At 58.4% G+C, this 52969-nt stretch carries 66 protein-coding genes and 7 pseudogenes (1 of these 73 cut by a window edge); 38 read left to right on the top strand and 35 right to left on the bottom strand.

The annotated features are described in order from the left end of the window. On the bottom strand, positions 1-566 hold the 5' portion of the coding sequence (locus tag KGA85_RS29840) for an MFS transporter (protein ID WP_411741750.1). It extends 853 nt beyond the left edge of the window; the window shows 566 of its 1419 coding nt (coding positions 1-566); the start codon lies at positions 564-566; its stop codon lies off the left edge, out of view. 279 nt (positions 567-845) lie between these two features. Here KGA85_RS29840 and KGA85_RS29835 point away from each other — a divergent pair, with 279 nt between their 5' ends. After that, complete coding sequence (locus tag KGA85_RS29835; protein ID WP_223533456.1) at positions 846-1733, top strand: LysR family transcriptional regulator; 888 nt, start codon at positions 846-848, stop codon at positions 1731-1733. 7 nt (positions 1734-1740) lie between these two features. Here the strand turns inward: KGA85_RS29835 and KGA85_RS29830 are convergent, their stop codons facing one another. After that, positions 1741-2193 carry a cupin domain-containing protein gene (locus KGA85_RS29830; RefSeq protein WP_223458179.1) on the bottom strand — a complete coding sequence of 151 codons (453 nt, stop codon included), beginning with the start codon at positions 2191-2193 and terminating at the stop codon, positions 1741-1743. A 183-nt stretch (positions 2194-2376) separates the two neighbouring features. Next, entirely contained in the window at positions 2377-2892 is a 516-nt protein-coding gene (locus KGA85_RS29825; RefSeq protein WP_223458181.1) for a winged helix-turn-helix transcriptional regulator, read from the bottom strand. A 99-nt stretch (positions 2893-2991) separates the two neighbouring features. On the opposite strand from KGA85_RS29825, the gene KGA85_RS29820 reads away from it, so the two are divergent. Both KGA85_RS29820 and KGA85_RS29815 read left to right on the top strand, forming a co-directional pair. Continuing rightward, positions 2992-3624 carry an isochorismatase family cysteine hydrolase gene (locus KGA85_RS29820; RefSeq protein WP_223458183.1) on the top strand — a complete coding sequence of 211 codons (633 nt, stop codon included), beginning with the start codon at positions 2992-2994 and terminating at the stop codon, positions 3622-3624. Then, positions 3624-5189 (top strand): aldehyde dehydrogenase (NADP(+)), encoded by a 1566-nt coding sequence (locus tag KGA85_RS29815; protein ID WP_223543608.1) that lies wholly within the window; start codon positions 3624-3626, stop codon positions 5187-5189. Before KGA85_RS29820 ends, KGA85_RS29815 begins: the two co-directional genes overlap by 1 nt. 166 nt (positions 5190-5355) lie before the next feature. Here KGA85_RS29815 and KGA85_RS29810 read toward each other — a convergent pair whose 3' ends face one another. The 4 genes from KGA85_RS29810 to KGA85_RS29795 form a co-directional block, all read right to left on the bottom strand. Further along, complete coding sequence (locus KGA85_RS29810; protein WP_223458187.1) at positions 5356-6774, bottom strand: efflux transporter outer membrane subunit; 1419 nt, start codon at positions 6772-6774, stop codon at positions 5356-5358. After that, complete coding sequence (locus tag KGA85_RS29805; protein ID WP_223543607.1) at positions 6774-9965, bottom strand: efflux RND transporter permease subunit; 3192 nt, start codon at positions 9963-9965, stop codon at positions 6774-6776. The genes KGA85_RS29810 and KGA85_RS29805 overlap by 1 nt, the downstream gene beginning before the upstream one ends. Positions 9966-9977: 12 nt before the next feature. Continuing rightward, positions 9978-11219: a multidrug efflux RND transporter periplasmic adaptor subunit MexE gene (gene mexE / locus KGA85_RS29800; RefSeq protein ID WP_223533458.1), complete on the bottom strand. Its 1242-nt coding sequence runs from the start codon at positions 11217-11219 to the stop codon at positions 9978-9980. A gap of 146 nt (positions 11220-11365) precedes the next feature. Then, positions 11366-11665 carry a LysR family transcriptional regulator gene (locus tag KGA85_RS29795; RefSeq protein ID WP_223458192.1) on the bottom strand — a complete coding sequence of 100 codons (300 nt, stop codon included), beginning with the start codon at positions 11663-11665 and terminating at the stop codon, positions 11366-11368. Between the two features lie 148 nt (positions 11666-11813). On the opposite strand from KGA85_RS29795, the gene KGA85_RS29790 reads away from it, so the two are divergent. Both KGA85_RS29790 and KGA85_RS29785 read left to right on the top strand, forming a co-directional pair. Further along, on the top strand, positions 11814-12377 hold the full coding sequence (locus KGA85_RS29790; protein WP_223458194.1) for a TetR/AcrR family transcriptional regulator: 564 nt from the start codon (positions 11814-11816) through the stop codon (positions 12375-12377). A gap of 205 nt (positions 12378-12582) precedes the next feature. Further along, positions 12583-13665 (top strand): 2OG-Fe(II) oxygenase, encoded by a 1083-nt coding sequence (locus KGA85_RS29785; protein ID WP_223533459.1) that lies wholly within the window; start codon positions 12583-12585, stop codon positions 13663-13665. Between the two features lie 24 nt (positions 13666-13689). Here KGA85_RS29785 and KGA85_RS29780 read toward each other — a convergent pair. After that, positions 13690-13803: pseudogene (locus tag KGA85_RS29780) on the bottom strand (cell wall hydrolase); the annotation flags it as partial. A 131-nt stretch (positions 13804-13934) separates the two neighbouring features. Between KGA85_RS29780 and KGA85_RS29775 the strand changes: the two are divergent. From KGA85_RS29775 to KGA85_RS29770, 3 genes and pseudogenes are all read left to right on the top strand, one after another. Beyond that, on the top strand, positions 13935-14117 hold the full coding sequence (locus KGA85_RS29775; protein ID WP_223458196.1) for a hypothetical protein: 183 nt from the start codon (positions 13935-13937) through the stop codon (positions 14115-14117). A 129-nt stretch (positions 14118-14246) separates the two neighbouring features. Then, positions 14247-14315 (top strand): annotated as a pseudogene (locus tag KGA85_RS31540) (site-specific integrase); the annotation flags it as partial. 149 nt (positions 14316-14464) lie between these two features. Further along, on the top strand, positions 14465-14971 hold the full coding sequence (locus tag KGA85_RS29770) for a GrpB family protein (RefSeq protein WP_223458198.1): 507 nt from the start codon (positions 14465-14467) through the stop codon (positions 14969-14971). A 27-nt stretch (positions 14972-14998) separates the two neighbouring features. On the opposite strand, the pseudogene tnpC (KGA85_RS29765) reads toward KGA85_RS29770, so the two are convergent. From tnpC (KGA85_RS29765) to KGA85_RS29720, 11 genes and pseudogenes are all read right to left on the bottom strand, one after another. After that, positions 14999-15590: pseudogene (gene tnpC / locus KGA85_RS29765) on the bottom strand (IS66 family transposase); the annotation flags it as partial. Positions 15591-15706: 116 nt separating this feature from the next. Beyond that, entirely contained in the window at positions 15707-16705 is a 999-nt protein-coding gene (locus tag KGA85_RS29760; RefSeq protein ID WP_223543606.1) for a tyrosine-type recombinase/integrase, read from the bottom strand. After that, positions 16698-17642 (bottom strand): tyrosine-type recombinase/integrase, encoded by a 945-nt coding sequence (locus KGA85_RS29755; RefSeq protein WP_095128462.1) that lies wholly within the window; start codon positions 17640-17642, stop codon positions 16698-16700. Before KGA85_RS29755 ends, KGA85_RS29760 begins: the two co-directional genes overlap by 8 nt. After that, complete coding sequence (locus tag KGA85_RS29750; protein ID WP_223458199.1) at positions 17639-18865, bottom strand: tyrosine-type recombinase/integrase; 1227 nt, start codon at positions 18863-18865, stop codon at positions 17639-17641. The genes KGA85_RS29755 and KGA85_RS29750 overlap by 4 nt, the downstream gene beginning before the upstream one ends. A 113-nt stretch (positions 18866-18978) precedes the next feature. Then, positions 18979-19698: pseudogene (gene tnpC / locus KGA85_RS29745) on the bottom strand (IS66 family transposase); the annotation flags it as partial. Positions 19699-19942: 244 nt separating this feature from the next. Beyond that, positions 19943-20065, bottom strand: coding sequence for a hypothetical protein (locus tag KGA85_RS31220; protein WP_257605438.1), 123 nt, complete (start codon positions 20063-20065; stop codon positions 19943-19945). A 265-nt stretch (positions 20066-20330) separates the two neighbouring features. Then, positions 20331-20564, bottom strand: coding sequence for a hypothetical protein (locus KGA85_RS29740; RefSeq protein WP_046038049.1), 234 nt, complete (start codon positions 20562-20564; stop codon positions 20331-20333). Between the two features lie 68 nt (positions 20565-20632). Beyond that, positions 20633-20821, bottom strand: coding sequence for a hypothetical protein (locus KGA85_RS29735; RefSeq protein ID WP_223458201.1), 189 nt, complete (start codon positions 20819-20821; stop codon positions 20633-20635). Between the two features lie 41 nt (positions 20822-20862). Continuing rightward, a pseudogene (locus KGA85_RS29730) lies at positions 20863-20982 on the bottom strand (DNA-binding protein); the annotation flags it as partial. Positions 20983-20984: 2 nt separating this feature from the next. Continuing rightward, positions 20985-21162 (bottom strand): annotated as a pseudogene (locus KGA85_RS29725) (phage regulatory CII family protein); the annotation flags it as partial. A 66-nt stretch (positions 21163-21228) separates the two neighbouring features. After that, complete coding sequence (locus KGA85_RS29720) at positions 21229-21456, bottom strand: helix-turn-helix transcriptional regulator (protein WP_223458203.1); 228 nt, start codon at positions 21454-21456, stop codon at positions 21229-21231. Between the two features lie 105 nt (positions 21457-21561). Between KGA85_RS29720 and KGA85_RS29715 the strand changes: the two genes are divergently transcribed. From KGA85_RS29715 to KGA85_RS29695, 5 genes are all read left to right on the top strand, one after another. Further along, complete coding sequence (locus KGA85_RS29715) at positions 21562-22380, top strand: XRE family transcriptional regulator (RefSeq protein WP_223533460.1); 819 nt, start codon at positions 21562-21564, stop codon at positions 22378-22380. A gap of 42 nt (positions 22381-22422) precedes the next feature. Continuing rightward, positions 22423-22680, top strand: coding sequence for a hypothetical protein (locus tag KGA85_RS29710; RefSeq protein ID WP_223458207.1), 258 nt, complete (start codon positions 22423-22425; stop codon positions 22678-22680). A gap of 377 nt (positions 22681-23057) precedes the next feature. Beyond that, positions 23058-23348: a hypothetical protein gene (locus KGA85_RS29705; protein WP_223458209.1), complete on the top strand. Its 291-nt coding sequence runs from the start codon at positions 23058-23060 to the stop codon at positions 23346-23348. After that, positions 23338-23562 carry a hypothetical protein gene (locus tag KGA85_RS29700; protein WP_008019294.1) on the top strand — a complete coding sequence of 75 codons (225 nt, stop codon included), beginning with the start codon at positions 23338-23340 and terminating at the stop codon, positions 23560-23562. Before KGA85_RS29705 ends, KGA85_RS29700 begins: the two co-directional genes overlap by 11 nt. A 70-nt stretch (positions 23563-23632) precedes the next feature. Continuing rightward, complete coding sequence (locus tag KGA85_RS29695; protein ID WP_043302433.1) at positions 23633-23836, top strand: hypothetical protein; 204 nt, start codon at positions 23633-23635, stop codon at positions 23834-23836. Between the two features lie 320 nt (positions 23837-24156). Here KGA85_RS29695 and KGA85_RS29690 read toward each other — a convergent pair whose 3' ends face one another. Continuing rightward, positions 24157-24411, bottom strand: coding sequence for a DUF1652 domain-containing protein (locus tag KGA85_RS29690; protein ID WP_223458211.1), 255 nt, complete (start codon positions 24409-24411; stop codon positions 24157-24159). Positions 24412-24901: 490 nt separating this feature from the next. Between KGA85_RS29690 and KGA85_RS29685 the strand changes: the two genes are divergently transcribed. After that, positions 24902-25111 carry a hypothetical protein gene (locus KGA85_RS29685; protein WP_223458213.1) on the top strand — a complete coding sequence of 70 codons (210 nt, stop codon included), beginning with the start codon at positions 24902-24904 and terminating at the stop codon, positions 25109-25111. A gap of 123 nt (positions 25112-25234) precedes the next feature. On the opposite strand, the gene KGA85_RS29680 is transcribed toward KGA85_RS29685, so the two are convergent. From KGA85_RS29680 to KGA85_RS29670, 3 genes and pseudogenes are all read right to left on the bottom strand, one after another. Beyond that, positions 25235-25489, bottom strand: a complete 255-nt coding sequence (locus KGA85_RS29680) for a DUF1652 domain-containing protein (RefSeq protein ID WP_223458215.1) — start codon at positions 25487-25489, stop codon at positions 25235-25237. Positions 25490-25659: 170 nt separating this feature from the next. Beyond that, a complete protein-coding gene (locus KGA85_RS29675) occupies positions 25660-25914 on the bottom strand; it encodes a hypothetical protein (protein ID WP_223458217.1) in 255 nt (84 codons plus the stop codon). A gap of 149 nt (positions 25915-26063) precedes the next feature. Next, a pseudogene (locus KGA85_RS29670) lies at positions 26064-26234 on the bottom strand (DUF1654 domain-containing protein); the annotation flags it as partial. Positions 26235-26483: 249 nt separating this feature from the next. On the opposite strand from KGA85_RS29670, the gene KGA85_RS29665 reads away from it, so the two are divergent. The 3 genes from KGA85_RS29665 (at position 26484) to KGA85_RS29655 (ending at position 27639) form a co-directional block, all read left to right on the top strand. Further along, complete coding sequence (locus KGA85_RS29665) at positions 26484-26675, top strand: hypothetical protein (RefSeq protein ID WP_223543605.1); 192 nt, start codon at positions 26484-26486, stop codon at positions 26673-26675. A 134-nt stretch (positions 26676-26809) separates the two neighbouring features. Further along, positions 26810-27286 (top strand): hypothetical protein, encoded by a 477-nt coding sequence (locus KGA85_RS29660; protein ID WP_223534757.1) that lies wholly within the window; start codon positions 26810-26812, stop codon positions 27284-27286. A gap of 65 nt (positions 27287-27351) precedes the next feature. After that, a complete protein-coding gene (locus tag KGA85_RS29655; RefSeq protein WP_223534755.1) occupies positions 27352-27639 on the top strand; it encodes a hypothetical protein in 288 nt (95 codons plus the stop codon). A 30-nt stretch (positions 27640-27669) separates the two neighbouring features. On the opposite strand, the gene KGA85_RS29650 is transcribed toward KGA85_RS29655, so the two are convergent. The 4 genes from KGA85_RS29650 to KGA85_RS29635 all read right to left on the bottom strand — a co-directional run bounded on the left by KGA85_RS29650 (position 27670) and on the right by KGA85_RS29635 (position 29600). Next, the gene (locus KGA85_RS29650; protein WP_223458221.1) at positions 27670-27978 is read right to left on the bottom strand and encodes a hypothetical protein; all 309 of its coding nucleotides are present in this window, start codon (positions 27976-27978) and stop codon (positions 27670-27672) included. 81 nt (positions 27979-28059) lie between these two features. After that, positions 28060-28368 carry a hypothetical protein gene (locus KGA85_RS29645; protein ID WP_223458223.1) on the bottom strand — a complete coding sequence of 103 codons (309 nt, stop codon included), beginning with the start codon at positions 28366-28368 and terminating at the stop codon, positions 28060-28062. Next, the gene (locus KGA85_RS29640) at positions 28365-28649 is read right to left on the bottom strand and encodes a hypothetical protein (protein WP_223458225.1); all 285 of its coding nucleotides are present in this window, start codon (positions 28647-28649) and stop codon (positions 28365-28367) included. The genes KGA85_RS29645 and KGA85_RS29640 overlap by 4 nt, the downstream gene beginning before the upstream one ends. Before the next feature lie 297 nt (positions 28650-28946). Next, positions 28947-29600, bottom strand: coding sequence for a polysaccharide lyase family 7 protein (locus KGA85_RS29635; RefSeq protein ID WP_223458227.1), 654 nt, complete (start codon positions 29598-29600; stop codon positions 28947-28949). On the opposite strand from KGA85_RS29635, the gene KGA85_RS29630 reads away from it, so the two are divergent. Together KGA85_RS29630 and KGA85_RS29625 are read left to right on the top strand one after the other, a co-directional pair. Then, positions 29528-29794: a hypothetical protein gene (locus KGA85_RS29630; RefSeq protein ID WP_223458229.1), complete on the top strand. Its 267-nt coding sequence runs from the start codon at positions 29528-29530 to the stop codon at positions 29792-29794. The genes KGA85_RS29635 and KGA85_RS29630 overlap by 73 nt on opposite strands. A 4-nt stretch (positions 29795-29798) precedes the next feature. Next, positions 29799-30014 carry a hypothetical protein gene (locus tag KGA85_RS29625; RefSeq protein ID WP_223458231.1) on the top strand — a complete coding sequence of 72 codons (216 nt, stop codon included), beginning with the start codon at positions 29799-29801 and terminating at the stop codon, positions 30012-30014. A gap of 201 nt (positions 30015-30215) precedes the next feature. Here KGA85_RS29625 and KGA85_RS29620 read toward each other — a convergent pair whose 3' ends face one another. The 4 genes from KGA85_RS29620 to KGA85_RS29605 form a co-directional block, all read right to left on the bottom strand. After that, entirely contained in the window at positions 30216-30521 is a 306-nt protein-coding gene (locus KGA85_RS29620; RefSeq protein WP_223458233.1) for a hypothetical protein, read from the bottom strand. 75 nt (positions 30522-30596) lie between these two features. After that, positions 30597-30827, bottom strand: a complete 231-nt coding sequence (locus KGA85_RS29615; RefSeq protein WP_223458235.1) for a hypothetical protein — start codon at positions 30825-30827, stop codon at positions 30597-30599. Between the two features lie 150 nt (positions 30828-30977). Continuing rightward, positions 30978-31370: a hypothetical protein gene (locus tag KGA85_RS29610; RefSeq protein ID WP_223458237.1), complete on the bottom strand. Its 393-nt coding sequence runs from the start codon at positions 31368-31370 to the stop codon at positions 30978-30980. 338 nt (positions 31371-31708) lie between these two features. Beyond that, positions 31709-31951: a hypothetical protein gene (locus tag KGA85_RS29605; protein ID WP_223458239.1), complete on the bottom strand. Its 243-nt coding sequence runs from the start codon at positions 31949-31951 to the stop codon at positions 31709-31711. An 87-nt stretch (positions 31952-32038) separates the two neighbouring features. On the opposite strand from KGA85_RS29605, the gene KGA85_RS29600 reads away from it, so the two are divergent. The 3 genes from KGA85_RS29600 to KGA85_RS29590 all read left to right on the top strand — a co-directional run bounded on the left by KGA85_RS29600 (position 32039) and on the right by KGA85_RS29590 (position 33305). Next, a complete protein-coding gene (locus KGA85_RS29600) occupies positions 32039-32353 on the top strand; it encodes a hypothetical protein (protein ID WP_223458241.1) in 315 nt (104 codons plus the stop codon). Between the two features lie 95 nt (positions 32354-32448). Continuing rightward, on the top strand, positions 32449-32805 hold the full coding sequence (locus tag KGA85_RS29595) for a hypothetical protein (RefSeq protein WP_223458243.1): 357 nt from the start codon (positions 32449-32451) through the stop codon (positions 32803-32805). 53 nt (positions 32806-32858) lie between these two features. Next, the gene (locus KGA85_RS29590; protein ID WP_223458245.1) at positions 32859-33305 is read left to right on the top strand and encodes a hypothetical protein; all 447 of its coding nucleotides are present in this window, start codon (positions 32859-32861) and stop codon (positions 33303-33305) included. A 67-nt stretch (positions 33306-33372) separates the two neighbouring features. On the opposite strand, the gene KGA85_RS29585 is transcribed toward KGA85_RS29590, so the two are convergent. Then, the gene (locus tag KGA85_RS29585) at positions 33373-33549 is read right to left on the bottom strand and encodes a hypothetical protein (protein WP_223458247.1); all 177 of its coding nucleotides are present in this window, start codon (positions 33547-33549) and stop codon (positions 33373-33375) included. A gap of 110 nt (positions 33550-33659) precedes the next feature. On the opposite strand from KGA85_RS29585, the gene KGA85_RS29580 reads away from it, so the two are divergent. From KGA85_RS29580 to KGA85_RS29565, 4 genes are all read left to right on the top strand, one after another. Beyond that, positions 33660-34049 carry a hypothetical protein gene (locus tag KGA85_RS29580; RefSeq protein WP_223458249.1) on the top strand — a complete coding sequence of 130 codons (390 nt, stop codon included), beginning with the start codon at positions 33660-33662 and terminating at the stop codon, positions 34047-34049. Positions 34050-34276: 227 nt separating this feature from the next. Beyond that, on the top strand, positions 34277-35023 hold the full coding sequence (locus tag KGA85_RS29575) for a metallophosphoesterase (RefSeq protein ID WP_223458250.1): 747 nt from the start codon (positions 34277-34279) through the stop codon (positions 35021-35023). Continuing rightward, the gene (locus KGA85_RS31320; protein ID WP_317848688.1) at positions 34941-35594 is read left to right on the top strand and encodes an Arm DNA-binding domain-containing protein; all 654 of its coding nucleotides are present in this window, start codon (positions 34941-34943) and stop codon (positions 35592-35594) included. The genes KGA85_RS29575 and KGA85_RS31320 overlap by 83 nt, the downstream gene beginning before the upstream one ends. Further along, positions 35479-36429, top strand: a complete 951-nt coding sequence (locus KGA85_RS29565; RefSeq protein WP_223458280.1) for a tyrosine-type recombinase/integrase — start codon at positions 35479-35481, stop codon at positions 36427-36429. The genes KGA85_RS31320 and KGA85_RS29565 overlap by 116 nt, the downstream gene beginning before the upstream one ends. On the opposite strand, the gene katG is transcribed toward KGA85_RS29565, so the two are convergent. Beyond that, positions 36368-38563 carry a catalase/peroxidase HPI gene (katG, locus tag KGA85_RS29560; protein WP_223458254.1) on the bottom strand — a complete coding sequence of 732 codons (2196 nt, stop codon included), beginning with the start codon at positions 38561-38563 and terminating at the stop codon, positions 36368-36370. The two genes, KGA85_RS29565 and katG, sit on opposite strands and share 62 nt — an antisense overlap. Positions 38564-38873: 310 nt before the next feature. Between katG and KGA85_RS29555 the strand changes: the two genes are divergently transcribed. After that, complete coding sequence (locus tag KGA85_RS29555) at positions 38874-39080, top strand: hypothetical protein (RefSeq protein ID WP_223458256.1); 207 nt, start codon at positions 38874-38876, stop codon at positions 39078-39080. A gap of 61 nt (positions 39081-39141) precedes the next feature. Here the strand turns inward: KGA85_RS29555 and KGA85_RS29550 are convergent, their stop codons facing one another. Then, positions 39142-39339, bottom strand: a complete 198-nt coding sequence (locus tag KGA85_RS29550) for a YbdD/YjiX family protein (RefSeq protein ID WP_007976534.1) — start codon at positions 39337-39339, stop codon at positions 39142-39144. 2 nt (positions 39340-39341) lie between these two features. Continuing rightward, positions 39342-41399, bottom strand: coding sequence for a carbon starvation CstA family protein (locus KGA85_RS29545; RefSeq protein ID WP_223458258.1), 2058 nt, complete (start codon positions 41397-41399; stop codon positions 39342-39344). 311 nt (positions 41400-41710) lie between these two features. Between KGA85_RS29545 and KGA85_RS29540 the strand changes: the two genes are divergently transcribed. The 11 genes from KGA85_RS29540 to KGA85_RS29490 all read left to right on the top strand — a co-directional run bounded on the left by KGA85_RS29540 (position 41711) and on the right by KGA85_RS29490 (position 52888). After that, the gene (locus KGA85_RS29540; protein WP_223543604.1) at positions 41711-43075 is read left to right on the top strand and encodes a cache domain-containing protein; all 1365 of its coding nucleotides are present in this window, start codon (positions 41711-41713) and stop codon (positions 43073-43075) included. Positions 43076-43107: 32 nt separating this feature from the next. Beyond that, positions 43108-43740 carry a response regulator gene (locus tag KGA85_RS29535; RefSeq protein WP_223458262.1) on the top strand — a complete coding sequence of 211 codons (633 nt, stop codon included), beginning with the start codon at positions 43108-43110 and terminating at the stop codon, positions 43738-43740. Positions 43741-43942: 202 nt separating this feature from the next. Continuing rightward, entirely contained in the window at positions 43943-44206 is a 264-nt protein-coding gene (locus KGA85_RS29530; RefSeq protein ID WP_223458264.1) for a YtcA family lipoprotein, read from the top strand. Positions 44207-44221: 15 nt separating this feature from the next. Further along, on the top strand, positions 44222-45274 hold the full coding sequence (gene mdtN, locus KGA85_RS29525; protein WP_223543603.1) for a multidrug transporter subunit MdtN: 1053 nt from the start codon (positions 44222-44224) through the stop codon (positions 45272-45274). Further along, positions 45271-47328, top strand: coding sequence for an FUSC family protein (locus KGA85_RS29520; protein WP_223543602.1), 2058 nt, complete (start codon positions 45271-45273; stop codon positions 47326-47328). The genes mdtN and KGA85_RS29520 overlap by 4 nt, the downstream gene beginning before the upstream one ends. Continuing rightward, entirely contained in the window at positions 47325-48815 is a 1491-nt protein-coding gene (locus KGA85_RS29515) for an efflux transporter outer membrane subunit (protein ID WP_223543601.1), read from the top strand. The genes KGA85_RS29520 and KGA85_RS29515 overlap by 4 nt, the downstream gene beginning before the upstream one ends. Before the next feature lie 78 nt (positions 48816-48893). Then, positions 48894-49256, top strand: coding sequence for a hypothetical protein (locus KGA85_RS29510; protein ID WP_223534745.1), 363 nt, complete (start codon positions 48894-48896; stop codon positions 49254-49256). A 187-nt stretch (positions 49257-49443) separates the two neighbouring features. Then, positions 49444-50034, top strand: coding sequence for an amino acid synthesis family protein (locus KGA85_RS29505; protein ID WP_007978708.1), 591 nt, complete (start codon positions 49444-49446; stop codon positions 50032-50034). A gap of 44 nt (positions 50035-50078) precedes the next feature. Continuing rightward, on the top strand, positions 50079-50912 hold the full coding sequence (locus KGA85_RS29500; protein ID WP_223543600.1) for an alpha/beta fold hydrolase: 834 nt from the start codon (positions 50079-50081) through the stop codon (positions 50910-50912). After that, a complete protein-coding gene (locus KGA85_RS29495; protein ID WP_056723954.1) occupies positions 50909-52390 on the top strand; it encodes an aldehyde dehydrogenase in 1482 nt (493 codons plus the stop codon). Before KGA85_RS29500 ends, KGA85_RS29495 begins: the two co-directional genes overlap by 4 nt. A gap of 12 nt (positions 52391-52402) precedes the next feature. Further along, complete coding sequence (locus KGA85_RS29490) at positions 52403-52888, top strand: flavin reductase family protein (RefSeq protein WP_223458278.1); 486 nt, start codon at positions 52403-52405, stop codon at positions 52886-52888. Positions 52889-52969 lie beyond the last annotated feature (81 nt).

Genomic DNA, 52969 nt, shown 5'->3' with positions numbered 1-52969 from the left:
AAAAAGCGCCAGGCCAGTCCGATCGCCAAGACACCCAAGGGTAGGTTCAGCAGAAAAATCCCCTGCCAGCCCACTTGGACAATCAACACGCCGCCAAGCGTCGGCCCCAGTGAGGTGCCAATCGCCGACATCGTGCCGAGCATGCCCATCGCGCTGCCCATTTTTTCCTTGGGCACCGCCCCGCTCACCAGCGCCATGGTCAGCGCCATCATGGTGGCCGCGCCGACACCCTGTAAGGCCCGGGCGCCAATCAGCAGCCACAGATTGGGCGCCAGGGCACAGAGCAGCGAGGCGACGGTGAACACCGCAATGCCGATCAGCAGCAATCGCCGCCGCCCCAGAAGGTCGCCGAGCCGGCCGACGCTGACAATCAGCGCGGTGATGCTCAGCAAGTAGGCGAGCACCACCCACTGCACGGCCTGGAACGACGCTGAAAACGCCTCGGCCAGTGTCGGTAAACCCACGTTGGCAATGCTGGTGCCCAGGGACGACAGCAGCATGGATAACGACAGGCTGGCCAAGGCGCCCTGAATCGATATGGACTTCATTTTCTCGCGACTCCGCAAATAGTTGTCCCGAGCCTAAGCCTGGCCATAACATGGCGGAAGACGCAGCATTTGCACTTTATGCGTGCATATAACGCCACCCCACTCACAAAACAGTGTGGGAGCGAGCCTGTGGCGAGGGGGCTTGTCGGAACGCCGCACCGCCCCGTTGGGTTGCGAAGCAGCCCCAAAATCTCTGATGCACCAAAGATCTTGTGAGTGCTACGCACTCAAACGGGGCGGTGCGGCGTTCCGACAAGCCCCCTCGCCACAGGGCTCGCTCCCACAGGAATTGATTCGATGCCCGATCTGAATCTGCTGATCACCCTGAACGTGTTGCTCGAAGAAGGCAGCGTGGCCCGCGCCGCGCAGCGTTTGCGCCTGAGCCCGTCGGCCATGAGCCGGGCGCTGGCGCGGTTGCGCGAAACCACGGGCGATCCACTTTTGGTGCGGGCAGGTCGCGGACTGGTTCCCACGCCTCGGGCGCTGGAGCTGCGTGAACGGGTCGGCGCGCTGGTGCAGGACGCCGAAGCCGTCCTGCGCCCCGCCGAGGCACTCGACCTCGATCAACTGGTACGCACTTTCACCCTGCGCACCAGCGATGGCTTCGTGGAAAATTTCGGACCGCCACTGATCGCCCGTATCCACCAGGAGGCGCCCGGTGTCCGCCTGAATTTCGTGCAGAAGCTGAACAAGGACAGCACCCTGCTGCGCGAAGGCGCGGTGGATCTGGAAACCGGTGTGATCGGCGAATCCACCAGCCCGGAAGTGCGGACCCGGATGCTGTTTCGCGACCGGTTCATTGGCGTCGTGCGCAAGGGCCATCCACTGGTTCGAGGTGAGATGACACCCGGGCGTTATGCAGACGCCCGGCACATCCTGGTCTCGCGCCGGGGTCACGAAAAAGGCGTCATGGACGACGCCTTGAATGAACTGGGACTGAGGCGGGACATTGCCACCATTGTCGCCGGTTTCTCTTCGGCAATTGCATTGGCACGGGCTTCAGACCTGGTCGCCAGCGTACCGCAGCGGCACGTCGGCAACCTGTGCCAGGGGATGCATTGCTTTGCCCTGCCCTTCCCCACGCCGCCGATCACGGTTTCGATGCTGTGGCACCCGCGCATGGACGCCGACCCGGCGCATCGCTGGCTGCGCGGTTGTGTGTGGGAGGTTTGCAGCCGGCAATGACCCTCGCCTACTCCTTCAGGATCAGCAGCGATTCGCCTTTTTTCACGATGTACGTTGCCAGTTCCGATGCCTTGCCCTGGCCCACGTTCTTCGCCACATGGGCGACGCCTTCGGGGATGTACAACGAGTCACCGGCCTTGAGCGTCACCGGTGCCCGCCCTTCCAGTTGATACTCGAAGGTGCCGCTGATCACGTGCGCCACCTCTACACCCGGGTGAGCATGTTTGGGCGACGTCACGCCCTTATCGAAGTCCACGAGCACCTGAAGGACTTCGCGATCCGCGGCGCCCAGGTCTTCGCGTACCAGGTCGGTGCGATGCAGGCCCTGCTGCCAGCTTTTCATTGCCGGGGCCGGCTGTGTTTCCTGGGCTTGAGAGAGGCTCGCTACGGTGGCGAGACCTGCGGCGGCCAGAACCAGACCAAGCTTGCCGATGGTGTGACGAGGGTGGATACGCAACATTGTCTTTCCTCCAGTTGAACCACGCCAGGCCGCGTCGAAAGTGGCGCGATGCCGGTGGTTCCATTTGGAGGCCGCCGTGTATCGCCCGGGTGTCGGGAAACGGCGGTTTTGTATGCCCGGGTAACGGCGGGCGTTGCGGATACCTGCGGATACAAACCCCCAGCGGCGGGCACGTCGTTGGTCTTATTCCCCCGCCGCCCCGCGACTGCCCTTGAACGCTTCGCGCCGGGCGCTGCGTTCGGCGATATAGGCGGCACTCGGTTCACTGATCAGGTCTGCGCGGTGCAAGGGCAGCCCGCAATGGGCGCAAAGCGGTCCGAGCCCGGCAGGCTCGCCACAATTGCGGTGGGTATACACCACCGCCAGGCCTTCCTCGGGGGATTTGCACCATGTTTCGCCCCAGGCCCGCAGCGCCAGGACCACCGAGTAGAACGCGTCGCCTTTTTCCGTGAGGTGATATTCGTAGCGTTTTGGCCGTTCGCTATAAGCGCGGCGCTCTACAAGCCCGTCGGTCTCCATGCTCTTCAGGCGCGCCGCGACCATTTGCGGCGTACCGCCGGTCTGCGCCTGGATGTCGTCAAAGCGATGGCTGCCCATGAACAATTCGCGCAGCACCAGCACCGTCCAGCGGTCGCCCACGACGGCTTCGGCCCGGGAAATCGGACACAGGGTTTCAGAAACGGTTGTTTTCACCGACATGCGGTATTGCCTCTTTCCTAGTTACTATGATTATCATATTAACGTAAATCCTGAGCAACTACACTTCATCATCCACGGATTGTCTTGCGGAGAACCGTCATGCCCAACGTCACCTACCCTCTTGACCGGACTGCCTATCTGCTGGTCGACCCCTACAACGACTTTCTGTCGGATGGCGGAAAGATCTACCCCTTGATCGAGCCCATTGCCAAGCAAGTCGGCCTGCTCGACAACCTGCGTACGCTTGATCGCACCATTCGCGCGCTCAACATCCCCGTGGTCATCGTACCGCACCACCGCTGGGAAAAAGGCGACTACGAAAACTGGGATCACCCAAGCCCCACCCAGTGCAAGGTCATGCACATGCATCACTTCGCACGGGGCGAATGGGGCGGCGAATGGCACCCCGACTTCGCGCCGAAGGACGGCGACATCGTCGTGCAGGAGCATTGGGGGTCGAGCGGTTTTGCCAATACCGACCTCGATTTCCGCCTCAAGCAAAAGGGTATCACCCACGTCATCATCGTCGGCCTGCTGGCCAATACCTGCATCGAGGCAACCGCCCGTTACGCTCAGGAACTCGGCTATCACGTCACCCTGGTACGGGATGCGACCGCCGCCTTCAAGCCGGAGATGATGCATTCGGCCCATGAGTTGAACGGTCCGACCTTCGCTCACGCCATCCTGACCACCGACGAACTGGTTGCCGCGCTGGCACAGGGAGGTGAGTGATGCAGTTGACCGGCAAACTGCTGATCGGCGCCAGTGATGTCGCTGCCCGCGAAGGCACCCTGAGGGCGCTCAATCCCGCAACCAACCAGCCGATTGAACCGGCGTTCGCACTGGGTAGCGTGGCCGATGTCGACCGGGCTGCGACCCTGGCCGATGAAGCGTTTGATGTTTACAGCCATACCTCGCTCGCCGTCCGAGCGGAATTCCTTGAACGCATCGCAGACAATCTCGATAGCGTGCGCGAGGCGCTGGCTGAACGCGCCGCCCTCGAAACCGGGCTGCCGCAAGCGCAGCTGGAAGGCGAGGCAATCAAAGCCGCCACCCAGTTCCGCCAGTTCGCCGATGTGGTGCGCACGGGCCGTTTCCTGCAATTGGCCATCGATCCTGCACAACCGGAGCGCCAGCCACGCCCGCGCATGGACCATCGCCTGCAAAAAATCGCCATCGGCCCGGTGGCAATCTTCGGCGCGAGCAACTTCCCCATCGCCTACTCGGTGGCCGGTGGCGATACCGCGTCGGCGCTGGCGGCGGGTTCGACCGTCATTCTCAAGGCGCACAACGCGCATCCCGGCGCCTCGGAAATCCAGGCCCGCGCTATCCGCCAAGCGGTGCAAGACAGCGAATTGCCCGAAGGCGTGTTCTCGATGGTACGTGGCTCCGGCAATGCCATCGGCGAAGCGCTGGTCGATCACCCGCTGATCAAGGCCGTGACCTTCACCGGTTCCGAACAAGGTGGCATGGCGCTGTATCGGCGTGCGCAGTTACGTCCCGAGCCGATTCCGGTTTTCGCCGAAATGACCAGCGTCAACCCGACCTTCATCCTGCCCTGGGCTCTCGCCGAACGCGGCGCGCAAATTGGCGATGGCTTTGTCGAGCGCATGCTGGTCAACGTCGGGCAAGCCTGCCTCAAACCAGCGATTCTGGTGGCCGTTGAAGGTGCCGGTTTTGCAGCGCTGCGCCACGCCATGAGCAAACGCGTGAGCGAAGCACCGGCACGCACGATGCTGACACCGGGCATCCATGGGGCGTACCTGAACGGTCTGTGCACAATGGAAAACGCCGGCGCCCGACTCGTCGCCGTTGGTTCGACATCGAGCGCGGAGGTGGATGGCCGCTCAGCGCTGTTTGAAGTCGATGGCCAACACTTTCTCGCCGAACCGTTGCTTTCACAGGAGGTATTCGGTCCTTCAGCGCTGCTGGTGAAGGTCAGGGATGAAGCAGAACTGTTGAGGGTCGCGCGTTCATTCAAGGGGCAACTCAGCGCGACCCTGCATCTGGAACAGGACGATTTGCCACTGGCCCGTCGCTTGCTGCCAACCCTGGAGCGACGCACCGGGCGCATCGTGGTCAACGCCTTCGCCCATCCACAGGAAGTGTGTTTTGCCACCGTGCATGGCGGGCCGTTTCCGGCCACCTCGGACAGTCGTTTTACTTCGGTTGGCATGACCGCCATCGAGCGCTTCCTGCGCCCGGTGGCTTATCAGGGCTTTCCCGATGCCCTGCTGCCGGAGCCTCTGCGCGAGGGTAATCCGTTGGGGCTGCCGCGAGTTGTGGATGGTCATTGACGAAAAAAAGACGAACATTCTTTCTGTGGTGAGGGAGCTTGCTCCCGCTGGGGCGCGAAGCGGCCCCAAAAATGGGACTGCTACGCAGTCCAACGGGAGCAAGCTCCCTCGCCACAGGTTCTTTATTGTTCGCTCTGTCTCTTGAATGAACGGAATTACGCTCCTGTCAGTTGTTTTTCGCCAGCCTGGTATCGCCGCTGTCCCAACCACCGCCCAGGGATTTGTAGATCGCCACAATGGCGCGGTACTGATCGGTTTCACCCAGTGCCTGGGCATCCTCGGCGTTCAGGCGCTCACGTTGTGCGTCCAGCAGCACCAGATAGTCCACCACCCCTTCCTTGTATTGCGTCGCCGCCAGATCAGCCGCTGCGCGACTCGACTCGCTTTGCTTGATCAACGACAGCAAGCGTTGCTGGCGTTTACCGTAGTCGCTGAAGGCGTTTTCCGATTCCTCCAGTGCGAGCAACACCTGTTGCTCATAGGTCGCCAATGCACCCTCGGCGTCGGCGTTTGCGCCACGAATGCGTGCCCGCACACTGCCCAGGTCAAACGCGGCCCAGGTGATGCTCGGCCCAAGGCTCCAGGCGCGGGCGGCACTGGAACCGATTTGTGAACCACGCCCCGCCGTGAATCCCAGGAACCCGCTCAAGCTCACCCGTGGAAACAGGTCGGCGGTGGCCACGCCGACATCAGCCGTTGAAGCCGCCAACCGGCGCTCTGCCGCGAGCACATCCGGGCGCCGACGCAACAGTTCGCCGGGATCGCCAATCGGCAACGCCTTGGCGATGGCCGGCAAATCCTTTGGACTCAAGTCGATGCTCAGGGTGTCCGGGCGTTCGCCCAGCAGCGTGGCGATGCGGTTTTTGTCGCGTACCTGTTCCGCTTGCAGTTGCGGCACGCTCGCCTCGACCGCCGCCAATCGGGCATCGGCGCGCACCACGTCGAGTTCGTTACCCACGCCAGCGTCACGCAGGCTCACCGTCACGGCGCGCGATTCGCTTTGATTCTTCAGGTTGGCCAGGGCGATCTTTTCCCGCAGTTGCGCACCGCGCAGCTGACCATAGGCGTCCACCAACTCGGCGATCATGGTCACCCGCAGTTGGTACAGGTCCGCCGCCGTGGCGTCTTCCCGGGCATCACTGGATTCCAGTTCACGCTGGATGCGCCCGAACAGGTCGATCTCCCAGGCCATGTCCAGGCCCAGATCGTAGCGCTCGATGTTGACCCGATCCACGCTCTGCCCCGGCACTTGAGCCTTGCCCTGCTGGCTGCTGACCCGGCTGGTGACCACCGGCAGATTGTCGTTGCTGACGTCATCGCGGATGGCCCGGGCGGCTTTCCAGCGGGCGAAGGCCACGCGCAAATCGCGGTTGCCATTGAGCGCTTTGCCGACCAGCTGATTCAGTGTGGGGTCGTCGAATTGCTGCCACCACACCGTTTCGAAACGCGTTTGATCGTAGTTGGCCCCTTGTGCCGACACGACATGCGCTGGCGCCGTGTCGGGCGTTTTGTAATCCGGCCCTACGGTGCAGGCGGCCAATGCCGCAACCAGGAGGCTGGGAAGGAAGAGCTTGAAAGCGTTCATCAGTGTGCCTCCGAATCAATAACGTTGAGCGAGTGAACCCGGGCCGCCTTGCGCGCGGCTTTACGTTCGATGTAGCGACGAATGAGGACGAAGAACACCGGCGTCAGCAGCAGCCCGAAGAAGGTCACCCCGAGCATCCCGGAGAACACCGCGACACCCATGGCGCGGCGCATTTCCGAACCGGCTCCGGTGGAAGTCACCAACGGAATCACCCCCATGATGAAAGCGATCGAGGTCATCAGGATCGGCCGCAAACGCATGCGGCAGGCGTCCAGCACGGCATCCAGCGGCGACAGGCCCTGGTCCTGCCGGTCCTTGGCGAACTCGACGATCAGGATCGCGTTCTTGCACGCCAGGCCCACCAGCACGATCAAGCCGATCTGGGTGAAGATGTTGTTGTCGCCCTTGGAAATGATCACCCCGGCAATCGCCGACAACAGGGTCATCGGTACGATCAGGATCACCGCCAGCGGCAGGCTCCAGCTTTCATACAGTGCCGCCAACACCAGGAACGCCAGCAGGACGCAGAGCGGGAACACCAGCAATGCGGTGTCACCGGACAAAATCTGCTGGTAGGTCAGGTCGGTCCACTCGTAGGTCATGCCGTTGGGCAGTTCTTCCTTGAGCAGTTTCTCGATGGCTTTCTGGGCCTGGCCGGAGCTGAAGCCGGGAGCCGCCGCACCGTTGATTTCCGCACTGATGAAGCCGTTGTAGTGCATGACCCGATCAGGCCCCGACGTCGGGCTGACCTTGATGAACGTGGCGAGCGGGATCATTTCCCCATGATCGTTGCGCACCTTCAACTGGCCGATCTGCTCCGGTTCCAGGCGGAATTGCTGGTCAGCCTGAACGTTGACCTGATAGGTGCGGCCGAAACGGTTGAAGTCGTTGGCATACAGCGAGCCCAGGTACACCTGCAACGTGTCGAAGATATCGCTGACGGCCACGCCGTGGGTCTTGGCTTTTTCCCGATCGATAGCGGCGTCGACCTGCGGCACGTTCACCGTGAAGCTGGTGAACAGATTGGCCAGTTCCGGAACGCTGCGGCTCTTGGCGATGACGTTCATGGTCTCTTTGTACAGGGCTTCATAGCCCAGGTTGCCGCGGTCCTCGATCTGCAGTTTGAAGCCACCGATGGTGCCCAGGCCTTGAACCGGCGGTGGCGGGAACACGGCGATGTAGGCGTCCTGAATGCTGCCGAATTTGGCGTTCAGCGAAGCGGAAATCGCCTTAGCCGACAGGCTCGGGTCTTTGCGTTCATCGAAGGGCCGCAAGCCGATAAAGGCGATACCGGCGTTCGGGCTGTTGGTGAAGCCATTGATCGACAGACCGGGGAACGCCACCGCGCTGTCAAAGCCAGGCTCGTTCATGGCGATGCTGCTCATGCGCCGGATCACCGATTCCGAACGATCAAGGCTGGCGGCGTCCGGCAGTTGCGCGAAGGTCACCAGGTACTTTTTATCCTGGGTCGGCACGAAACCGGTCGGCGTGGTGCTGAAGCCCATGTAGGTCATGGCGATCAGCCCGGCATACACCAGCAAGGCCACGCTGCTGCCACGAATGACCTTGGCGACGGCAACCACATAGCCATGGCTGGCTTTTTCGAATACGCGGTTGAAGGGTTTGAACAGCCAGCCACCGAACAGACGATCCAGGACTTTGGAGAAACGGTCTTTCGGCGCACCGTGAGCCTTGAGCAGTACCGCGGCCAATGCCGGCGACAGGGTCAAGGAGTTGAACGCCGAGATCACCGTCGAGATGGCAATGGTCAGGGCGAATTGCTTGTAGAACTGGCCCGTCAATCCGGAGATAAATGCAGCAGGGACAAACACCGCGCACAACACCAGCGCCGTGGCGATGATCGGCCCGGTCACCTCGCCCATGGCTTTCTTGGTTGCCTCGATCGGCTCCAGGCCCAACTCGATGTTGCGCTCGACGTTCTCCACCACCACGATCGCATCATCGACCACGATCCCGATGGCCAGCACCAGACCGAACAGCGACAGGGCATTGAGCGAGAAGCCGAACAGATGCATCACGGCAAAGGTGCCGATCAACGACACCGGTACGGCCACCAGTGGAATAATCGAGGCGCGCCAGGTTTGCAGGAACAGGATCACCACCAGCACCACCAGAATCAGTGCTTCGAACAGCGTGTGAACCACCGCTTCAATCGAACTGCGCACGAAGATGGTCGGGTCGTAGACGATCTCGTAGTCCATGCCTTCCGGGAAGTTCTTCTTCAGCTCGGCCATCTTCGCCCGCACCTGATCGGAGACGTCGATCGCATTGGAACCCGGGCGCTGGAAGATCGGCATCGCCACCGCTTCCTGGTTATTGAGCAAGGCGCGCAGGGCGTACTGGTTAGAACCGAGTTCAATCCGAGCTATGTCCTTGAGGCGAGTGATTTCGCCGTCCGGACCACTGCGGACAATCACGTTCTCGAATTCCTCCTCGGTGACCAGCCGCCCCTGGGAGTTGATCGACATCTGGAAGCTGGTGGCGTTGGGCGCAGGCGGTGCGCCCAGTTGGCCGGCAGCGACCTGACGGTTCTGTTCACGGACCGCGTTGACCACGTCAGTCGCGGTCAGGTTGCGTGAGGCGGTCTTGTTCGGATCGAGCCAGATCCGCAGCGAGTAGTCGCCAATACCGAACATCTTCACGTCACCGATACCGCTCAGGCGCGACAGCTCATCCTTGACGTTGAGGATCGCGTAGTTGGACAGGTACAGCATGTCGTAGCGTTTGTCCGGCGAGGTCAGGTGCACCACCATCGTCAGCTCGGGCGACGCTTTGTCCACGGTGATACCAATGCGCGTCACTTCTTCGGGAAGCTTTGGCTCGGTCCGGGTCACGCGGTTCTGCACCTGCACCTGGGCGTTGTCCAGGTCAGTGCCGAGGGCGAAGGTCACCGTGAGGGTGAGCCGGCCATCGGCCGTGGACTGCGAATACATGTACAGCATGTTCTCGACGCCGGTGATGGCTTGCTCGAGTGGCGCGGCCACGGTTTCGCCGATGACCTTAGGGTTGGCGCCCGGGTAGTTGGCGTGGATGACCACGGTGGGTGGCACCACCTCGGGGTATTCACTGATCGGCAACTGGAACAGCGCGATGGCGCCGGCGATCAGGATCAGCAGCGACAACACCGCAGCGAAGATCGGCCGCGTGATAAAGAATTGTGAGAACTTCATGACGGTGTTCCTTTATCCGCGAGGCGAAACGGTTGTATCCGTTTTCACCAGTGCCGGGGACGGAGCGGCGGGCTGATTACCCGCCTCGATGGCCTGGCGTTGACGAGCCAGGGTGGCGACGGTTTCTGCGTCGGCCATCGGCGCGTCCTGCGGCGCGACCACCGCGCCGGGACGAACCCGTTGCAGGCCGTTGATGACGATGCGGTCTTCTTTCTGCAAACCGCTACGCACGATGCGCAAGCCTTCGAGCTTCGGTCCCAGATCGACGCTGCGGTACACGGCCTTGTTGTCCTGGTCGATCACCAGCACGAACCTCTTGCCCAGGTCGGTGCCCACCGCTTCGTCTTTGATCAGCAGGCCGGCATAGGCCGCGCTGCCCACCAGTTTCAACCGGGCGTACAGCCCCGGGGTGTATTGGCCATCGGCGTTATCGAACACCGCGCGACCACGGATGGTGCCGGTCTTGGGATTGACCTGGTTGTCGACGAAGTTCATCTGCCCCAGGTGGCTATTGCCCTCCTCGTTCGACAAGCCCATGTACACCGGCGTGGATTGACTGCGCTGGCCTTGACGGGAGAGCTGGCCGTACTTGAGGAACAGGCGTTCGTCGGCATCGAAATAGGCGTAGACCTTGTCGGTGGAGACCACGCTGGTCAGCGCCGAGGTGTCGGCGGTGACGATGTTGCCGGCGGTGATTTCGGCACGGCTGACCCGGCCGCTGATCGGCGCGGTGACGCGGGTGAAGCTCAGGTTCAGGCGTGCCAGATCGAGTTGCGCCTGCACGGCATCGACGGCGGCCTTGGCTTCCTGGGCGGTGGTGTTGCGGGTGTCGGCCAGTTCTGCAGAAATCGCATTGCTGCTCAACAGGCGCTGACCGCGTTGCGCTTCATTGCCAGTTCGAACCAGCGTGGCGCGAGCTTGCTGCAACTGCGCTTCGAGGCGATGCACTTCGTGTTCGAACGGCCGTGGATCGATCTGGAACAGCAAATCCCCTTTCTTGACCGACTCGCCATCCGTGAAGGCGACACGATCGATCTGCCCCGAGACCCGCGGGCGAACCACGACGGTTTCCGGCGCTTCCAGACGGGCGGTGACTTCATCCCATTCGGTAATGGGTTGCTCGAGCACTTTGGCGACCGTGACAGGTGGTGCACCAGGAGCCTTGGCGGCATCGGGTGCGTGGCCGCAAGCAGTGATGGCCGCCAGGGTCAGGACAGCAAGGGGATAACGCAAAGGTTTGAGTGACTGTTCCATGGGTAGTGTCCGCCTGACGGTTTAGGGGTTGGAGAATTCTCGGCCGCACAGGGGGCAGCGACGAATTGAACGGAGTGAACTTGGTTATCATCATTAATGATGACTGTCATGTATAAGCACAAAAAAAATGAATACTCAGATCAAGCCTATGAATTAACCGGTTTTTTACTGCAAGCCGTCAGACTGACGACCGAGCAAATGGAGTCCAGTGCGGGTCCAAGCGTTTGCGCTACCTGCAAGGCTCGGGTGGTCGGTTCCATTTTGTGGCCAATGCGTTTAAACAGAGGGTCGTTGAACAGCGTACGCAATCGACTCAATGCGCCGCTGACCGCCGGCTGGCCCAGGGCAAGCTTTTCTGCGGCGCGGGAGACATTGCGCTCCTGAATGAGCGCCTCGAAAACCACCAGCAGATTGAGGTCGATACTGCGCAGATCATTACGTTTCATGGGTCAGCACCCTGTGAGATGTTTTGACTGGAGCCACGGGCCCGGAACCTGCAAAGCCATTGCCGCGAATTTATATTACGATCATAATAAATACCAGCCCCTCAGCAAAAATTTGCCAGGGCGCTCATCGGATGACAGGACCCCACTCATGAAAGTGACGAAAGACCAGGCAGCAGCCAACAAGGAAGCGATCCTCGGCGCGGCCTCGAAGATGTACCGGGAAAAAGGCATTGATGGCATCGGTATCGGCGAACTTTCCCGCTCGGTGGGCCTGACCCACGGCGGCTTTTACGGACAGTTCCCCGGCGGCAAGGAGCAGTTGGCGTCAGAGGCGGTCAGCCGCACGTTCGAAACCAACATCGAAGACTGGCGAGCGGCTAAATCGATCCCTGAACTGCTCAAGGGTTACTTGAGCCAAAGCCACCTGAGCAACTGGACCGAAGGCTGCCCGATCCCCGCCCTGGGCGCCGATGTCGCGCGTAATGGCGGTGCCATCAGCCACTCGTTCACCCAAGGCGTGCAGACCCTGATCGAAACGCTGCTGCCATTGGTCGATGGCGAAACCGATGATGAAAAGCACGAGGAAGCCTTGCGTATCCTGTCCTCGATTACCGGGGCCATACTGATCGCCAGGGCCCTGGACAACCCTCGGTTGTCGGAGCAGTTTCTGCAATCGGTGATTAATGCCTGGCCTGCCAGCCCCGAGGCTTGATAAGCCTGGATGATTGCCAGAGCCCTGGGTGTCTCGGATAGACCGCACCTTGCTCTGCAAAAAACCAGAGATACAAGTCATAAATGAGGAGTCGCCATCAGCGCTCCAGGCAGCTTCAACAAGTCTGAACTAGCTTTACCTGCAAGTTTCGAGTGCCTGGAGTTCTTCCTGCTAGCGATCCACTGCCTACCGGCAAGGAGTTGTGATGCGCGCCACAGCGTTTTCGGTCGGTGGACCTGCCCCTTGGTTCCAGTGCCGCACTCAACAAAGAGAGCGCTTTCATTTCGACACTATTGCCGGTCGGTATGTAGTGCTTTCTTTTTTTGGTTCTGCGGCTGATCCCGCATCAATTAAAGTTCTGGAAGGTGTTCGGGCCCATCGCCAGCGGTTCAATGACGATCACGTCTGCTTCTTCGGTGTTTCCGTAGATCCAGATGATGAAAAGCTCAAGCGGGTAGAAAGTTCGATACCTGGCATGCGCTTCATCTGGGACTTCGATCGGTCAGTCAGTAAGCTCTACGGTACATTGCAGATAGACGGCAGCATCAGGCAAATGACCTATGTGCTGGATCCTGCGTTACGTGTCCTGGCCATCGTCCCGATAGAGACGCCGGTTGATAACCATGTACCCTCTTTAATGCGTTTTCTGGATAGATTACCCGCACTGGCACCGCCACATGCCGCCACTCCACACGCACCAGTCCTGGTGATTCCCCGTATATTTGAGCCCAAGCTGTGTAAAGCACTAATAAGTTACTACGACGAACGTGGCGGAGAGGAATCCGGGTTTATGGTGGAGCAGTCGGGTAAAACCGTCCACATCACCGACCATGGCCACAAGCAACGTCGTGACTGCAATATTGAGGACGAGGCTCTATCCAAAGCATGTTCGTTGCGTATAGCCAACCGTTTGCTTCCAGAGCTACATAAAGCGTTCCAGTTCAATGCCACTCGAATGGAGCGCTATCTGGTGGCCTGCTACAACAGCGATGAAGGCGGGCATTTCCGGCCCCATAGGGATAACACCACGAAGGGAACAGCGCATCGCCGTTTTGCCGTTTCCCTGTTTCTTAATACGGGAGAGTACGAAGGCGGTTTTCTGCATTTTCCAGAGTTTGGAAAAGCGCTTTACAGCGCTCCAACAGGAGGGGCTGTGGTGTTTTCGTGTTCACTTTTGCACGAAGCCACTACTGTAACCCAAGGTCGCCGTTATATGTTTCTCCCGTTTCTATACGATGATGCTGCTCGCGTCGTTCGAAAAGAGAATCTCCCATTTCTTGACCGCTGACTCGTGCTCAACACAATTGTTCGTGCGGTTGCGGATGGTCCAGGCCACGGCGATCTGGCCGGTCAGGGATTCGCCGCGGGCCTCGCCCCACAGCGTGTGGGCGAGGATTACAGCTGCTTGATCGGACGCCTCTTCGATAATCTCGGCGTCAGTGACCGCTTTCGATTGCCTCCCAGTCGGGTTACCTGGTTGTCATAGGGGTTCTCTAATGCTTGAAATTGTGGCGGGTTGAGACTATCAGTGAGGTTCAATCCTTCGAGGGCAAAGCAATGCCAACGACTGAAGAAGCTGTGTACGCAGCAGCCAGGCTTCGCGCCCGCAATCGGGGAGAAAACGAAACTATGGCCGCAGTCAAGGCACTCGATGCGGTGGCGATACTTAAAGAAACTCTATCTGGAGATAAGTACCAGGAAGCGCTTGAGAAACTCTATCTTGAGTACTCAACACCTTGATTTATCTGTGCCGCATTCACCTGCGGCACACCTCGTTCAAACCAGCCAATCGCCTCTGTGCCGCAGCCACGGCAGAAAACAGCGCCCGACGCATGATGAAGAAGTCGTAGGAATACAGGCATAGTGAATCGCCACACCTATGCCTCGATGATGCTATCTGCTGGCGAGAATCCAATGTGGGTAGCCAGGCAACTCGGCGTAAGCGTCCGGCCAAGACGCTCCCTCGAAATCACAATCAGTCGGGACTTTCTAAACCCGTCTACCAACACAGCTGTCGCAGAGAAATTTCAAAATTTTTGAACCGAGGTTAATCTTCTACCCCTTCGACTATGACGCAAGGACAGCTGATGGCCCTCACCAGTGAAATCTCTCCATATAACCCTCAGTGGCCGCTACTTTTTACCGCCGAAAACCGACGAATAGCGGAGGGCTTCGGTGCTGAGCTTATCGGAACTCATCATATTGGTAGCACCGCCGTTCCGGGGCTTTCTGCCAAACCAGAAATCGACATCTTGGTTGTGGTGTTGGAGCATATAAATGAGGCGGCTCGTAGCGAGTTCATGCGTACATTGGGCTATGTGCGGGGAACAGATCTTTCCGCCGGACACCACTTTTATCGTCGCGATGTTGATGGGGCGAGAACTCATAAAATACACGTGTGCGTTGCTGGTCATGAACAGATTGCACGAATGTTACGTTTCCGCGACCTGTTGAGAGAAGACAGCACTATCCGCAAGCAATATCAGAATTTGAAGCTGCGGCTCGCAGCTAACAACCGGGGAGGCATTGCTGAATATCTCGCGCATAAGGCGCCCTACATTGACGCCTTGATGGATATGCACCTAGGGGATTAAGTCCGTGTTCATATCAGTTCTCCAGAGCTAAACGGGTATCCACTGATGCGGCAGCAGCTCAGCAACCTCACTCGCCCGCTGCGTCGGCAGACGTGTGAGAACATCCTTCAAGTAAGCATACGGATCATGCCCGTTGAGCCGCGCCGACTGGATCAAACTCATGATCGCCGCCGCACGTTTACCGCTGCGTAACGAGCCCGCGAACAGCCAGTTCGAGCGTCCAAGAGCCCACGGCCGGATTTGATTCTCGCACCGGTTGTTATCGATAGGCACATCGCCGTCATCGAGAAAGCGCGTCAGCGCTATCCAGCGTTTGAGGCTGTAATCCAACGCTTTGGCGATGGCCGATCCCTCAGGCACAAGCTGCCTCTGAGCGATCATCCACGTATGAAGTGCGTCGATGATCGGCCCTGCTTTGTCCTGCCGTATGCACTGCCGGATATCCGGCTCCAGTTCGCGCGCCTCTCGCTCAACTTCGTACAAGGCTGCGATGTAGTGCAGCGCTTTTTTCGGCAATCTGGCTCTTGTTGGTCGCGTGTAAATCGAAGAACTTGCGGCGCGCATGCGCCATGCAGCCGATTTCCGTAACGCCCAGCTCAAAGCCTGCCTTGTAGCCGGCATTATGTTTTGCAACTCATAACGCTGGTTATGTTGCGGCCTGAGTTATGTTGCGGGGGTAAGGGGCGCCGCCTCCCAATCGGGAGTCCGGCGCAAAAAGTGGCACATAAATTCATGCTACAACCCCCGCATGAACGCCATGAGAGATGCTGAATTCGGTCGCAGGCGCACAGCCTTAGGCACATTTGTCCCGTCCAAACATGCAAGCGCCTTGGCCTTCATTTCGAGATCGACTTCCGCGTAGATGTGGGTTGTGTCCAAGGAGACATGCCCGAGCCAGGCCCGAATTGTATTGATATCGACCCCGGCTCTTAACAGGTGAACGGCGGTCGTGTGTCGAATAGTGTGCGGGCTGATGCGCCTATCTTGCATGGAATCAACCCGCTTGCCGGCTGCTCGTCCATACACCGACACAACGCGATACATGCCGAATCGAGTCATGGGATTCCCGGTACGACCTATGAATACGCGATCCTCTGTTCTGCGTTCGACGATGAGTGGCCGCAGCGCTGTAGCTGTTACTGCCCACAGGGGGCATACGCGCCATTTGTTTCCCTTACCCAGAATGCGCACGGAGGGTGAAGTCCCAAGTTGCAAATTACCAACGCTGAGGCAGGCAGCTTCGTCAGCGCGGGCGCCAGTGTTGTATAGAAAAAGCAAAATCGCATAGTCCCGTGCACCCTGGCTCGTAGCTCGATTAGGTGCCCGGAGCAGAGCCTCCACTTCTGGCTTGTCGAGATAGTGGATGACTGCCTGGGTAGTTTTTTTGAACGGGATAGAACGGATCTCTGAGCACCACGCCAAATGCTCTGGCGATCGCATAGCGATGAAACGCCCTAATGAATGAATCGCGCAGAGCCGCTGGTTGCGCGTGACAATGCCACAACCGCGCTCGTGTTCGACGTGTTCAAGGAATGCGCGCACGATGGCGGGCGATATGTCGAGCACCGACAAATGGTCGATTGCCACCGAGGCTTTTCGACTGACAAATGGAAGCAGGAGGGTCAGCGTGTCGCGGTAACTGATCTGAGTGTTGTGGGAAAGGTTGCGCTCGGCGACCAGATACTCCAACAAGAAGCGACGTACCCATGCCCCGAGGCGATTGCGGTCAATCATGATCAATCTCCTGGCCTGAATAAATGGCAAATCGGCGACTAGCTTCGTGCAACAGTTCGGGAGTCATGTGCAAATAGCGCTGAGTCGACCTTATGTCGACGTGCCCCAGATACGTTGCCAATTGCGGCAATAGCCGCTGTACATCCTTGCCGGTGCGATACCATCCCAGTACACGATGTACGGCGGCTGTATGCCGCAGATCATGGAGGCGCGGAGGCCGTAGCTCGCCTGTTGGGCGAGCAATGCCTGCCGCCAAACGAACGCGTTGGAACAGAGTTATGACGTATTGGTAGTTCAGGCGATGGCCAGTACGAGTGCACAGCAGGGCAGAGTCTTGGCCTAGTGGAAGTGCTAGCGCGCAACGTTGTCGTAGATAGACTCGCAGTTTCGATGCCAGCCTGGGCCCAATCGGCACCAGCCTTGTCTTATAAAACTTTGTGTCACGAACGGTGATGATTCGCTGCTCGAGGTCGACGTCACAGAGGTTTAGTCTGATCGCCTCGCCGACGCGCAACCCAGCACCGTAAAGGATCAGCAGGAGGGTTCTGTATGTCGCAGCTTGAAGGCGACTGAGCGAGGTACTCAGTATGACGGTGGCATCTAACAGGTGCTGTATTTCTGCGGTGGCATAGACATAGGGCGTCTGTGCCGGTGGAAGCTGTGGTGGTCGTTCCGGCAGGGGCGAGATCGTTGCGTGGCCACGTGCGATTGCGAAGCGATAAAAGCTAACAAGTAATCCTCGCTTCGTCTTCCACGTAGCGCTTAGCTCACCGTGCCCGTGCAGAAATGCGGCTACTGCCTCTGGAGTAACTTCGGGGAGCGGTAGGTTTCCAGTCTCACGTGCAAACTGACGCAGCACTCTGGCACTGCTATTCAGGCCCACGCCTTGGGCACGACGGACAGCCACGTAGGCATTGACTACGTCCAAGGTTCTCATAGCAGGTCTCCCAGGTCGAAGTCACCGACTTCACGTAACGAGACCAGATCCACCTTGGTGTACGTCATTGTCGCCGATGTGCTGCGGTGGCCAAGGTGGTCGCCAATCTCCTTGAGACTCAGCCCATTGGCGAGCAGCCTGGCCGCGCATGCATGTCGAAGCGCGTGCGGCCCCAAATGTGCAGCTTGTATGTTGAGCAGGCGCAATCTGCCGCTGACGATGTTGTATAGCCCAGCAGCGGAGATGGGGATTCGCGGCGCCCGAGTTCGGATGAATATCTCAGGGTGCAGTACCTTCGGACGCACTGTGTCGACGTATTGCGCTAATGCCTCAGCCACTGTGGAGACCAATGGGTAAACCTGCGGCTGACGGCGCTTCAATCGCCAAATACGCAATTGGCCAGCAGCCCAGTCGATCTGATCCAACCGGAGTGCGGCAACTTCTCCTCGGCGCAAACCGTAGATGGCGAGAAGCATCAGGATGGCTCGGTCGCGCACATCGAGTTCAGAACTTGAATTTGTAGTTGCGAGTACTCGCTGAACATCCTCCCAGCTCAGCGCATAGGGAAGTGACTCCAGGGCGTAATGTCGCGGGGAGCGGATCGAGTCGGCCAATGTACTGCTGCATGTTCCCTGCGTTGCCGCGTAGCGCAGGAATACCCGCAACATTGTTGCGACGTGCCCTGCCGAAATTCGCGACCACCGTTGCGCACCGTAGGTGATGAAGTAGGCATCAATATCCTCGGGGCTAAGCGTCGAAAATCGGCGGCCTGTGTTGAAGCACCAGCGCAAAAAGGTTGCCGCTCGACTGCGCCATTGACTGATGGTACATGGTGTCAAACCGCGTTCATCCCGCATCCACGAGACGAAAAGCTCAAGATTCTCCTCGAATGGAATTGGCTCCGCCGTTGGCTCTTGCCACCAGCCTAGGAACTTAAACCAAGGTCTTGCGGTGTTTATCAACGTCGTAGCAGTTGCAGGAGAATTGGCCGGCAATGGCCCTTCGTGAATGATCTGGCGCAGCCGTGACGAATTGATTGCATTGAGGTCGCTTGGCTGCACCCGCTCGGCGATCCAAAGCAAGCAGCACGCCTTCAAGTAAAGGGAGGCATGCGTACAGCCCTGCTCAGCACAGTGCTGTAGATATCGCTCGCGTTCAGCGGCCAGCGATCCCGCACGATGGCGTTTACAGGCAGCGTTTGAAGAATAGATATTCTCGAACATGGCAGACACTCCAGGGGATGAAGGTCTACCAAGGCGCTGCAATTTATGTTGCGTCAATCGCCTATCGACAACAGAGAAACTGCCTATTCGCTCGGTCGGGATCACATAACTCAGGCCGCAACATAACCAGCGAAGTCATCGCAGACCAGCTTGCCGTTCCAGTGGCCGAGGAAGTTTCGAGCATGTTCGCCAGCACGGCTCGGGCTGAAGTCGTAAACAACCGCCGCCAGCTCGGAGAACTGACTCGTGGCGTAGGCCCAGACGTAAGCGCGATGAGTTTTCTTCGCGCCGGGCATCAGCATTTGTACCGGCGTTTCGTCAACGTGAACGACCCCGTGCGTCAGCACGGCTTCGCGTAGCGCATCGACTAGCGGCTGTAATTGCACGCCGCACTTGCCCACCCACTGCGCTAGGGTCGAACGGGCGATGGGCAACCCGGCACGTCCGAAGATTTTCTCTTGGCGATACAGCGGCAGATGGTCGGCGAACTTGGCCACCATGAAGTGGGTGAGCAGGCCCGTTGTCGGTATGCCTTTGTCGATAACATGCGCCGGTACCGGCGCCTGGATCAGCGTTTCGCATTGTTCGCAGGCCCATTTCCCACGAATGTGGCGCTCGACCGTGAACACGCCGGGCGTGTAGTCGAGCTTTTCGCTGGCATCTTCGCCGATGCGTTTTAAGGCGCAGCCGCACTGGCAGTGGCTGTTTTCCGGTTCGTGATGGATCAACGTGCGAGGGAACTGCGATGGCAGCGCAGCGCGCTTGGGCTGCTGGCGAACTTTGGCTTCGACTGCTGCCGGTTGCAGCACCTCAAGTTCGGCTTCGATATCGGTGGCGATGCCTTGATCGGGATGAAGGCGGTTTGCAGGGTCAGAGTTTTCTGCGCATGCACCCGAATCCATTTATGGACGAGGTTGGCATTGAGGTTGTGGGTCAACGCGACATTGGCAATCGAGATGTCAGGCGTTGCCTGACCTGATCATGCGGCTGTTCGAGTTGCTTCATGCGAGGCGGAAGAGTTTTGAGTCGCGACATGTTCCATACATCCTCTTTGCCATTCGGGGTACGTGTCGCGCCCTACTTGTTCAGCTTCGGCTGAAGGATCACCCGAGCAATCATCACGACCGTGAAGGTGACCGTCAGCTTGACCGGCCCGGTAGGCTCGTTCATTGCCTCCCAGTCGGGTTGCTTGGTTGTCATGGGTGTACTCAGATGTTTGAAATGGTGGCGTGGCTACGGATACTGGCGGGGATTAATTCAACGAAGGAGTCAGAGCTATGAAGGAAAACTGATTCATTCCCCGCAGGTTAAGGATTAACGCAGTGGTTTGAGGCAAAGGTTTAGGCGAATCCTCAGAGCCGATCCCCCTTGGCCACACTTGTTTTCATATGGTGGCGAACGGAAGATTGCTTCGACCTACCATGCGGCACTCTCATTCAAGTGCTCACATGACAAACCGACTTTCTTAGCTTTGAGCATCATGCACGGTCACCCTCACTCCCGTAGCCACAATCTCGTACTCAGTCTCAGAAATCTTTTTCACGTCACCACCAGATTGCATTTCGAAATGCTTCAGGCCTTCATGTCGAACCATGCCGTTTGGCGAGCGCTCAATGGTCTCGTCCTGATAGATGTTAATCACGTAGTGCAAGTTATCCGTGCCAACCCCAACTATTTTTCCAACATATTTATCTGCCATGTCCGAACTCCTTGCGTGAAACCTCAAAGTATCTGGTACTGACAGATCAATCCAGAGCATTGAACAGTTCAGCTCTCCATGATGTTGATCTGTACCTGGGCGTGCCCGTGCAAGAGAGATACGGCCAGGCCCTGAGGCAGACCAGCAGCCTTTGCAGCATCGATCGCTTTGACAATGGCGCTATCCAGATCAGTGATGGCCTTGTTGATGGCAGGGCTCAGTGGCAATGCGTGATGTAGCCGGGTGACGCTGCTCATTTGGCCAACTTCGGCTGCAGGATCACCCGGGCATGGGTGTTGGCGAGGCGATTCAACGCTTCGACCTTCGGTGCCTGCTTCTGGATGACAGCCTGAAGTTGAAGGTTTTGCTCTGCCTGGTCGGCCGCGAGCCTAAGGGCTTCAGGGAGAGATTGCGGAACCGTGACAAAGGGCGCATGTCACCGGTGTGCAACAAGATCCCGAACAGATGCTCGATGCCCCGCGTTGTCCGGATTCGAGCGTTGAAGCAGGCTCACATGTGCCATGCACATTTTCCCGGCCAATTCCTCCGCCCCGCTTTCCTTGACGGTGGTGTGGCAAGCCCTCAAGAAATCTTCCATTCGTAAAACCTCAAATTTGTTTCCGTGGCGCCCTGCTGGTGCCTGAGCGATTATTTGGTAAGCGGTTTAAGCGGCTGAAGGTTCTGAAATTATTTCCGGAGGGAAAGCGTCGTCCAATGCACACTGCGCGCCGAGGTTATTCAGCGCTGCAACGATCTGGCGCGCCTCACTGAGCCCCGGGCAACGCCGTCCAGATTCATAGTTGGCCAGACGCGACTGATTCCAGCCGAGCGACCGCCTCAGGTCTGCCTGGGTGATGCTTGCTCTTTCTCGAATCATGCGAACGTGGTTCATGGATTGATTCCTCTCAAACGTGATCAAAGGATAAACACGTATCGTGTTAAACACAAACACAATAAGTGAAAGCCGGTTATTTCAATACGTGATTGAATCCCGCGCATGAACGAATTGGCTGAGCGCATTAAACGCGCGAGAAAGAAAGCAGGAATGTCCCAGGCGCAGCTGGCAGAGGCTTGTGGCTGGTCTCAATCCCGCGTCGGCAATTACGAAGCAGGCACGAGAGAGCCGTCTCTGGCAGATATCGAATCTATGGCAAAGACGCTGCGGGTCGACAAGTCTGAACTGCTTTTAGATATGCAGCCTGAGGTAGCACGTCCAGACGTCCCGCCAAAAGCCTCAGCAGCGGATATCGTCCAGCGGATGCTTTCGAAGCACGGTAAGAGCCTCTCAGCAGACGCCCGCCAGAAAATTGCTGATGCGGTTCAGGAGACAGCAGTCGAGGTTAGCGGTGGAAACGTTGTTGTTGGCGACTTCTCTCGCCCTGGCCTTGTCGGCGATGAAGTTTGGATCGCTCACTACGACATCCGCGCTGCAATGGGTGGCGGGCAGATCGCTGCCGATTACCCAGAAATGTTTCAGGACGTCCGGGTAAGCCCGAAGCATCTGCGCGAGCTGGGCGTGGACTTCGAAGAGCACTACCACTTGAAGATAGTCACCGGCTGGGGCCAGTCGATGGAGCCGACGATCAAGCATCGCGACCCGCTGATCGTCGACGTGCACATTCGGGAGTTCGTCGGTGACGGGATCTACCTGTTTTCGTGGGACGACCACATCTACATCAAGCGTCTGCAAGTGGCCGATGAAGATCACTTCGAGATGATTTCCGACAACACCCGGCACAAAGACCGGATGATTAGTCGAGATATGACGTTCATCCAGGCGAGAGTGCTGTTGGTGTGGAACGCTCACCTGGTGTAGCACCCCAAAGCGTGAGTAATGTAGCGACTGAGTGGACTTTGGATGAAAGATGCGATCAAGGAAATCACCGATGCTCTAGACCAGCAGATGGAGCTGAATTTTTTCATGGCTCACAAGCTGATAGAGCTGTCCCCGCCCGACGAACGAAAGCGCCTGAAGAAAGAGCTGCATACTCGACTGAGCACGCTAAGGGAGCGAACCCTGAAAGCTACTGTTGCGCTTGATAGATTGGTGAGCGATCACAAGCCATCCCGATCCTCAGTGCTGCTGACGATCAAGAAATGGTTTTCCCGCAGCTAATATCTGACACCCCAAAGAATTTCAGGAGGCTCGATGCCTCACACCAATCCCAACCAAGAGCAGTGAAGGGTGGAAGGATTGTGCGAGCGAAGCCGGAGTAATTTGGCGCGGCGTGGATTTGTACTAGATCTAGATCGAGGGTTGATGGAATGGCGCACTCACTTCACTACCAGATAGGGGAATCCGTCCGTACCATCGAGGCCGAGGTGGGGAAGCTGCTCGATTTGGCAGCAACGCTTAGAGATGCAGGGGAGGAAGACCTGGCTGTAGCCGTCTCGGCCCAGGCGAATAAGCTGCTGGGGGCTGCGGTAGCACTGAGAGTCGCTCTGGCGGGCTGAATACCGGATTAGTGTTGTGGGGACTTGTAAGGGGTGATGATGGGGCTCAACAAACCAGTGCAGGACCTGAAGCGCGATCTGCAGGGTGTCGCCTCTGATCTGAAGTGGTCGGCCGTGGAGTTAGTTCGGATTGCCGAGCGGCTAAGCCACGCAGGTAATGGACCAGACGCTGAGGCGCTTCGAAGGATGATCACAATCTTCCAGCAAGGTGAGAATCGGTTAGATGGCTGGATTAAAGAAATCGGTGCAGGTCAGGTAGTCCGGCCGGCGAAGGCAGACCACTGCCAATTATCGCGGAATGGATTGGCAGGAGGTTGTCATGGCACTTAACAAACCCAATCAAGAGTTACGCCGCGACTTGAAAGCCGCTGCATATTCCCTCGAAGAAGCTGCCCTGGAAATGTTCAGGCTTGCAAAACAGCGCGGGGATACAGAGCTTCTGGAGGCAATGGAGACGATCGAAAAGCTGCATGAGCAAGCTGATCGGCTGACTGCTTACACAGATGAGGTGAAGGCGGGAAGGATTGTCCGGAAGGCTGAATAGCCATGCGTTCTGGCGGGCGTATTCGCGCTAGATCCTGAAATACAAGCAATGCCCTGCAAACGGTTACTCAATGAAGAAGAAGCTGACGGACAGTAAAGCAGCAGTGACTGCTGCTGAAATTGAGCGTTCTATCCAAGCCCTGAACAAAATGGCTGAACGCCTATGGGGGGATGGCCGGGAAGCCGAGGCGAAAGCTCTCCTCGATGCCTTGGACGCGTTAAACCGGGCGCTTGATCGGATCAGGATTGGAGAGAGTCGCAGGGTTCTCCATTGAACGGCACAAATTAGCTGGCGGGTTATGAAGGCGAGAAGGATTGTGCGGGGGAAGGCGGAGTAGGCGCGTGGTATGACGGCGAGATGTTGTAGCGGCCTGGCGGTCGTACCGATGTAACTCAAATGCCCGGCTCAGAGCCGGGCTTCTCGTATCTGCCCCTGTCATGCCTTCGTCACACCTACCAAGCACAATGCAGTCAGCCAAAGGGATTTGGCCCATCTACAGAGAGCCCGGCCTAGCGCCGGGCTTTTCGTTTCTGTTCGAAGGCTCTCCAAAAACCCAGGTGTGCTCAGGTCGCAATCAAGCCGGGGTTCTGGGGCTCAATGATTATGCATGAGCGAAAGTTGCTCGGTATGTGCGTTGAGATCATTGCGGAGGTTGGCGAGCATACTCTCTATTGCACGATTGCTGTTGAGCTCGGAACAGGAGATGCCGGTAGAGAAAAGATCTAGCCGGCCTGTCTCCGGACTGTAGATACGGACAGTCAGACTGTTGTCAGATGAAACTGAGCATGCGCAATACATCGGGAGAAAACTTCTCTCGACCAGGTATCGAAGCTCTAGACTGGAAAGCATGGCGGCTACCCTCAACAGGAGCCAACCAAGAGACTCATGCTATAGCGCGTAAAATCAAGAGCGTGTAACGATTGCACGCTAGATCACCTTATCCTTAACCTTGGCGGAGAAGGTTACTTTTCAGTCTATGCTTTATCCGGCACCGACCGTTAGATCGTTTGGCAGCAGCCTGCAATCGACTAGACAGAATCATCAGGGGTGCAATTTGCGCCTGAACACACCCACGCGGGGCTTTTCGTATCCGCCCTGTCACGCCTTCGTCACACCTACCCAGCACAATGCAGTCAGCCAAAGGGATTTGGCTCATCTACAGAGAGCCCGGCCAATGTGCCGGGCTTTTTCGTATCTGCGACATGCTTTTCACGAAACGCTCACAGAATGGAGCGCAGATTGAACGGACAAAAGGATTTGACCCCGTACAGAAAGCCCGCCACTGAGCGGGCTTTTTGCTGCCTGCTACGCTTTTCCTCACGCAAAGGAGGACCAAGCCATGCCGACCAACGACCTCATCCCTTCCCTGATCTACAAGCTCAACGAAAACCAGCTCGCTATTGCTGAAGCAATTGAAAGCATCTCCTTTTGGATAGAGCAGCTGCATGGCCCGGCAGAGGATGCAGTCAGAATCCGCAATTCTCTGACCAAGCTCGATGATAATTTGGAGTTCATCACGCGCGGAGTCGCCGAACTGATGAATGACTAAGGCTGTCCAGCGCCGGGCTTTTTGTTTCTGCGTTGCCACACCTACCCAGCACAATGCAATCAGCCAAATGAATTTGGCCTATCTACAGATAGCCCGGCCTGATGCCGGGCTTTTGCATTCCCCCTACCCAATCCTGAACGCTGGCCTCAGCACATGAGTAGCTTTGAGGTCGCATCGAATCTCACCTATGAGCTTGCTTATCTCTCGATTGCCATTGAGTCTCGCAGTAGAAATGCCTGTCACCAGCAACTCCACTCTTCCGGAAACTGGCTCGAAGATCTGGGCCTGCAGCGATCCGCCTGGATTGACTCGACACTCGCAGGACAGGGGAAGGAATGCTGATTCGATGATGTGACGTAACTCGAGCGTGGATAACATGATGACTCCTACAGGACAGGAGTCAGCCAAGGCACTCATGTTTGTTGTTACTGATAGGCTCAAGAACAAAACGCCTGAACGCGCCACCCCAAACCACTTGGCAGGGCGACGAGCTTTCCAATGTACGCCTTAAGTCTTGGCCCATTAGACCGTTTCGGAGTTGCGCACTTTCATTCCCACTCCCCTACTACGCTTTCCTCGCAGAAAGGAAGGCCAGTCATGCCAGACGGTCCAACCCCACCCTTCTCTACCGCCTCAACCAGAGCATCATGGCCCTGGGTTGTGCCGTTAAAGAGATCGGTATTTGGGTCGATCTGCGCGGCTCCACGGAAGTATCCAACCGCATCGAGGACCACTTGGCCGGAAACCGGAAATCGAAGCCCGCCAAGCGCCGGGCTTTTCCATTTCAACAACATGCTTTTCACGAAACACTCACAGAATGGAGCGCAGATTGTCTGCTACTCCTTACATTCCTTAGCCCGCCCGCATGCGGGCTATTTTTTTGGTCGCTGTTTGGCTCTCCATTCACTCGATCGAAATCGAAGCCCGCCGAGCGCGGGCTTTTTTATGCCTGTCAAAAAGGCGCGGCCTCCTCGACTGGCTCCAGCACTTCCACCGGCCGATCCTCCTCGGCACTTGCCTCCCACCTCAGCGTCACCGACTCGTCGTCGTTGAACGTCATGTCTATGCCGTCCGTTTCGGATAGCAGGCCCATCACCTCCTCCCACTCTCGTTCACCGTCCGTGCCGGCGACCGGCGAGCAGACAGGCCCGAAAGCCTGCCAACGACAGGAACAACCTGGACGGCTGCTCGATGGTGAAACGCCTTAACCGTGTGAATGACCCGGCAAGCAATGTGCCCCACCCCTCCGGCGGCAATAGGAAGGACAGCATCACTTCTGCCCATTCACTGAGTGGGCAGCGGGATGTAGGCCTGCATCAATCGAAAGGCTCAACAGAGCAAGGTGACATCAAATGAATTAAGGAATCGACCCATGACTGTAGACATCAGCAACTACACCATTGCCACCCCGCTTCCAATTTCCGAGTCAGTTCGGCTGCGGCGGCCGGATCAAGCGCGGCGTAGTGCAGGCACTCTTCGTCGCTCAAAGCATTTGCTGGAATGCTCATCGGCAATCCTCCAGACATACGCCTGCCTCGCCGGCTGGCGTGATTCGTTGAAGTGAGCTATTGGTTGATGGCCCTGATGGAGCCTGAATTAGGAGAAGTGCTTTGAAAAAATCAGTGATGCATCATCCGCAGATTAAAATTTGCAAGCGGAATTTCTGTGGTCTTGCAACATTGACAGGGAAATATACTTATGAGTATTAAACAACACGTTTCTGATGCTAGGTTCTTGATTGAATCCGGCCGTTTTCTTGGAGCTTTAACCGTACTCACTGTTGCAGTCGCGGGGAGTTCAAAAAAGGTTTTTCCGCGAGGCACAAAGTCACGTGAGAACCCCCAAAAAATAATGAGTGACGGTGAAGCGTTCAAACTTTTTCTTGGTGGGCGGATACGCAGAATACTTAATAATGTGCACAAGGATCCGGAGTTCGGTGAGTCTGGTTTTTCTGTGGTATGGCCAACGGAAACTAAAACTATTGAATCGATACTGTACCACCACTATCGCTGCGAACTCGTTCATGAGGCCAAGCTTCCTCAAGGAATAGAATTCGTTAAAGAGAGAGCAGATGCGTCGAGTTTTTCAAATAATGGTGTGAGTGTTGGATTGAGGGCCTTTGAGAAAGGCATTGTCTTAGATTACGGCTGGCTCGACGTTTTAGAAAGGCAGTAGTCGAGGCGCCGTGCAACGGCGAGGAATTCGGAATAAAACATTACAAACTAGTCGCAAATGTCGGAGTGGATGAAGTTAAATTTGTTAGTGAAATTATCGCTAAATACAATGCCTCGCAAGCGCGGGTTAATACTTTTAAGAATTCAGTCAGGTTGCTTTCTCATGACTCAATCCTGAGTTCAAATGATAATGAACTTATAGGTCTTTTCCTTGCTAGGGTCAGGGCCGGAGAAATTAGCGGTGTTGCTCGCTTGGCCTCTAGAGGTCTTGCTGATACTGAAGGTCGGTTGCAACCTTCTGGTTTGGCAATGCTGCGAGACATCGCGGGAGCTTATTCCTTAGTTGAGTATTGACTACCAGCTATAGTCGTTTTAGTCGTATGGCTATTGTTCAACGCCCGTCTTACGGAACTCTTCAAGCTGTCGCGACCACTTTTCAGAAACTACAATTTCAGGTCGCGACATGCTTGCGAAGCGGGCCGACTCTTCGGCCGGCGATGCGGCCAGGTTGATCAGGAACGTCGACACCGTCTCCTGCCATTCCTCGAAGTCGTGGCGCTCGCCCAGCACCTGAAGCGCGTCAGCGAGCGCTTTCGACACAATCAGCGACCGCTTTTCGGCGCCGATTCGGTCCAGCAAAGCTTTCTCCTTGGCGCGCTTGTCCCGCTGAATCTGCGCATTGTCTTTGGCCATGACCTGTCTCTTCAATTCCGTGGGCCGGTAGATCCAGCCATGTCTGTCGTCGGCGCTGGCGCACCTGGTTGCTGAGGCGCTTCACGATGTGAACTTGAAGCCGTTTTCACGGGCGATCAGGCGGGCGCGCTTGGCTTCCATGCCGCACTCTCTGGCGGCCTTGGCGACGGGGGTGCCGGCCTCGGCTAACTCCTTAAGCCTGGGCGCGATCTTGTCCCGCTCGGCGCGCAGCTTGTTGCTGTGCGGCGTGCTGCCGAAGTGGGGCGCTTCAGCGCTGACGCCTGAGGCGATCTGCTGCGCTGTTTTGCCTGAGCCGAAGAACTGATCCAGCTTTCGGTTGAGGTCCTCGATGATCGAGTCTCGCGGGTTGGGCATTGGTACGCCGATCATTTCCGCTCACCCGACAACGAGAGCTTGATACCGTCGGCGCGCGCTTCGAGTACCTGGGCCAGGTTGATGGCTTCTTTCCATGTCCAGCGGAAACCCTTCACCTTGCCGGTGGAACGCTCGACGATGTGATAGGCGTTGGTGCCCTTGGCGATGACCTGGAAGCGAATCTCTTGCACGGGCTGATCCTTGCCGACCATGGCGTAGAACGCGGCGGTGGCGATGCGTGCACGAGCACGCAGGGCGGCAACCCCGTCGACTCGCTGTTGAATTAGTTGATGCATGGCGATTCCTCGGTGGGGTTGTGGTTATTCGTCAGCACTCGGGCCGCCTGCTAGTTGCCGTTGGGCGCAGTGGAGAGTGCTGACGGATAAAGGCAGGCGTAAAAAAGCCCGATCGGAACCGGGCTTTGATTGCGTCACGAAGACCTCCCTACGTGATCGCAGGTGCCGCCATTGGGCGGGCTTCGATATCTGTCGTTTACATGGCTGCCAATCCTCCGTGTTGAGTGAGCTAAAAAATGCAGGTGGCCGGTATAAGCCGGAGATTCGTCCGCATTGGCTATGGAGGCTTGAGGGGCATCAGGCGTGGGTAATTGAAAGGTCGCTGATGATGCAGATCGAGGCGTCTTCCGGGTCGGTCGTTTCGGAGTAATCGATCTGGTTGTAAACGCCGCCGTGGAAGGCGAGCGTTTTCGTGTCCCAGGTACTGTCGAGACGCATGATTGCGGAAGTGGATTTGACGCCGTTGCAGCTCGCCGACACGGAAACGGCACCGCTTGAATTCGCATGGATGTTGATTTTGAAAAGTGCACCCAGCGGCACGTCTTCCAGCACTGTTGTGTTCACTGGGTCGTCTTGCAGGTAGCTCGACCGGAACCCCATGGTGATTTTGCCCTTGTTCCAAAACACCTTCACCGGGGGGCGCTCGGAACCCTGCACATGAATCTGGGCGATCACCACTTTCTGCAGCGAGTTGACTTTCGTCAGTCGCATTTCTTGCCGGTTCCAGTGATCGGCGGAGCTGGAGAACGGCCAGTAACCAGGCTCCTTCCACTCGCAGCCCGTGCGTTTTGTGCTCTTGCTTGAGGCGCCGAGGGTTGGTGCGGTCATCTGAAGCGAGCCGTCGGGGAGCATCGATACGACGTCAGGGCATTCGATCAGTGCGCGCCACCCAATCAGTTCCAGGGCGATCGGGTTGGTCTCGCCGACTGACCGCGCAAAGCATCGATCCAAGCGCCGAGCGTGAAGAGCTGCTCGAAGACATTCGTCAACTCGAAAGCCGTATCGATGACAGCGACAACGAACTGAATGACCTGCGAGACGGTGCTGAGGAAGCCTGCACCTGGATCAAGCGAGCAATGGACCCGGACGACCGGGAGTTTTCACTGGATGCGCTGCTACAAAAAGCGCTCGACTGCCTGGAGTAATGCCATGAGCACCTTTGCCGTATTCGGAATGAATGAACACTTCGCCCGCGAAGAGGCGAAGCGCAAGGTTCGCGACTTCAAGATTGAGAAAGGTCAGCGGATCGAGCTTTCAATGAGCCAGTGGTTACAGGCTGTCGAAGATCGCGTGATCAAGATCATGGACGGCAAGCGGGTGGCCCAACTCAGCAGCATGTTCGATGCCCCCCCAGTACGCCGCTGAGTATGCGGAACGCATCCGCAAGCTGGGGCGGTACCGCGACGTGATTATCAGGGCGAAAATTAAGCTGCCACAGAATGATGTGAGGCGGAAGTCAGCGACCAAACTTTCGTGGATGGACTACTCGCCTGAATCCACGGCAGCTGCCTGACCCGCCCTCACCTATTGCACTGAACGCATCGGCAGACGGGTAGTTGTCACGATTTAAAATCTTGGTAGGTCGCTGATCATTCTGCCTGGATTAGCACGTTCTTCGGTTACGGTCACCTCACCACTTGGCAAGTGACATTCCAGAAGCTTTCCACCTGACACCGTCCCGATGCCCGCTTCGAATGTCATCTCAACAACGTCGCCATCGCGAATAGCCGCAATGATGTCTTCCATCGAAGCTATGTGTGGTTTTTCAAGAAATCTTCCTCTGCTGACGCTGGGGTCAACCTTTGCCCACATGAAGAGCTCTATTTCAGCGGCATCGTTGATTCGAACGGCTGAAACCACATAATGCGCCATAGACTCACCTTGAAGAATCTACCTTCTCGATCTGTTCAAACCTCAGCATAACTCCTCACCTATTGAGCTACGAGCTCAGCCATTGCCTCGGTCGTACCAGCTGTTAGCCAACTCTACGGGGATCGTTACCGTCTTCGCCTTATTGAGTTTTTGACAAGTTGCAGAAGCTTTTTCTATCTCATTACCAAAGTAAGCCAACCAATCGCCGCTCGCCTGTTGATCTAGCTGGCACAGGTAGGTTCCCACCTCACCCTCAGTCAAGCCTGAAACCTCTGCAATCAACTTATTGCTTGGTTTTTTGACCATTTTTTCCTCCTTGATCCAGCAACATGCCCGGTCATCAACCAATAGCCCACTTCAACGAATCACGCCAGCCGGCGGCAACTCAAAGCCTGCCCGTACGGATGATCAAGCGAATCACGGCGGTGATCAGGTTCAGCCATTCGGTCAGTCGTTTCATGGGTAGAGTTCCGGCTTGATTGATAGCCAAAACATGAAGGTGCCCACCGTTCCGTGCTGAAACACTACATCGCACGCTCGCTCAGGGCCAAGCCATCCCATACAGGTGATCACCGCGCAAAGGCGGATCACAGCAGTAATCAAATTTATCCACTCGGCAAGTCGTTTCATGCGGTAGCGCTCCGGTTCGATTGATACCGGAATCATCGGGACGCATAGCACATGCCCCATGGTCATGCGATCCACACCTGCGATAACCAACCTCCCTTCAACTCCCCCGCCCGGGCATGCCCCGGCATAGGACGCCCCATGCCCACAAAAAACAGACTCGCCCTGAAGCGCCCGCGTGCCGAGCAGGTCAATCAGGTGATCCAGATCATTGCCAACCACGGCCACCGGCTCTTTTACAACGAAGGGCGCCAGGCTTGGAGTGCTAATCGAAGAACGCCTCGACAGGTAGGCGATTAACTAATCCCCCGTTGCCCAGACAACGTTCTCACTATTAATCACAGGACAGCGTCCAGGATTAATTTCACGTTCTCGATGAAGTAGGATACGGATCTGCTCGGCATCAAAAGCACGATTACTCGTTTCGCTCATTATGTTGGCGGAAACACTGAAGTGCCCGCACGTTGGGCACACAAGCTCAACTCCATCCATTCCGGACTCAATCACTTGTGCGTCTTTCGAACAGTTCAAGCACCTCATGTACCACTCCTAAGCCTCTGTCAGATCCCGCGGCTAAGTAATTTGACGGCCAACTCAATACCGCGCCGCCGAGCATCGCCAAATGTCTTCCAGATGCCTGACTCCTCGCCAAGCCTTACAAAACTTTCTCCGTCCTTGAGCCAAACAGTGAGGCTCAGCGGCGCCGAATTGGATGCTTCGCCCCACATGAAGTCGATCTTTGCTTGTTTCCCATTTGGATGCACGTAATCAACGGGATATGGCCTTTCGACTACTAAGTACATTTCGAGCTCCCAGAGATCCGACTACGAGTCTGAACATCAACCAATACACCTCTTCCTAGAATCACGCTACCCTAGCGAGGTATCCCCATGCCCACAGAAAGCCAGCCGGAAGATCCGTTTGGGCCGAACGGCCGTACCTTCCACATTCACCTGAGCGTGCGAGGCGCGCTGCGGGACTTCAGCAAGCACCAGCTCAAAGGCATGTTCCACTTTGAGGGCGGGCGCGAGTGCACCGCTGAAAGGGCGAAGGATCATCTGCTTGAGGCTCTGGCCCAGGGTAAAGAGGTTCTGCCTTTCGGGCCGCCGTGCGAGGGTTTCGATTTCTCCGGCGGCGGCTGCCCCGGCCACGACAATCCGCCAGAACCGGTTGTGGATACCCATGATCTGGTATCGATGGAGTGACCATCGGCCTCACCCTTTGTCGCAAGTCGATTGACTGAAAAGGACTATTGGAGCCGAGTAATCAGCTGGCTAAGCCTGATCAGAAGAGAAACACCATGTCGAAAATAACGGTGATATCCGGTGACTTCCTGGCAGGAGATGCTGATTTTCAATCTGGACTGTTCACCCTAAAATCCGCAGTAAAACCCTCCCTCGAATTAAAGATACCTATTTCAAAAATAGAGATCTTAGAAACAGCAACCGAGGAAGTTGTTAATAAGAAAGGAAGCGCAATTCGATGGAGTCTGGCTGGGGCATTGCTTTTAGGTCCGGTTGGGTTAGTTGCAGGCTGGTTGCTATGTGATAAAGAAAGGGAAATAACCTTCTATGCAAAACTCAAGGATGGCCGTTGCCTTCTTGCCATAACTGATATCGACACTTACTCAAAAATCTCTGCCAATCCCCATAAGTAACACGTAACCCTCTCCTCCTTCAAAGTCAGCCGCTATAGCGGCAAGGAATCGCTATGCCTGAAGAAATGAAGAAGGCTTGGCCAGAACACTACCGCTACATCGACACCATTGGGCCAGATGGTCTTGAGGTGCACTGCATAACCTATCAGGTGATCGGCGAAACCGCGCAGTGCTACTACATCGGTGACAAGCATACCTGCGACTTGGTCAACGGCCCGCAATACGGCTGGACTGCGGAGGCCGTGAAGAAGCGCCGTAAGCGCGTTCTGAAGGAAGGCGGCATCTGGGGCCGTCGCTTCGCCTACACCGACAAGGCACTGGCGCTGCGCTCGTACAAGGCGCGTAAGTCTTGGCAGATGCGACATGCGCAATTATCGATGGAGAGGGCCAAGGCGGCTATTGGGTATTTCGGCAACCTTGAAGTTGAAAGCACGATTCCTGTCGAGGCCGTAACTATCCCGAACGAATACATTCAGGGCTTGGGCTGGGGGGATTACTGATGCCAATCCTCGCCCTCGCCTACATGGCCCGACTCAAATACACGGGACCATGGCAAAGCCAAAAGGCTCACCTTTGACGCAGCAGCAACCCGATCAACATGAAGGCGAGCCCAGTAATTAAAAAGGCAGGAGCTACGCCCATCAATGCCCCTTCGCTGGTCAGATCTGGAAAACCAAAATAGTAGCCGAAAATCGTAATTGGAATACCGCAGATGAACATCGGATCTCGAGACGCATTCCGCATTGCTCCCCTCCTCTTTAAGGCCACGATTTATTAAAGCACAACACCTACCGGTGAAAAGCAGTAACTCCCTCCCCCTTCAAAGTCAGCCGCTATAGCGGCAAGGACGACCAATGCCTGAAGAAATGACGCAGGATGCCGCGGCAGCTGATCGCGCGCTGCTTATCCTCGCGGCCAAAGCCGGCCGCATCGAAATCGAACTGTGCACCTGCCGAGATACGAAGTGGCCTTATCGCCTGGCCGGAAAGTCTGGTGTCCGCGCTCACTGGAACCCCCTCATCAACGACGGCGATGCCCTTCGACTGGCCGTCGTCATGGGCCGCATGGAGCGGTTGGGCGTGGCTATTCATATCGTTGAGCCATACGACGGTGATACCGGCCCTTACACATACGTGGATGCCGAGAGGTTCGGTGAGCACACCAGGTATCACCACGACGATCCGTTCGCAGCGACGCGCCGCGCAATCGTAGTGGCTGCTGCTGAAATCGGGAGACGGTCATGATCCTCATCCCAATAGCAGCGCCGCTCTACATGCTCTGGCTCATCTACAAGGGGCCGCGCCGGTAAGGGTTCACCTCACCAGTCACTTCAGTAGGGGAGCTGTGTAACGCAACTGGCGAGGCGAACCGCTAAACTTTAGATCACCCATTCAGCTCGCCTGACGCCCCTCATCTGATTTCCACAAACCACCTACCAGCCTGCCGATGAACGGCAGGGGGAGGACTTCGCATGCTCGTTGTGATCGAGGTGCCGCGCGTGAAGCGCTTCGCCGCAAACACTGCTGGTCGGGATTTCGCGGTCGGCGACATTCACGGGCACTTCACCCGACTGCAGACTGCGCTAGACAAAGTCTGCTTTGAACCGTCAGTAGACCGACTGTTCAGCGTCGGAGATCTGATTGACCGAGGCCCTGAATCTCTGGACGTCGATGAATGGCTTTTACGCAAGCCTTGGTTTCATGCAGTGCGCGGCAATCATGAGCAGATGGCCATCGATTCGCACGCCGCTGGCCGCGTCAGCGATGAATGCAGCATGCACTTCATCAACGGTGGAGATTGGTTCTATGGGCTCTCCAGCATTGAGCAGGACTGCTACACGAGCATTCTTCGAGACTTACCGCTAGTGATCGAGGTCGAGACGGCGCATGGCCTGATAGGCATCGTGCACGCCGATGTACCTCGGGGCAGCTGGGGAGAAATGATCTCTGCACTATCCGGATCGGAATTCGAAGCGGATCACGTAGCCGCAATGCTCCTGTGGTCGCGCAGGCGGATCACTGAAGAAAACCAATCAGGCGTAGATGGTGTTCGGGCGGTGATCGTGGGTCACACGCCTCTGAGTCAGCCTGTCGTACTCGGGAACGTGTATCACATCGACACTGCCGGTTGGAAGCATGGCCACTTCACGCTGCTGGATCTCGCCACCCTGCAATGCAACCCGCCAATCAATCCCGAACTCAGTTTTGACTGGGATTAACCACCCTCTGCCGCCACGCGCGGCATGGAGCATCGCACATGGTCAGATACAAGACCGTAGAGCAGTTCTCTCGGGAGTCGGGCTATACACCCGATGCCATCAGAACCAAAATCCGCGACGGCAAATGGCCGAAGCATCTTGTTTGGCGGAAAGCGCCAGACGGCAGAATTTTAATAGACGTAGAAGGATATTACTCATGGGTCGAGATGGGGGAGGCGTCCGCGCCGCATCTGCAAGTAGTATCGAAATCACTTTCCAATACCAGGGCGTCAGGTGTCGTGAGCGCGTCGCGCTCAAGCCCACCACCGCTAACCTGAAAAAGGCTGAGCAGCACAAGGCAGCAATTGAGTATTCGATTGCGAACGGTACTTTCGATTACGCCGCAACGTTCCCAAAGTCGAAGCGCGCCGGCGCGTTCAGGCGCACCGATGCTAGACAGACCATTGGGGGATTACCTGACGGAATGGCTGGAGAGGAAAACTCCGACTCTCAAATCAAGCACGGTCGCATTCTACGAAACGACCATCCGCGCAATCCTCAAGCCGATGTTCGGCGATCTGCCTCTGAATGAGCTGTCGAAAAAGATCATCAGAGAAAAGATGTCGACCTATCAGGTGGTCAACAAGACTCTGACGAATGTTCAAAGCTGCTTTCGCTCTGCACTTAACGACGCAGTTGAGGATGAAATCTTGGAGAGCAATCCGCTCTCTGGGTGGGCCTACAAGAATCGTGAACAGCTCAAGGAGGAAGATGACGTTGACCCTTTCACTCGCGAAGAGCAACTAGCAATATTGGCAGCAGCCAGGGGCGAAACGTGGCCGCAACTGCAGTTCTCTTTCTGGACAGGTCTACGACCTAGCGAACTGATCGCCTTGGAATGGGGGGATATCGATTGGATCTCGGGGGAGATAAGGATCGTCAGGGCCAAGACGCGGGCTGCAAAAGAGCCAGAATCCACCAAGACGTTAGCTGGGAGGCGCACCGTGAAGTTGCTAGCTCTGGCAAGAGAGGCGTTGCTCAAGCAGAAGGAATTGACTTTCCTCGCCGGCGGCAGGGTGTTTCTCAATACAATCACCGGAGAGCCCTGGAAGCATGCCGGATACATCTACCGGGTAATCTGGATGCCGGCGATGAAGAAGTCGGGGGTTAGGTGGCGGCGACCCTACCAGAGTCGCCACACCTATGCCTCCATGATGCTATCTGCTGGCGAGAATCCAATGTGGGTAGCCAAGCAACTGGGCCACAAAGACTGGACCATGATCGCCAAGGTTTATGGTCGCTGGATGCCTTCAGCAGTCATTGGAGCCGGCAGTCGCGCCGGCTCCAACGTTACGACAACCTCTCCTATTTCAGGTCAAAGCGATCCAGGTTCATCACTTTGGTCCACGCAGCGACAAAGTCCTTGACGAATTTCTGCTGCGCATCGGCGCAGGCATAGAATTCGGCCAAGGCGCGCAACTGCGCATTGGAACCAAAGACCAGGTCAACCCGGGTACCCGTCCACTTCACTGCACCGGTTTTGCGATCGCGCCCTTCATACTCTTGCTGGGCATCCGATACCGGCTTCCACTCCACGCCCATATCCAGCAGGTTGGTGAAGAAGTCGTTGGTCAAGGCTTCCGGACGTGTGGTGAACACACCTTGTCTGCTCTGGCCGACATTGGTGTTCAACACGCGCAAGCCGCCCAGTAACACCGTCATTTCCGGCGCGCTGAGCGTCAGCAGTTGCGCCTTGTCGATCAGCAATTTTTCGGCCGGCACACGGTACTGTTGCTTCAGGTAATTACGGAAGCCGTCGGCAATCGGTTCAAGGAATCCGAAGGAGTCGACATCGGTCTGTTCCTGGCTGGCGTCCATGCGCCCTGGGGTGAACGGCACCGTCACGCTATGACCGGCATTTTTCGCCGCCTGTTCCACGCCCACGCCACCGGCGAGCACGATCAGGTCGGCCAGGGAGATTTTCTTGCCGCCACTGTTGAACTCGCCCTGGATGCTTTCAAGTTTCGCCAGCACCGTCGCCAATTGCGCCGGCTGGTTGGCCTGCCAGGACTTCTGTGGCGCCAAGCGCAAGCGCCCACCGTTGGCACCGCCGCGTTTATCGGAGCCACGGAACGTCGACGCTGCCGCCCAGGCTGTAGATACAAGCTGCGAGACTGACAGCCCCGAGGCCGCAATTTTGCCCTTGAGCGCGGCGACATCGCTGTCGCTGACCAGCGGATGATCGACGGCAGGGATCGGGTCTTGCCACAGCAGCTCTTCGTTCGGCATTTCCGGGCCGAGGTAGCGTGAGAGCGGCCCCATGTCACGGTGAATCAGCTTGTACCAGGCACGGGCGAAGGCGTCGGCCAACTGGTCTGGATTGGCCAGGAAGCGCCGCGAAATCGGCTCATAGATCGGGTCGAAGCGTAGCGACAGGTCCGTGGTCAGCATGGTCGGATCACGCCGTCTGGACGGATCATGGGCATCCGGAATGGTGCCGGCGCCAGCGCCGCTTTTCGGTTTCCACTGGTTTGCCCCCGCCGGGCTCTTGGTCAGTTCCCATTCGTAACCGAACAGGTTCTCCAGGTAGTTGTTGCTCCACTGGGTTGGCGTGGTCGTCCAGGTCACTTCCAGGCCGCTGGAGATGGTGTCGCCACCTTTACCGGTACCGAACGTGCTCTTCCAGCCCAGGCCCTGCAGTTCGAGGCCGGCGCCTTCGGGCTCAGGTCCGACATGGTCGACAGTACCGGCACCGTGGGTTTTGCCGAAGGCGTGACCGCCCGCGATCAGGGCGACGGTTTCCTCGTCATTCATGGCCATGCGCGCAAAGGTTTCACGGATGTCCTTCCCGGCGGCGACCGGATCAGAGTTGCCTTCAGGGCCTTCGGGGTTTACGTAGATCAGGCCCATCTGCACGGCTGCGAGGGGGGTTTCCAGATTGCGCTCTGCGGGAGCTTGCCCGGCATCTTTGCCATAACGCACGTCGCCACCCAGCCACGTGCTTTCCGAACCCCAATAGACATCTTCGTCCGGTTCCCAGACATCCGGGCGGCCACCGGAAAAACCAAAGGTCTTGAAGCCCATGGAATCCAGCGCAACGTTGCCGGCGAGGACGATCAGGTCAGCCCAGGAGATTTTGTTGCCGTACTTTTGCTTGATCGGCCAGAGCAGCCGACGGGCCTTGTCGAGGCTGACGTTGTCGGGCCAGCTGTTGAGCGGTGCAAAGCGTTGCTGGCCGGAACCGGCGCCGCCCCGGCCGTCACCGGTGCGATAGGTGCCTGCGGCGTGCCAGGACATGCGGATAAAGAAAGGCCCATAGTGACCGAAGTCCGCTGGCCACCAGTCCTGGGAATCGGTCATCAGCGCAGTCAGGTCTTTTTTCAGCGCCTGGAAGTCCAGGCTCTTGAAGGCTTCGGCGTAGTTGAAGTCGCCCCCCAACGGGTCAGACTTGGGCGAGTGTTGACTCAAGATCTTCAGGTTCAGTTGGTTCGGCCACCAGTCGCGGTTCGTCGTGCCACCGCCAGCGGCGTTATTGAACGGGCATTTCGATTCAGTTGACATGGCATCTCCTCTTGATTTTGTTTTCAGCTAACCATCCTTAAGCGTGGATCCGGATCACCGATTGAAGAAATAGCTTTTCGGTATGGGATCCATAGCCTTAAGGCTATGACGGCCCAGTGATCAGTCGCTCCAGAACATCCATTAAAGTACCGGTCCGGGAAACTGTCGCTTCATCTGGGGGAGATAGCTGATAAACAGTTCAAATCAGCAAGGAAATGCAAGATCATGAACACCTGCCACAATGGATAGGTAGCATTTGCTGCAAGGACGCTGGCGATCGTAAGAATTGTTTGCCGCGAGAGGTTTCGCCATGCTCCTCAAAGCCATTGTCATCTGGTCATTGCTGTCGATCATCGTCGCCGCCGTGTTCTGTCGCCTGATGCATAACGCCAAGGTCGCTGACCGGGCGCTCAAGATCGCCAGGCCGGATCATGAGACTCATGAACGAAACGTTGGCAATGCGTCCATGCCCCGGGACAAAAGTGGCAGCGACGATTCGGATTACCACGCGGTCTGAACCATTCAAGGCGTTCCCGCACTCAATAAAAAACCGGCCATTTGGCCGGTTTTTTTGTCACTCAACAGCACTTCGGTCCGGCTTTACTGCCGTAACGGGCCTCCTGGCGTTCGCGGAAGAACGCCTCGTAGTCCATCACCGGTTTGTCCGGGTGTTTGGTCTGCATATGCTCGACGTAGTTGTCGTAGTCGGGCATGCCGACCATCAGGCGTGCGGCCTGACCGAGGTATTTACCCAGGCGACTCAAGTCATTGAACATGATCAGGCATCCGGCAGCGCGTGGAATGGCGCTTCCTTATCCGTACGTTCCTTGGTGCCCCAGGCGGCAATACCGACCTTGAGCGCGAAGAACAGGATGCTGAACACCACGAACAGGAACAGCGCAGTCAGCGTCGCGTTGGTGTAGGCGTTGAAGATCACGTGCTGCATCTGGTCGATGGTCTTGGCCGGGGCCAGCACCTGACCGTTGGCCAGGGCATCGCTGTATTTCTTCGCCAAGGCGAGGAAGCCGATCGCCGGGTTGGCATCGAACAGCTTGATGAAACCTGCGGTGGTGGTGCAGATCAGCAACCAGACCGCCGGCAGCAAGGTGACCCAGACATAACGCTGGCGTTTCATCTTGATCAGCACCACGGTGCTGAGCATCAGCGCGATACCGGCCAGCATCTGGTTGGAGATACCGAACAACGGCCACAAGGTGTTGATGCCGCCCAGCGGATCGATCACGCCCTGGTACAGCAGATACCCCCACATGGCCACGCAACCGGCGGTAGCGATCAGGTTAGCGGTCCAGGATTCGGTGCGACGCAGGGCCGGTACGAACGAGCCGAGCAGGTCCTGGAGCATGAAGCGCCCGGCACGGGTACCGGCGTCGACTGCCGTCAGGATGAACAGTGCTTCGAACAGGATCGCGAAGTGGTACCAGAACGCCATGGTGTTTTCACCCGGCAGGACGTGGTGCAGGATCTGTGCGATACCGACCGCCAGGGTCGGCGCACCGCCGGCACGGGCCAGAATGGTGGTTTCACCAATGTCGTGGGCCACCGCTTGCAATGCTTCCGGGGTAATCGCAAAACCCCAGCTGCTGACGGTTTGCGCAACGGCCACCGCATCGGCGCCAACCACGGCCGCCGGGCTGTTCATGGCGAAATACACGCCCGGATCGATCACCGACGCGGCGACCATGGCCATGATCGCTACAAACGATTCCATCAGCATGCCGCCGTAACCGATGTAACGGGCATGCCCTTCACTGGCGAGCAGCTTCGGCGTGGTGCCGGAAGCGATCAGCGCATGGAAACCCGACACCGCGCCACAGGCGATGGTAATGAACAGGAACGGGAACAGACCGCCCTTCCACACCGGGCCAGTGCCGTCGATGAACTGGGTCAGGGCCGGCATTTTCAGCTCGGGCATGGTCACCAGGATGCCGATGGCCAGGGCGACGATGGTGCCGATTTTCAGGAAGGTGGAGAGGTAGTCACGGGGCGCCAGGATCAGCCACACCGGCAACACGGCTGCGACAAAACCGTAACCGATCAGCATCCAGGTGATCTGAAGACCGGTAAAGGTAAAGGCCTTGGCCCACACCGGGTCAGCGGCAATCTGCCCGCCCAGCCAGATCGAACCGAGCAGCAACAGCACGCCGATCACCGAGATTTCACCGATACGGCCCGGGCGGATGTAGCGCATGTAGATGCCCATGAACATCGCGATCGGGATGGTCGCCATCACCGTGAAAATGCCCCACGGGCTCTCGGCCAGGGCTTTCACGACGATCAGCGCCAGCACCGCGAGGATGATGATCATGATCAGGAAGCAGCCGAACAGCGCGATGGTCCCGGGAATGCGGCCCATTTCCTCACGGACCATATCGCCCAGAGAGCGGCCGTTGCGGCGGGTGGACATGAACAGGACCATGAAGTCCTGCACCGCACCGGCCAGCACCACGCCGGCAATCAGCCACAGCGTGCCGGGCAAGTAGCCCATCTGCGCCGCCAAGACCGGACCAACCAGAGGCCCCGCGCCGGCGATGGCAGCGAAGTGGTGACCGAAGAGTACGTGTTTGTTGGTCGGTACGTAGTCCAGACCATCGTTATTGAGCACAGCCGGAGTGGCCCGATTGGGATCGAGCTGCATCACTTTATTGGCGATGAACAGGCTGTAGTAGCGGTAGGCAACAAGGTAGATGGCGACGGCTGCGACTACGATCCACAGGGCGTTGATCGCTTCGCCGCGGCGCAGGGCCACGACACTCAGCGCAATCGCTCCCAGGACAGCCACGGCAAACCAGGCGAGGTGTTTAGCCAGACGGGGCATAGCGTGTCTCCTGCCGACAGCCAGTGACTGCGGCGGTAATTTTTATAATTGTGTCCGCGGTGCGGAGCTGGCCCAATATCTGCGCATGCCGTCCACAAATAAATCCGCGTTACTACGTACGTGGTGTCTACGTAGTTCTACGTAGATGAGCCGTTCCGACCCTGAATTCCACCGGTCACTCCGTCCAGCAACGCTACTCGGCCAGCTTGTCTTTGGCCTATGATGCCGACCTTCACCTGATGCCAGAAGCCTGTAGGAGCGAGCTTGCTCCTACAGGCCTTCGTTTCCCATCAGTTCGGGCAGGAGTCAACATGCAGCTCAAACACAAGATCGTCGCCCTCGGGATTCTGCCGCTGGTGCTGGCCATTGCCGTCATCTGCGCGCTGGTGATTTCCCTCAACCGTCAATTGGGCGATCAACAGGCGCAGTTGATCGAAGACAGCATTCTGGCGAGCAAGCGCGCGGAACTTAAAAACTACGTGGAAATGGCCCAGAGCCTGATCGCGCCCCTGTACGACGACGGCCACGGCGACGCCCACGCCCAGCAACAAGTGCTGGAAGAACTGCGCAAGCTCAGCTTCGGCATCAACGGCTACTTCTTCGTCTACGACCACGAAGGCCGCAGCCTGATGCATGCGCGCCAGTCGGAACTGGTGGGCCAATACCTGTGGGACATGAAAGACCCCCACGGCCTGCCGGTGATCCAGGCGCTGCTCAAAAGCGCGCAATCGGGTGAAGGTTTTCAACGCTACGCCTGGAACAAACCCTCCTCCGGCCAGGTGACCGACAAGCTCGCCTACGTGGTGATGCTCGATCGCTGGGGCTGGATGCTCGGCACCGGCATCTACCTCGAAGACGTCGAGCGCGCCACCCAACAAGCCCGTGCCGAAGTGGCCATGGGCATCCGCAAGACCATGATGGCGATTGCCGTGGTCGCCCTGGTCGCGGTGCTGTTCGTGTTCGCCACCGGCATGACCCTCAATGTCAGCGAACATCGGCTGGCGGACAAGAAACTGCAGCGCCTGACCCAGCGCATTGTCAGCCTGCAGGAGGAAGAACGATCCCGAGTGTCCCGTGAACTGCACGACGGCATCAGTCAGGTGCTGGTCTCGATCAAGTTTCAGTTCGAACTGGCCAGCCATCTGCTGGAACGCGGACAAGCCCACGACAAGGGCTTGAACACGCTGAAAGAAGCCACCGAACGCCTGGGCGATGCCATCGGCGAAGTCCGCAGTCTCTCCCATGACCTGCGCTCATCCTTGCTCGACACCCTCGGCCTGCCGGCGGCCATCGGCCAATTGGCCGCGGAATTCGAACAGCGCAGCGGGCTGACCGTGACCTATGACGAAAATGAATTCGACTGCCAGCTGGTCGACGGCGCGGCTGTTTCGCTGTTTCGCATCGTCCAGGAAGGCCTGACCAATATCGAACGCCATGCGCAGGCGAAGAACGTGTCCATTACCCTGCGCGGTTGCGACGAATCCGTGCGGCTGACGGTGGTCGATGACGGCATCGGTTTCAACGTCGCCCAGGTCGAACGTCGTCAGGCCGGCATTGGTTTGCGTAACATCCGCGAACGCGTCGAACATTTTGGCGGGCGCTTCGATTTGATCTCGATGCCGGGCAGAAGTGAGCTGGACGTACGGCTGCCAATGAAACCTGACGCAAAACCCTGAGCCGGCGCAAAACTACAAGAGTGAATACTGCGATGAACCTGCCCTCCCCGATCCGCGTCGCCCTGGTCGACGATCACTCCCTGGTCCGCGACGGCATCAAGGCGCTGCTGGCTGTGATGTCGCCCCTGGAAATGGTCGGCGAAGCGGAAAACGGCGCCGAGGCCATCGAGATGGTCGGACGCTGCCAACCCGACCTGTTGCTGGTCGACATCAGCCTGCCGGACATGAACGGCCTGGAGCTGACCCGCGTGCTGCGCAGCCAGTACCCGTCGCTCAAGGTGCTGGTGCTGAGCATGTACGACAATTACGAATACGTCAGTGAATCGGTGCGCTCCGGCGCCAGCGGCTACGTGCTGAAGAACGCCCCGTCACGGGAAATCATCGCCGCCATCGAAGCCATCAGCAGCGGCGGAACCTTCTACAGCGCCGAAATCGCCCAACGGCTGATCGCCGACAGGAACACCGACAACGAACTGACCCCGAGGGAAAGCCAGGTGCTGTCGAAGATGGCGCAAGGCTTGAACAACAAGGAAATGGCGCGGGAGTTGGACATCAGCGTGCGCACGGTGGAGACCCATCGCCTGAGCATCCGCCGCAAACTCAACATTGACAAACCCGCAGCGCTGGTCAAATACGCCATTGATCACGGGATTATTTCGCGGTGATGGGCGAACCAATAACAGCCGTGCTCACACGGCCGATTTGAATCCGTTGAGCGAAGCAGCTACTAGTATCCACTCCAGATCCGGTAAACCGCTTGGGATCCTCTGCCCATCCGAGGCGACTGGCCAAAAATTAACTACATTTCACGAGGCCAATGTAGGTAGCATCGGCCAATTGCCGCTTTGCAATGGGGTGGAAGCTCAAATGAGCCGTGAACACAACGTGTTGGCACTGTTGCTGATTGTTCCGCTATCGGGCTGCTCCAATGCCCCTTCGATTCCAGTTCTGGGGGCCTACTTCCCCGATTGGCTGTTCTGCATTCTCGCCGGCATGCTGCTGGCCTTTGTGCTTCAGGCACTGCTTGCACGGTCAGGTTACGCAGCCTGGCTGGTGCCGTCAGTTCTGACCTATCCGGTTTTGACCGCGTTGTTGTCGATGAGCACCTGGCTGCTGTTTTTCCAGAATTGACCGGGGACTTGCATCATGAGCGAATCCGCTGTGAACAAACTGCCCCGACGCTTGATCGTTCTCGTATTGCTCGGGTTGACGCTGGTGATGCTGCTGTGGGTGGTCTGGCGGTTGGACACCACCCCACGTACCGATGATGCCTACGTGTATGCCGACACCATAAACGTCACCCCCGAAGTGAGCGGCAGCATCGAAGAACTGGCCGTGCGCGAGAACCAGCAGGTGAAACAGGGAGACGTACTCCTGCGCATCGACGTGCGGGTGTATCAGGACGTGCTGGACCAGGCTCAGGCCTCACTGCAAGCGCTGAACAAGGAAATCATTCTGAGCCAGCGTCAGGTTGATGCCCAACAATTCAACTCCGAAGCGGTGACAGCCAGTGTCGAACGCGCCAAGGCTGCCGCCGCGCAGAGTGCCGACACGCTGCGGCGCATGGAGCCCTTGCTGAAGCCTGGTTATGTCTCCGCGGAACAGGTGGATCAGGCCCGCACCGCCGCCAAGAGCGCTCGTGCCGAATTGAATGCGGCGCTGCTACAGGCCAAACAGGCTGCCGCGGCTGTCAGCGGGGTCGATGCACTGGTGAGCAAGCGCGCAGTGATACAAGCGGAGATAGCCCGCGCCGAGCTGGACCTGGAACACAGCGTGGTGCGCGCGCCCTTCGACGGGCTCATCGTCGGTTTGACCACCTCCAACGGCCAGTTCGCTGCCACCGGTCACCCCCTCTTCAGCCTGATCGACACGCGTCGCTGGTACGTGGTGGCGAACTTTCGCGAAACCGAACTGGACAAGATCCGCAATGGCAGCCGCAGCACCCTCTACCTGATGGGCAACAGCGGCCGCACCTTCAGCGGTACCGTCGATTCCATCGGTTTCGGCGTGTTCCCTGATGACGGCGGCGCCCAGGCCGCAGGGCTGCCGAAGGTCGCGCGGACCATCAACTGGGTGCGGGTGGCACAGCGTTTTCCGGTACGCATCCGCGTCGATAAACCCGATCCGAACCTGTTCCGCATCGGCGCATCGGCTGTAGCCTTGATCCATGCGGGTCAAGATGGGGACTCGCCGCAATGAGTGCTGCGCTCACCTGGGAGCGACGCTTCTGGCGCTTCCTTGACGCAGAGCTTTCGCCCTTTCCAGGACGTGGCAACGCACTGTTGCGTAACGTGCTGGCCTGCGCGCTGGTGATCATCCTCTCCATGAGCCTGGAAGTGCCGCTGCTGGCGCTGTCGCTGATCCTGGTGTTTTTCGTCAGCCAAAGTAACCTGGTGCTGACGCGCATGGCCGGCATCCTGTTCATGGTCAGCGCGACCATCGCCATCGGCATCGCCATCCTCCTGCTCAAGTTCACCTACGGCTACCCATTGCTGCGCATCCTCTGCGCGAGCGCGGTGTTCCTCGTCAGTGTGTTCGCCATGCGCGCAACACGCCTCGGCCCGCTGTTTTTCGTGGTGGCCATCGTCACCATTTACGTGCAGAGCCTGGTGGACCTCACTGCACAACCGGAACTGCTGTTGCGTGGTTGCCTATGGGTGTGGATGGCAGTGGTCTACCCGACCCTGGTGACCTTGCTGGTGAACACCGTGTTGTTGCCCAAAGAGCCCCAGCGGCAATTGCGCGAAACGATGCGCAGGCAACTGGCACAGGTCGATGCGCGCCTGGCCGCGCTGGGTGAAGGGCAAATGGAAACGGCGCGGATCAGCGCGGTGGAAGTCCAGCAAGGGGTGCTCAGCCTGCACAAACTCCTGAAGTTCGCCAGCATGCGCGCCCCCGTGAAGGAAACCCGGGAGATCGAACAACTGGCGTTGATCACCTGTGTTTCTCGTTTGTATGCGGCAGCTGCCGCGCTGAAGTCCAATGGCGACGACAGCGAGGCCCTTGTGGCGTTGCGCCAGGATTGCGCGGCCCTGGCCGCAGCCATCGACGCCGATAACCTGTCGCAACCGCCAGTACTGAGCAGTGAAGCCTTGCAACGGTTACTGGCCCCCCCGGCACTGGAAGAAATGCGCGACGCCTTGCGCGCCTTGGCCACAGCCGAACATGCCACGCCCTCCGGTGCTCCGACCGCCAAGGAACCCTTGCTCGTACGCGATGCTTTCAGCAACCCCAATTACCTGCGCTTCGCCTTCAAGACCTGGCTGGCCACGCTGATCTGCTACGTGTTCTACAACGGCGTGGACTGGCCGGGCATCCACACAGTGATGCTGACCTGCGTCATCATCGCCTTGCCCAGCCTCGGCGCCTCGACCCAAAAGGGCTTGCTGCGGATCGGCGGCTGTCTGATGGGCAGCGCGCTGGCGCTGCTGTGTCTCGTTTTCGTTGTTCCGCACATCGAGACGCTGGTCGGCCTGCTGGCGATGAGCCTGCCGGTAATCGCCCTCGGCGCATGGGTCGCCGCGGGCTCCGAGCGCATCAGCTATGCCGGTCTGCAGATCATGTTTTGTTTCGCGCTGGCCCTGCTCGAACAGTTTGGTCCGAGCATCGACCTCACGGAAGTCCGCGACCGGTTGGTGGGCATCCTGATCGGCGTGCTGGTCAGCACTCTGGTGCACGGCGTGCTTTGGCCAGAAAGCGAAGGCGACAGCCTGCGCCGACGCCTGGCGGATGCCCTGCACGAGATCGCCGCGCTGTTGCGCTCACCGGTATTGGAACCGGGAGACCCATCTGACCGCCTGCACGGGCAGAGCCTGCGCAGTTGGCGCCAGCTCGCCGAGTGCGAGGCCATGCTTGCGCGGGTAGCCCTGGAGCCCGGCTGGCATCAGGGCGAGCACGAGGAGCTGACGCTGTTCACCCAGACGCTGCTCGCCAAGGCGCGGGAGGTCCTCCTGCTGACTGACCAATTGCAGCGCAATCGGGTAGTGCTCGAAGCACAGCTCCCGGTGTTAACGCAGCGCTGGCTGGACGAGCAGCAACAGGAAATGAGTGACTGGCTGGAGCAATATGCCCTGCACCTGCAAACCCAGGGCACAGCGTTTGAGGCCTTGCCTGCGCAAGACGTTACGATGGCGGGAGTTGGCGTGAACGCCGAAGCCCTGCTGCATGACCTGCGAACGTTGCACCACCTGCTGGATTCGCTACCGGACTGGCAACGCTATGAGCAGGGTGCCCTCTCGGAGCCGAGCCCATGAACAGACACGCTCATTGTGCATGGCTGCTCGGCCTGTGCCTGTTACTGGGTGGCTGTGCACTGATCCGCGAAGAAGGCAGCCTGGCACCGCAACGGGACCCGGCTGAGCTACGTCTGGCTGACGACCTGCACCTGGCCCGCGAGGGTTGGCCCGAGTCGAGCTGGTGGAGGCGCTACGAAGATCCGCAACTGAACCAACTGATTGACATGGCCTTCGCCCAGGCCCCCGGCATCGCGATCGCCCGCAGCCATATCGACCAGGCTCGGGCCCAGGCCGACACTGTGAAATCCTTGACGGGCGTGCAAGTCCAGTTGATCGCACTGGTCAACCGCCAACACGTCTCCGCCAACGGCTTCCTCGGACCCTTCGCCCAGAATGAGCCCGCCCTCGGGCTCACCGGCCCTTGGTACACCGAGGGTGTGGTGGGTCTCGGCGGAGCCTACCAACTGGATCTCTGGGGACGCCAGCGAGCCCAGGTCGACGCCGCCCTGGGGGTTCACAATGCGCGTCAGGCTGAAGAGGCCTGGGTCGAACTGGAGGTCTCGAGCAATGTGGCCATGCTGTATTTCCAGATCCAGACCGCACAGCAGCTACTCGACGACTTGCAACACATGTCGGCCATCACTGCCGAGGTGGTGGCCGCGCACCAGGCACGTATCGAGCGTGGTCTGGAGTCGCAGCCGCTGAAACAGCAGGCGTTGAGCAATCAGGCACTGATCGATCGCCAGGTGGTCTCCCTGCGCAGCCAGGTATGGCAACTGCGCGAGGCCATGCGTGCACTGCTCGGCGTGGGGGCCGACGTCACCTTGCCGCTGGCACCGCGCACGTTACCGGAGCACGTTTATGGGGTGCCCGACAGCCTGGGTTACGAACTGTTGGCAAGGCGACCCGACCTGCAGGCCTTGCGATGGCTGGTGCAGGCGTCCTATTCGAACATCGACGCGGCCAAGGCGGCCTTCTACCCCAGCTTCGATATCAAAGCCTTTTACGGTGCCGACGCCCTCCACATGGGCGATTTGTGGGCCCATGGCAGCCGGCAGATCAACCTCATACCGGGGCTGACCCTGCCGATCTTCGACGGCGGCCGCCTCAATGCCGAATTAGCCACCGCCCGTAGCTTGAGCAATGGCCTGGTGTATCAGTACAACCAGGCCGTACTCGACGCCGTACGCGATGTCGCCGTGGCCGGCAGCAAGCAGCAGGGGTTGGAGACGCAGGAGCAGCTGCAGCAATCACGCATCGGCAATATGCGCTTCAATCGCGACAGTGCCACGGCGCATTATCAGCGTGGCCTGCTGGACAGGGTTACAGCGCTTGAGTCGAACCTGCCACTGTTGGCTGAGCATAGCGGCCTTGCCTTGTTGCAGGGGCAGCGGCTGGAAAGCGAGATTGCCCTGATCAAGGCGCTGGGAGGTGGGTATCACTCCAGCAACACCGTTGCAGCGCTTCCCGCGACATCCATTGACTACGTCGATAGTCACCATTGATTCAATGAAGTTCTCTTAAAAAATCTCCGGCGTAACATCTGCTCCATACCCACCCAATAAGACCCGGAGCACACCATCATGAAACGCCAAACCATCCTCAGTATCGCTTTCTCGGTTTTTGCAGTGAACGCTTTTGCCGCTACTTCTGCTCAGCCTGTAGTCGCTGAAGGCGGCTCGGATCGTCTGATTGAAAGCCGTGTGGCCGAGGGTGGTTCCGACCGTCTGATCGAAAATCGTGTAGCGGCTGATGGTTCTGATCACCTGAACGGCAACCGCGTTGCCGCTGACGGCTCCGATCACCTGAACGGCAACCGCGTTGCCGCTGACGGCTCCGATCACCTGAATGGCAATCGCGTTGCCGCTGACGGCTCCGATCACCTGAATGGCAATCGCGTCGCCGAAGGTGGTTCCGATCACCTGATCCAGAACCGCACTGCCTGAATGCTTGGCTTGACTACAGTACCCAACGAAAAACCCGGCCTCATCAGCCGGGTTTTTTTTTGAGTTTTTTTGCCCCCCCCTCCCTTTTCATCGCCATCCGACCAGAAACTCATCCGAGGGGCTTGCGTCATCGGTATTATGGTATACCATCAGACGCACAGACACCCAAACCTCTACGGAGCAGCTCATGAGTTTCGAAATCCGCAAGATCGTCAGCTATGTCGAAGAAACCTTTATTGAAGGCGGCAAAGCCACCGATAAGCCCGTGACCATGGTCGGTCTGGCCGTGGTGATGAAAAACCCCTGGCTGGGCAACGGTTTCGTCGAAGACCTGAAACCACAGATCCGCGCCAACTGCTCCGACCTCGGTGCACTGATGGTCGAGCGCCTGGTGGGCATCATTGGCGGTGCCGAGAAAATCGAGGCTTACGGCAAGGCTGCGGTGGTCGGCGCCGACGGCGAAATCGAACACGCTTCAGCGGTGATCCACACCCTGCGCTTCGGCAACCATTACCGCGAAGCGGTCAAGGCCAAGAGCTACCTGAGCTTCACCAACAAGCGCGGCGGCCCGGGCACCTCGATCCAGATCCCGATGATGCACAAGGACGACGAAGGCCTGCGTTCACACTACATCACCCTGGAAATGCAGATCGAAGACGCACCCCGTGCCGACGAGATCGTCGTGGTCCTGGGTTGCGCCGACGGCGGCCGCCTGCACCCGCGCATCGGCAACCGCTACATCGACCTGGAAGAACTGGCCGCCGAAAAAGCCCAGTAACCGCCCAGCAGAACGACAACAAGAAGGCATTGCAGGAGCGCTCCATGATTCGGCTCACCGCTGAACTCACCCCGGCTGGCACCAGTTACCTGGCGACCGGCCAAGGCCAGCCCGTGGTCTTGATCCACGGCGTGGGCCTGAACAAAGAAATGTGGGGCGGCCAGATCGTTGGCCTGGCCACGAAGTACCGCGTCATCGCCTACGACATGCTCGGCCATGGCGCCAGCCCGCGCCCGGAAAGCGGCACGCCGCTGCTCGGCTATGCCGACCAGTTGCTGGAGCTGCTCGACCACCTGCAATTGCCCAAGGCAACGGTGATCGGCTTTTCCATGGGCGGGCTGGTGGCGCGGGCGTTTGCCCTGCATTACCCGCAACGCCTGCAGAGCCTGGTGGTGCTCAACAGTGTGTTCAACCGCAGCGCCGAGCAGCGCGCCGGCGTGATCGCCCGCACCGCTCAGGCGGCTGAGCATGGCCCGGATGCCAACGCCGAAGCGGCGCTGTCGCGCTGGTTCAGCCGCGAATACCAGGCGGCGAACCCGGCGCAGATCGCCGCGCTGCGCCAGACCCTGGCCGGCAACGATCCGCAGGGTTACCTGACCACTTACGAACTGTTCGCCACCCAGGACATGTATCGCGCCGACGACCTGGCCAGCATCCAGGTACCGACGCTGATCGCCACCGGCGAGCTGGACCCCGGCTCGACCCCGGAAATGGCCAGACAACTGGCCGAACGCATTCCCGGTGCGACCGTTGCCGTGCTCGCCGAGCAACGGCATATGATGCCCGTAGAGTCGCCGCGCCTGGTCAACCAGCTGTTGCTGGAGTTTCTGCAGACCGCGCACTCCAAACAAAACCAGATCAAGGGGATCGTTGCATGACACTCGCACGCTTCCAGATGTGCATCGGCGGTGAATGGGTCGATGCCCTGTCCGGCAAGACCTTCGAAAGCCTCAACCCGGCGCTGGCCGAACCCTGGGCCGAATTGCCCGACGCCGACGAAGCCGACGTCGAACGCGCCGTGCAGGCGGCGCAGACGGCTTTCGACAGCCCGGCATGGCGCGGTCTGACCGCCACCGCTCGCGGCAAATTGCTGCGACGCCTGGGTGACCTGATCGCCGAGAACAAGGAACAACTGGCGCAGCTGGAAAGCCGCGACAACGGCAAGCTGATTCGCGAAACCCGTGGCCAGGTTGGCTATCTGCCGGAGTTCTTCCACTACACCGCAGGCCTGGCGGACAAGCTCGAAGGCGGTACCCTGCCGCTGGACAAGCCGGACCTGTTTGCCTACACCGTGCACGAAGCCATGGGCGTGGTCGCCGCGATCATTCCGTGGAACAGCCCGCTGTACCTAACCGCGATCAAACTCGCTCCGGCACTCGCGGCGGGCAACACCATCGTGATCAAGCCGTCGGAACACGCTTCGGCGACCATCCTCGAACTGGCACGCCTGGCGCTGGAAGCCGGGATTCCGCCAGGGGTGGTCAACGTTGTCACCGGTTATGGCCCGAGCACCGGCGCCGCCCTCACCCGCCATCCGCTGATCCGCAAGATCGCCTTCACCGGCGGCGCGGCCACGGCGCGGCATGTGGTGCGCAGCAGCGCGGAGAACTTCGCCAAGTTGTCGCTGGAACTGGGGGGGAAATCGCCGAACATCATCTTCGCCGACGCCGACCTCGACAGCGCGATCAACGGCGCCATCGCCGGGATCTATGCCGCCTCCGGGCAGAGCTGCGTCTCCGGTTCGCGCTTGCTGGTGCAGGACGAAATCTACGACGAGTTCGTCGGCCGTCTGGTGGAACGCGCCCAGCGCATCCGCATTGGCAACCCGCAGGACGACAGCAGCGAAATGGGCCCGATGGCCACCGCGCAGCAACTGGCCGTGGTCGAAGGCCTGGTGGCCGATGCCATCGCCGAAGGCGCACGCCTGCGCCTTGGCGGCAAGCGTCCGGAGAATCTGGGCGACGGCTGGTTCTACGAACCGACGCTGTTCGAGTGCGACCGCAACTCGATGAAGATCATGCAGGAAGAAGTCTTTGGCCCGGTGGCCTCGGTCATCCGTTTCAAGGACGAAGCCGAAGCCCTGGCGATCGCCAACGACTCGCAGTTCGGCCTCGCCGCCGGCATCTGGACCCGAGATTTGGGCCGTGCCCATCGCCTGGCCCGGGACGTGCGTTCGGGGATCATCTGGGTCAACACCTACCGCGCCGTCTCGGCCATGGCGCCGATCGGCGGCTTCAAGAACAGTGGCTATGGACGCGAAAGCGGCATCGATTCGGTGCTGGCCTACACCGAGCTGAAAACGGTGTGGATCAACCTGTCCCAGGCGCCGATGCCTGATCCCTTCGTGATGCGCTAGGAGTCCTGGAAAATGATCGAACCCGGCATTTACAAAGACGTGATGAGCTCGTTCCCGTCCGGTGTCACGGTGGTCACCACCCTGGACCCGGACGGCGGCATCGTCGGCATCACCGCCAGCGCCTTCAGTGCGCTGTCGATCGACCCGGCACTGGTGCTGTTCTGCCCCAACTACGGCTCCGACACCTACCCGGTGCTGCGCGACAGCAAGCAGTTTGCGATTCATCTGCTGTCCGCCGACCAGACCGCCGAAGCCTATGCCTTCGCCGGTAAAGGCAAGGACAAGGCCAAAGGCATCGAGTGGCACCTGAGCGAACTGGGCAACCCGATCCTGGCCAAGGCCACGGCGATCATCGAGTGCGAACTGTGGCGCGAATACGACGGCGGTGATCACGCGATCATCGTCGGCGCGGTGAAGAACCTGATCCTGCCCGCGCAACCGGTCACGCCGATGATCTACCACAAAGGCAAGCTGGGCCCGCTGCCCGCCCTGGCCTGACAGCTCTACACAATCCCCCTGTGGGAGCGGGCTTGCTCGCGAAGGCGGAGTGTCAGTCGACATCAATATTGACTGACCCAC

Source organism: Pseudomonas sp. GL-B-12, assembly GCF_019955895.1.
Lineage (GTDB): Bacteria > Pseudomonadota > Gammaproteobacteria > Pseudomonadales > Pseudomonadaceae > Aquipseudomonas.
Note: the sequence above shows the minus strand (reverse complement) of the source record. Positions and strands in the feature narration are given on the sequence as shown.

Coding starts and splice junctions, on each gene's coding strand:
- KGA85_RS29835 (WP_223533456.1), top strand. CDS start 846: ATGCCCGATCTGAATCTGCTGATCACCCTGAACGTGTTGCTCGAAGAA.
- KGA85_RS29830 (WP_223458179.1), bottom strand. CDS start 2,193: ATGTTGCGTATCCACCCTCGTCACACCATCGGCAAGCTTGGTCTGGTT.
- KGA85_RS29825 (WP_223458181.1), bottom strand. CDS start 2,892: ATGTCGGTGAAAACAACCGTTTCTGAAACCCTGTGTCCGATTTCCCGG.
- KGA85_RS29820 (WP_223458183.1), top strand. CDS start 2,992: ATGCCCAACGTCACCTACCCTCTTGACCGGACTGCCTATCTGCTGGTC.
- KGA85_RS29815 (WP_223543608.1), top strand. CDS start 3,624: ATGCAGTTGACCGGCAAACTGCTGATCGGCGCCAGTGATGTCGCTGCC.
- KGA85_RS29810 (WP_223458187.1), bottom strand. CDS start 6,774: ATGAACGCTTTCAAGCTCTTCCTTCCCAGCCTCCTGGTTGCGGCATTG.
- KGA85_RS29805 (WP_223543607.1), bottom strand. CDS start 9,965: ATGAAGTTCTCACAATTCTTTATCACGCGGCCGATCTTCGCTGCGGTG.
- mexE (WP_223533458.1), bottom strand. CDS start 11,219: ATGGAACAGTCACTCAAACCTTTGCGTTATCCCCTTGCTGTCCTGACC.
- KGA85_RS29795 (WP_223458192.1), bottom strand. CDS start 11,665: ATGAAACGTAATGATCTGCGCAGTATCGACCTCAATCTGCTGGTGGTT.
- KGA85_RS29790 (WP_223458194.1), top strand. CDS start 11,814: ATGAAAGTGACGAAAGACCAGGCAGCAGCCAACAAGGAAGCGATCCTC.
- KGA85_RS29785 (WP_223533459.1), top strand. CDS start 12,583: ATGCGCGCCACAGCGTTTTCGGTCGGTGGACCTGCCCCTTGGTTCCAG.
- KGA85_RS29775 (WP_223458196.1), top strand. CDS start 13,935: ATGCCAACGACTGAAGAAGCTGTGTACGCAGCAGCCAGGCTTCGCGCC.
- KGA85_RS29770 (WP_223458198.1), top strand. CDS start 14,465: ATGGCCCTCACCAGTGAAATCTCTCCATATAACCCTCAGTGGCCGCTA.
- KGA85_RS29760 (WP_223543606.1), bottom strand. CDS start 16,705: ATGATTGACCGCAATCGCCTCGGGGCATGGGTACGTCGCTTCTTGTTG.
- KGA85_RS29755 (WP_095128462.1), bottom strand. CDS start 17,642: ATGAGAACCTTGGACGTAGTCAATGCCTACGTGGCTGTCCGTCGTGCC.
- KGA85_RS29750 (WP_223458199.1), bottom strand. CDS start 18,865: ATGTTCGAGAATATCTATTCTTCAAACGCTGCCTGTAAACGCCATCGT.
- KGA85_RS31220 (WP_257605438.1), bottom strand. CDS start 20,065: ATGACAACCAAGCAACCCGACTGGGAGGCAATGAACGAGCCTACCGGG.
- KGA85_RS29740 (WP_046038049.1), bottom strand. CDS start 20,564: ATGGCAGATAAATATGTTGGAAAAATAGTTGGGGTTGGCACGGATAAC.
- KGA85_RS29735 (WP_223458201.1), bottom strand. CDS start 20,821: ATGAGCAGCGTCACCCGGCTACATCACGCATTGCCACTGAGCCCTGCC.
- KGA85_RS29720 (WP_223458203.1), bottom strand. CDS start 21,456: ATGAACCACGTTCGCATGATTCGAGAAAGAGCAAGCATCACCCAGGCA.
- KGA85_RS29715 (WP_223533460.1), top strand. CDS start 21,562: ATGAACGAATTGGCTGAGCGCATTAAACGCGCGAGAAAGAAAGCAGGA.
- KGA85_RS29710 (WP_223458207.1), top strand. CDS start 22,423: ATGAAAGATGCGATCAAGGAAATCACCGATGCTCTAGACCAGCAGATG.
- KGA85_RS29705 (WP_223458209.1), top strand. CDS start 23,058: ATGGGGCTCAACAAACCAGTGCAGGACCTGAAGCGCGATCTGCAGGGT.
- KGA85_RS29700 (WP_008019294.1), top strand. CDS start 23,338: ATGGCACTTAACAAACCCAATCAAGAGTTACGCCGCGACTTGAAAGCC.
- KGA85_RS29695 (WP_043302433.1), top strand. CDS start 23,633: ATGAAGAAGAAGCTGACGGACAGTAAAGCAGCAGTGACTGCTGCTGAA.
- KGA85_RS29690 (WP_223458211.1), bottom strand. CDS start 24,411: ATGCTTTCCAGTCTAGAGCTTCGATACCTGGTCGAGAGAAGTTTTCTC.
- KGA85_RS29685 (WP_223458213.1), top strand. CDS start 24,902: ATGCCGACCAACGACCTCATCCCTTCCCTGATCTACAAGCTCAACGAA.
- KGA85_RS29680 (WP_223458215.1), bottom strand. CDS start 25,489: ATGTTATCCACGCTCGAGTTACGTCACATCATCGAATCAGCATTCCTT.
- KGA85_RS29665 (WP_223543605.1), top strand. CDS start 26,484: ATGACTGTAGACATCAGCAACTACACCATTGCCACCCCGCTTCCAATT.
- KGA85_RS29660 (WP_223534757.1), top strand. CDS start 26,810: ATGAGTATTAAACAACACGTTTCTGATGCTAGGTTCTTGATTGAATCC.
- KGA85_RS29650 (WP_223458221.1), bottom strand. CDS start 27,978: ATGGCCAAAGACAATGCGCAGATTCAGCGGGACAAGCGCGCCAAGGAG.
- KGA85_RS29645 (WP_223458223.1), bottom strand. CDS start 28,368: ATGATCGGCGTACCAATGCCCAACCCGCGAGACTCGATCATCGAGGAC.
- KGA85_RS29640 (WP_223458225.1), bottom strand. CDS start 28,649: ATGCATCAACTAATTCAACAGCGAGTCGACGGGGTTGCCGCCCTGCGT.
- KGA85_RS29625 (WP_223458231.1), top strand. CDS start 29,799: ATGAGCACCTTTGCCGTATTCGGAATGAATGAACACTTCGCCCGCGAA.
- KGA85_RS29620 (WP_223458233.1), bottom strand. CDS start 30,521: ATGGCGCATTATGTGGTTTCAGCCGTTCGAATCAACGATGCCGCTGAA.
- KGA85_RS29615 (WP_223458235.1), bottom strand. CDS start 30,827: ATGGTCAAAAAACCAAGCAATAAGTTGATTGCAGAGGTTTCAGGCTTG.
- KGA85_RS29605 (WP_223458239.1), bottom strand. CDS start 31,951: ATGTACTTAGTAGTCGAAAGGCCATATCCCGTTGATTACGTGCATCCA.
- KGA85_RS29600 (WP_223458241.1), top strand. CDS start 32,039: ATGCCCACAGAAAGCCAGCCGGAAGATCCGTTTGGGCCGAACGGCCGT.
- KGA85_RS29595 (WP_223458243.1), top strand. CDS start 32,449: ATGTCGAAAATAACGGTGATATCCGGTGACTTCCTGGCAGGAGATGCT.
- KGA85_RS29590 (WP_223458245.1), top strand. CDS start 32,859: ATGCCTGAAGAAATGAAGAAGGCTTGGCCAGAACACTACCGCTACATC.
- KGA85_RS29585 (WP_223458247.1), bottom strand. CDS start 33,549: ATGCGGAATGCGTCTCGAGATCCGATGTTCATCTGCGGTATTCCAATT.
- KGA85_RS29580 (WP_223458249.1), top strand. CDS start 33,660: ATGCCTGAAGAAATGACGCAGGATGCCGCGGCAGCTGATCGCGCGCTG.
- KGA85_RS29575 (WP_223458250.1), top strand. CDS start 34,277: ATGCTCGTTGTGATCGAGGTGCCGCGCGTGAAGCGCTTCGCCGCAAAC.
- KGA85_RS31320 (WP_317848688.1), top strand. CDS start 34,941: ATGGCCACTTCACGCTGCTGGATCTCGCCACCCTGCAATGCAACCCGC.
- katG (WP_223458254.1), bottom strand. CDS start 38,563: ATGTCAACTGAATCGAAATGCCCGTTCAATAACGCCGCTGGCGGTGGC.
- KGA85_RS29555 (WP_223458256.1), top strand. CDS start 38,874: ATGCTCCTCAAAGCCATTGTCATCTGGTCATTGCTGTCGATCATCGTC.
- KGA85_RS29550 (WP_007976534.1), bottom strand. CDS start 39,339: ATGTTCAATGACTTGAGTCGCCTGGGTAAATACCTCGGTCAGGCCGCA.
- KGA85_RS29545 (WP_223458258.1), bottom strand. CDS start 41,399: ATGCCCCGTCTGGCTAAACACCTCGCCTGGTTTGCCGTGGCTGTCCTG.
- KGA85_RS29540 (WP_223543604.1), top strand. CDS start 41,711: ATGCAGCTCAAACACAAGATCGTCGCCCTCGGGATTCTGCCGCTGGTG.
- KGA85_RS29535 (WP_223458262.1), top strand. CDS start 43,108: ATGAACCTGCCCTCCCCGATCCGCGTCGCCCTGGTCGACGATCACTCC.
- KGA85_RS29530 (WP_223458264.1), top strand. CDS start 43,943: ATGAGCCGTGAACACAACGTGTTGGCACTGTTGCTGATTGTTCCGCTA.
- mdtN (WP_223543603.1), top strand. CDS start 44,222: ATGAGCGAATCCGCTGTGAACAAACTGCCCCGACGCTTGATCGTTCTC.
- KGA85_RS29520 (WP_223543602.1), top strand. CDS start 45,271: ATGAGTGCTGCGCTCACCTGGGAGCGACGCTTCTGGCGCTTCCTTGAC.
- KGA85_RS29515 (WP_223543601.1), top strand. CDS start 47,325: ATGAACAGACACGCTCATTGTGCATGGCTGCTCGGCCTGTGCCTGTTA.
- KGA85_RS29510 (WP_223534745.1), top strand. CDS start 48,894: ATGAAACGCCAAACCATCCTCAGTATCGCTTTCTCGGTTTTTGCAGTG.
- KGA85_RS29505 (WP_007978708.1), top strand. CDS start 49,444: ATGAGTTTCGAAATCCGCAAGATCGTCAGCTATGTCGAAGAAACCTTT.
- KGA85_RS29500 (WP_223543600.1), top strand. CDS start 50,079: ATGATTCGGCTCACCGCTGAACTCACCCCGGCTGGCACCAGTTACCTG.
- KGA85_RS29495 (WP_056723954.1), top strand. CDS start 50,909: ATGACACTCGCACGCTTCCAGATGTGCATCGGCGGTGAATGGGTCGAT.
- KGA85_RS29490 (WP_223458278.1), top strand. CDS start 52,403: ATGATCGAACCCGGCATTTACAAAGACGTGATGAGCTCGTTCCCGTCC.